This window comes from Wolbachia endosymbiont (group B) of Ennomos erosarius (assembly GCF_964026905.1).
GTDB lineage: Bacteria > Pseudomonadota > Alphaproteobacteria > Rickettsiales > Anaplasmataceae > Wolbachia.
This window is the reverse complement of the sequence record NZ_OZ034708.1, coordinates 115343-173013: the sequence shown is the minus strand read 5'-3', so window position 1 is coordinate 173013 and position 57671 is coordinate 115343. Positions and strand designations below refer to the sequence as shown.

Below are 57671 nucleotides of genomic sequence, written 5' to 3'. Positions count from 1 at the left end.
ATGAATACATCAGCGCCTTTTATTGTATCAAGTAGAGAACGTTCGGAAGTATCAATTGCATACTTTTCCTTCCACTCATTCATGTCCTCGTTTCTACCTTTGTATATTACTCCTTGCTTATCGCACAGCACTATATTTTTAGCGCCCATGGACTTTAGTATTTCTAAACATGCAATACCGGCTGCACCAGCTCCATTCATGATGATCTTAACATCCTCTAATTTCTTTCCGGCAATATCAAGAGCATTTTCTATACCAGCTGCAACAACCACCGCAGTTCCATGCTGATCATCGTGGAATACTGGAATGTCCATCAATTCACTCAGACGTTTCTCTATTATGAAACAATCGGGAGATCTTATATCTTCTAAATTTATTCCTCCCCAACTTGGCCCAAGATACCTTACTGCATTGATGAAATCTTCTATATTTTCTGTATCAACTTCTATATCTACTGCATCAATATCAGCAAAACGCTTAAATAAAACAGCTTTGCCTTCCATGACAGGTTTTGCAGCAAGAGGACCAATATTACCAAGTCCAAGCACTGCAGTGCCATTTGAAATGACAGCAACACAGTTGCTTTTTGCCGTATAATTATAAACAACCTCAGGATTTTTAGCTATTTCAAGGCACGGAGCTGCAACGCCAGGGGAATAAGCAAGTGACAAATCATACTGGGTAGATAAAGGTTTTGTTGGCATGATTGAAATTTTACCAGGGTTACCACCTCTACTGTGATACTTAAGTGCTTCTTGTTTTGTGGTACTATCTAAATCATCGTTCATCATTACATCCTTATATTTTAAGCTTGTATTTTTTAAGTATATGGAGTTTTTATGAATGTTCAATTGTAAACTATTAGCTTGTGAACTCTGTTGTACTTCTGTATAAGTTTACCTATTACGTAAGATGATATTACATGCTTAAGAAAAACGTGCCTAATTTGCTTACAATTTCTCGTGCACTTGCAATACCAGCAATAATATTAAGTTTTTATATAGAAAATAAATATGCAGGCCTGATAACAATATCAATCTTTGTGTTTGCGTGCATTACGGATTTTTTTGATGGTTACCTGGCGCGTGCGTGGAAAGTCCAATCAAAGTTTGGCAAGCTATTTGATCCAATTGCTGATAAATTAATAGTGGTTTCAACGATAATTATGCTAATTTATAAGCAAAAGATAAATGATTTTACAATAGTACCATCGATTATCATCATCTGTCGGGAGATATTAGTTTCGGGTTTACGGGAGTTTCTGATAGCTACAAATGTTAGTCTACCTGTAAGCAAAGCTGGAAAAATTAAAACATTTCTACAGATGGTTGCTGTAGTAGCGCTAATAATGAACGATTATTATATGATCCAATATACAGGTGCGATTTGTTTATGGGTTGCAGCTATTATAACTATGTGGTCAGGCTATAATTATATCCTAGCCGGCATCAAACAGATTGATTAAATCTCCTAGGAAATAGTTAATAGACAAGAGTAGTTAATATCTTAGTGATATTGACTCAGAAAGCAAAAAGGTGTATAATTGTATTAACTTACAACTAATTAGGTTAATATTATGAAAACACCTAGTGGCAAATTTTCTTCTACCAAAAAGGTTCCAGGAAAGAATAAGAAAAAAAGAGATTTTGAACCATTAGAAGAGTTTTTTTGGGATTTTTGGCCAACAGTTGATAAAGAAGTCAAAAGAGAAAGGCTAGAACAAGAGCTATTAACACTAAAAAAAAGAGAGCTATATAGACAATGTGTATCATTGGTAACAATGGTTCCATTTGCATTATTTATGGCTATTGAACTGGAAAAAATATGTAGCGATCAGGTATTGCTTGGCGTGATAAGTGGCGCGCTAAGCCACACTATATTACCTTTCATGGTCCTATCTCTTATTTGTACGCTATATTTAATTTACAATAATAGGAAAATAGCACAAAAAGAACGAGAGTTGAAAAACATTGAAAATGAAGAGGAAGTAAAGGAAAAAGAGCACAATATTTCTGATATAGGTCAGTGTTTGATCTATATTGAGGCTATAACAACTGCACTGGTCATTGTAGGTATGATAATGGGTGAAACACCTTCACTTGAAGCAGCAGAGGATGCAATTTTATTTCTTGCCAATGCAATTGCTCTTCTTGTAACTATTGTTTCTTATATTGATAAGCATGAAAAAAATAAGAAAAAGGAAACAGAAAAGTCTGATCTTGATGAGAAATCTAGCAAGAAAACTAGCAATATGTCTGTAGCCGGATTGGCGCTTGCTGGTTCTTCTATATTTTTAATAAGAAGGATAATGTTAATGGCATTAGCATCGTCCTTAAATCCTTCTGTTGGAACTACTTTAGGCTTGATAGGTATTGCAATTTTTATGGCTGTACAGGTCTTAACTATACATTCCTACAGCAAGACGCTGAAAGATCCAAAAGTGGAAGGACGAGGTGAATCAAGAAATGCAGGTAGTTCTGACCGTAGTTATAAAGAAGAAGGGCCGGCTATTGCCTAAGAAATTTATTTATTTAAGTAATATTTAGGTCTATACTTTATTTTGATCGAAAAAAATCTTATGTATAAGACTTTAATCACGTGCTTTATTTTCCTAATTTGCTCCTTTACACAATCGTATGCGAATGATCTTGAAAAAACTGAAACTGAACTATATGAAGAAGCAGTTGAACTTTTTGAACAGAAAAAATATAAACAAGCTATTAGGGCATTTCATAAGATAGAGGATTTGTATCCTTTGTCTTATTGGGCAATGAAAGCGAAATTATTATCTGGGGTTTCTCACTATAATATGGGTAACTATAGCAGTGCTGCAAGTGATATGGATGATTATATATATGTTTATTCAAATGGTGAAGATTTACCATATGTATACTACTTAAGAGTATTATCTTATTACATGCAAATTAATAAAGTGCAACTTGGACAGCAAACTGCATATAAAACTTTAGAGCTGGCTACAGAGTACATTAATCTCTTTCCAGGCAGCGAATATGTAGACGAGATAAAGGAAAAAGCAAAGCTAATCACAGAGCATATATCAACAAAAGAGTATTTTATCGGTAAATTTTATCTGAGGCGTGGTGAATATTTGGCAGCAATTAAGCGTTTCCAGAATATGGCAAGCTATAAGGATTCTAAATATTTTTCTAAGTCTATTAACCATTTAATAGCAGCCCATTCAGCTATTGGCCTTGACTTAGAAGCTAAGCAGTATGAAAGTATGTTATTAGCAGAAAACCTGCAAGATGCCAAGCCGGAGGCTTGAAAATTTGCTTTAGTTTTTTCTATGCTTTGATATATAATTAGGTTTTTAACTATTTGAATATGGCTGGTCATTCACAATTTTCAAATATCAAACACCGAAAAGGTGCTCAGGATGCAAAGCGCTCTCAAAAATTTACGAAGCTGATTAGAGAAATAACAGTTGCTGCAAAGCAAGGGCTACCCGATCACGAACTCAACCCGCGCCTTCGCTCTGCTATATTTGCTGCACGCAAGGAAAATCTACCAAAAGATAAAATAGAAACAGCAATAAAAAATGCAACTGGTAACGTTGCTGGAGAAAATTATGAGGAAATCCAATATGAAGGTCATGGGCCTTCTGGAACTGCACTCATTGTCCATGCCTTGACTAATAACCGCAACCGCACTGCTTCTGAGGTGCGTTATATTTTTTCTCGCAAAGGTGGAAATTTAGGAGAAACAGGAAGCGTTAGTTATCTTTTTGATCATGTAGGTTTAATTGTCTATAAAGCAGAGGGTGTGAATTTTGACGATTTATTCAGTCATGGAATCGAATTAGAAGTATTGAATGTTGAAGAAAATGACAAAGAAGGGTTACACGTTATAACTTGTGAAATAAAAGATTTTGGTAAAGTACGCGATGCCTTTTATGCAAAATTCGGAGAACCAGAACTTGCTCGTCTTTCATGGCAGCCAAAAGATCTGATTGAAATTAGCGATAAAGAGTTGATTGATAAATTATCTGCATTGGTTGAAGAGCTAGAAGATAATGATGATGTACAGTATGTGGAAGGTAATTTTACTTTTGTTGATAAGCTATGAGGCTGGTAATATTTGTATTGCTTTGTATTTTACCAGCATATGCTACTGAAACATTAACAGATCTTGCAGTGCTGTTCCAGTGTGTAGGGTGTCATCCCAGTGCCCAGACACTGGGATCCAGAAAAATTCAAGCACACTATGCAGCATTGTCAGTCAAAGAGCTGGATTCCAGTGTCAAGCACTGGAATGACACCACCCGCAAATTGCAATGTTTGTACAGTTGTGTGCCTAGACACTGGGATCCAGAAAATTCAATTACAAATGGACACACCAACTGGATTCCAGCGTCAAGCGCTGGAATGACAGGAGAGGATTTTGAGGTGACAGAAAGTAACCATGATAGAAGATTATTATTCATGTCCAGTACCATAAAATCTTCCTTTTTTGCCACGGGAATTAAGCAAGGGTTGGCGCCAAATACAGTGGTAAAATTGATCAACATATATAAAGATTTTGGTGTTGATTTTAAAAAAGACATTGTGCCGAAGAGTAAATTGGAGGTTCTTTTTGAGAGATCGCTCGGTAATCAGAAGACTAAAGAAAAGATTTTATATGCTTCACTGACAATAAACAAGAAAGCTATTAGTTTATATCATTATAAATCGCAAGACGGCAAAGAAAGGTATTTTAATAATGAAGGAATAAGCTTAAAAAATGGCGAAATTTTTGCAAATCCTTTAAATGGAGATTATCGCATATCCTCAAAATTTGGCAATAGAAAGCATCCTATTCGCGGTAAAATTGCTTTTCACAAAGGAGTGGATTATGCAGCTAAACTTGGCACTCCCATATACGCTGCTGCAGAGGGTGTGATAGAATATATAGGAAAGAATGGTGGCTATGGAAATTACATCAAAATAAAACACAAAAATGAGTATTCAACCTGTTACGCGCATATAAGTAGATTTAGTGGCGATATAAAGTTAGGCTCTAAAGTAAAGCAGGGGCAGGTCATCGCTTATGTTGGTAGCACTGGTATTGCAACAGGACCCCATTTACATTACGAAGTTATATATAATGGCAAACACATCGATCCGCTTACGATAGCACATAAAACTGAAGTAAAATTGCCTGATCATGAATTAAGAGAGTTTAAACTATTTGTAAATAAGATAAACAAAACGATCAACAGAGAGGGTTCAAGTGAAAAAGAAGTTTAAAGATAATATGGATAAGAATACGATAAACGATAGAAATTTGAGTCAAATTCGGGCTTTTCCTGTACTAATAACGCGAATTCTGGATTAAAGGAGAATAGAAAAGGCAAGAAAACAGGGTAAACTCAGCAGTTATAAAAAAACAGATGAGGTTAACCATGGAAGATATAACAAACTGTTTTGTTTGGTCGATGATTTTTGCAGAGATATAGAGAAAAATTTTGCAGGTAAACTACTGCCAAATGGTAAAAAACCCACAAGAACAACGGAAATTGAACACTCCGAAATCATGACAATAATCCTGCTATATCAACAATCTCCGTGTAAAAATTTCAAAACTTTCTATCTACATTACCTAACGTTGCTCTACAAATCAGAGTTTCCAAAGTTGCCTTCATATACCAGGTTTGTTGCTCTAAAGCCTAGGGTTTTGTGGCATTTAGCAATGTTGTTGCATTGGCTTTGTGGACAGTCAGAAAACACTGGAATTTCATATATAGACACAACTCCCATTGCAGTTTGTCATGCAAAAAGAATATCCAAAAACAAAGTTTTTGCTGGAATTGCAAAATTAAGCAAGAGTACTTACGGCTGGTTTTTTGGTTTCAAATTACATATGGTAATCAATGAAAATGGTGAAATTCATTCACTTACGCTAACAAAAGGCAATGTTGATGATAGGATACCTGTGCCAAATCTGACGGAAAAATTAACCGGCCTTTTGTTTGGTGACAAAGGTTATATTGCAAAAGAGCTTTTTCAGAAGCTGTTTGACCGAGGTTTGAAACTTGTTACCAAGGTGAAAAAAGGTATGAAAAATGCATTGATTTCGCTAAATGAGAAGATTTTACTGAGAAAAAGGTCTATCATTGAGACTGTTTTTGGTTACCTAAAAAATAGACTAGAAATTGAACACACTCGCCATAGATCCCCTGTTAATTTTTTGGTTCATATCTTTTCTACTCTCATTTCCTATTCCATCAAATCCAAAAAGCCTTCTATTTCCTATACTTTCTTCCTTCCTTAATCCAGAATTCGCGTTTTCAAGGACCACGCAAAAATTTTTGCTTTAAAGGGAGGTATTCCATGCTCTTCTTAAAATAAGTTTACCTACAGATCTGATTGTATTAAGATTACTTAATACAATCAGATCTATTATATGCGTTTATCCAAGTATTACTTACCAACTTTAAAGGAAAAGCCTGCTCATGCTAAAATTATCTCCCATCAATATTCTTTACGTGCAGGTTTAATAAAGCAGATAGCATCTGGCATCTATACGTGGTTACCACTTGGTCTCTTAGTGCTTAAAAATATTGGAAACATTATCAGAGATGAAATGGATAAATCTGGCGCTATTGAAGTGTTAATGCCTTGTGTGCAACCAGCAAATCTTTGGCGAGAATCAGGGCGTTACGATGATTACGGTAAGGAAATGTTGCGTATAAAGGATAGGCATGAGGAAGATATGCTTTTCGGTCCAACGCATGAGGAGGTGGCAACTGATTTAATTAGAGATGTGGTAAAAAGTTACAAAGATTTGCCACTTTGTTTATACCAAATTCAATGGAAATTTCGTGATGAGGTAAGACCACGTTATGGTGTTATGAGGGGTAGGGAATTTTTGATGAAGGATGCGTATAGTTTTGATGTGGATTACGAAAGTGCACAGAATTCATATAATTTGATGTACAAAACTTACATAAAAATCTTCAAACGCATGGGACTTACTCCAATTGGAGTTCGAGCTGATACGGGGCCAATTGGAGGAAATTTGAGCCACGAGTTTCATATATTGGCAAATACTGGTGAGAGCACTTTATATTATGACAATAAATTTTCTGAACTACTGGAAAGTGAAGATGTTGAAAGTTTAAAGAGTATATATGCAGTTGCAGATGATATGCATGACTCTAAAACTTGCCCTGTGCCGCAAGAACAGTTAAATGTTAGTAAGGGTATTGAAATAGGGCATATTTTTTATTTTGGCGACAAATACTCAAAGCTTATGAAGGCAAGTGTTATTTCTCAAGATGGAAAAAATGTCAATATACATATGGGTTCGTATGGCATTGGGGTTTCAAGGCTTGTCGGTGCAATAATAGAAGCTTTTCATGATGATAAAGGAATTATCTGGCCAGAATCGGTGGCTCCTTTCAGAATTGGTTTAATCAATTTACAAACGAAAGTAACGGAGGCTGCAGATAAAATATACAAAGCTTTGAAAAGCGATGAAGTGCTTTACGACGATACGGAAGGGAGTGTAGGAGTAAAATTTTCTAGAATGGATCTGATAGGCTTGCCGTGGCAAATAATTGTCGGAAAAAAGGCAATAGATGAAAAGATAGTTGAAGTAAAAAACAGAGCAACTGGAGAGGTAAAGGAAATGCAGATTGAAGAAGCAATAAATCACTTTAGCACAAAATGATACACGGTATCGGCACTGACATAGTATATATACCAAGAGTATCGAGGATATTACAAAAATACGGGGAAAAATTTCTCAATAGAATCTACACTGAAAAAGAAATAGAGCTAAGTAGAAAGTATAATAGTCAAGAAATGCGAGCAAGGTATTTTGCCAAACGCTTTGCAGCAAAAGAAGCTTTTGTTAAAGCACGAGGTACTGGATTTAGCCAGGGCATTATAATGAAAGATATAGAAATATACAGTGGTGTAAAAGGAAAGCCGTATCTTACCGTTAGCAAGGATTTTATCTCCAAAATTCATCTTTCTCTGAGTGACGATGGAGATTACGCTACTGCATTTGTTGTAATTTGTGGCTAGCAGATATTGTTTCAATTTATGCAGTTGATTTTATGCTATCTATATAACGCGAATTCTGGATTAAAGGAGAATAGAAAAGGCAAGAAAACAGGGTAAACTCAGCAGTTATAAAAAAACAGATGAGGTTAACCATGGAAGATATAACAAACTGTTTTGTTTGGTCGATGATTTTTGCAGAGATATAGAGAAAAATTTTGCAGGTAAACTACTGCCAAATGGTAAAAAACCCACAAGAACAACGGAAATTGAGCACTCCGAAATCATGACAATAATCCTGCTATATCAACAATCTCCGTGTAAAAATTTCAAAACTTTCTATCTACATTACCTAACGTTGCTCTACAAATCAGAGTTTCCAAAGTTGCCTTCATATACCAGGTTTGTTGCTCTAAAGCCTAGGGTTTTGTGGCATTTAGCAATGTTGTTGCATTGGCTTTGTGGACAGTCAGAAAACACTGGAATTTCATATATAGACACAACTCCCATTGCAGTTTGTCATGCAAAAAGAATATCCAAAAACAAAGTTTTTGCTGGAATTGCAAAATTAAGCAAGAGTACTTACGGCTGGTTTTTTGGTTTCAAATTACATATGGTAATCAATGAAAATGGTGAAATTCATTCACTTACGCTAACAAAAGGCAATGTTGATGATAGGATACCTGTGCCAAATCTGACGGAAAAATTAACCGGCCTTTTGTTTGGTGACAAAGGTTATATTGCAAAAGAGCTTTTTCAGAAGCTGTTTGACCGAGGTTTGAAACTTGTTACCAAGGTGAAAAAAGGTATGAAAAATGCATTGATTTCGCTAAATGAGAAGATTTTACTGAGAAAAAGGTCTATCATTGAGACTGTTTTTGGTTACCTAAAAAATAGACTAGAAATTGAACACACTCGCCATAGATCCCCTGTTAATTTTTTGGTTCATATCTTTTCTACTCTCATTTCCTATTCCATCAAATCCAAAAAGCCTTCTATTTCCTATACTTTCTTCCTTCCTTAATCCAGAATTCGCGTTTATGGGGCACTGGGATTACACCCTGACAACCGTCATCCCGCTACTAGTTAGCGGATGAGATACCGCGAATGAATCGCGGTATGACGTAACGACAAATTCGTCATCCCGCTACGTGTTAGCGGGATCTAGAGATACCGCGGCGGTATAGCTATAGCATACACAAACAACTAGTTTACCAAAAAAACATAGCAGTTTTTCTATGATTTGAGTATAATTCTAGCTTTACCTAAGCAGAAAATTTAATGGACTATATCTTAATGTATCTTTCCTTACCATTTTCAATTACCGAGAATTATTTATTAATTACTGCGTTGATTCCGCTTTTAAGTGCTTTTGTTACCTTTTTTACTGGTAAATGGTCCAGAGTGAACAATAGTATTACTGTCACTTCTTCTGTACTTCTGTTTACGTATACGTGTCTGTGCACTTTATATTGGGTATATGGTGATCATTCTCAATTTATTCTCATGGATTTTGGTAATAATTTGCACATTAGTTTAAAGCTAGAGTCTACCGGAGTAATATTCAGTTTATTAATATCTTTTTTATGGGTACTGACCAGTATATATGCAATATGTTATATGCAGAATAACTATGCTGATAGCAATCACTCGAGTTTTCTATGCTTTTTTTCAATATCGATTAGCTGTGCAATGTTTATTGCTTTTTCTGGAGACTTGCTCACTACATTTGTCTTTTATGAGCTTCTAACTATTAGTACATACCCTCTGATTACTTACAACTCAACAAATGAATCAATGATTGCAGGACGCTATTACTTTGGCGTGCTATTTTTCTCTTCTTTGGTATTATTTTTTCCTGCAATAGGCCTTTTATATAATGAATTTCATACTTTAGACTTTGTAAGTGGTGGAATATTCAAATTTGATACTTCACTCATCACTTTCATTCCAGTGTGTTTTGCTATGCTGATTTACGGAATAGGAAAAGCTGCATTAATGCCAATGCATTTTTGGTTACCAAAAGCAATGGTTGCACCAACTCCTGTGAGTGCACTATTACATGCTGTTGCTGTTGTGAAATCCGGAGTTTTCATCATCATAAAAGTTATATTATACACTTTCGGCGTCGATAACATGCAACGTTTTGTGCAGCAAAATTGGTTTGCTGGAGGGTGGCTTCCGTACGCTGCTGGATTTACTATTATTACTGCATCATTGATTGCACTAAAGCAAAAAGAATTAAAGAAATTGCTTGCTTACTCTACCATCTCTCAATTGTCGTATATTATATTATTTGCTTCAATTTTTAGTGAGCTCAGCATGGAGGTTGCAATTTTTCAATTGGTTTGCCACGCATTTGCAAAAATCACTTTGTTTTTCGTTGCCGGAGCAATAATAACGAAAACAGGCGAGAAATATATAGATAAGATTCACGGTATAGGACGCAGTATGCCAATTAGCATGACAGCATTTGCTATAGGTGCATTGTCTATGATAGGGGTGCCGCCTGCTCCGACTTTTTGGGGTAAATTTCTCATTTTTCAAGCTGTTTTCAACTCTGGCAATGTAATACTTTCTGTGTTTGTAACTCTAGTGTTAATTGTTAGTACTATACTTAACGCTCTGTACTTTTTACCGATAATTTACAATGCCTTTTTCTTAAAACCTTCTCAGAATTACTTTATTAAAAAAACGCCAATTCTTCTAGTTTTACCTCCAGTTATTACTGCTACATGCACTTTAGTTATTTTTTTTAGCTACCAAATAATGTTTTAAATGTAATCATCTATATTTATAACCATTAACAATAAATTTAAATGGTATTATACCAGCCAGAGTTGCTTTTATATTCGACAAAGTGAAGCTAATCTCCACAGTATCCTCCTTATCTTGCTCGGTTGTAAAAACTGCAGTAGCATTTCCAGCAAATGTAACTAAGTCCTTGGTCGATCGATCAATAGATAATGTTATTACATTTATGTTGGCAATTTTTCTTTTAGATAAAGACAAATTACCAGCTTCATTATTCGTTTTTTCCTGAAAGCCTTGATAGATTTTATGTATAGAATTGTTTCTTATAAAATTTTCTTGGTACTTCGGTTCAACGATCTTAATGGACTCGTATATTTCAATGTATTTACTTATTAAGTACCTCGCTGTGGAAATGTATTCATCTTCCTTTTTACTGAAATTAAGCTTATGCATTGCAGAGAACTCATCTTCTGTGTGGTTCATATACTTCACAAAATTTAAATCTTTTTTAACAGGAAATAACAGGTATATGTTTAATGTTAATAAACATAAGCATACTAGGAGAAGCGATACTATTAATGCCATCCAAGATCTTTCTGCTACACAAAACAGATACCTATGGCAGTACCATTCGACTGCTTTACTGAAATAACTTTTGTTTTTTACTGATTCAAGCAATTTATCTTCCATAACACAATGCTACCAAACCCAATTATAATAACAATAAGATTAGATACTCTAAAAAACTTTAAAATATGTCTAAATTTTCCCAAATAGGATGAATGATTATATCACCTTGTTCTGCAATGAGGTAGAATTTATCGATTTTGCTCACATCTATATTTATCATTTTTACACTAAAATTTTCAGGATCATAAGTATTACTTTCAGCACTTTTGTGATAATTATAATAATGTAATTTATTTTGATCATCAAAATAACCAAATTCATCAGCGAAGGTTCCCACTTTGCTACCTTTACCACTTTTGACTAGCTCAAATAGATCAATTACATGGTTTTGGGATCCAGGCTCAATAGGCCCTTCTGCAGCAAAAAATTTAGGTGCATGACCAACATATTCCTTAAATTTTAGATTATGAGTCTTTTTTACACTACCAAAATTCACAAATTTATATTCATCTGAAATACCAGAATATTGTGGATCATATTTTTTATATTCAAAAAACTCGTTACCTAAAAACGCGAATTCTGGATTAAAGGAGAATAGAAAAGGCAAGAAAACAGGGTAAACTCAGCAGTTATAAAAAAACAGATGAGGTTAACCATGGAAGATATAACAAACTGTTTTGTTTGGTCGATGATTTTTGCAGAGATATAGAGAAAAATTTTGCAGGTAAACTACTGCCAAATGGTAAAAAACCCACAAGAACAACGGAAATTGAGCACTCCGAAATCATGACAATAATCCTGCTATATCAACAATCTCCGTGTAAAAATTTCAAAACTTTCTATCTACATTACCTAACGTTGCTCTACAAATCAGAGTTTCCAAAGTTGCCTTCATATACCAGGTTTGTTGCTCTAAAGCCTAGGGTTTTGTGGCATTTAGCAATGTTGTTGCATTGGCTTTGTGGACAGTCAGAAAACACTGGAATTTCATATATAGACACAACTCCCATTGCAGTTTGTCATGCAAAAAGAATATCCAAAAACAAAGTTTTTGCTGGAATTGCAAAATTAAGCAAGAGTACTTACGGCTGGTTTTTGGTTTCAAATTACATATGGTAATCAATGAAAATGGTGAAATTCATGCACTTACGCTAACAAAAGGCAATGTTGATGATAGGATACCTGTGCCAAATCTGACGGAAAAATTAACCGGCCTTTTGTTTGGTGACAAAGGTTATATTGCAAAAGAGCTTTTTCAGAAGCTGTTTGACCGAGGTTTGAAACTTGTTACCAAGGTGAAAAAAGGTATGAAAAATGCATTGATTTCGCTAAATGAGAAGATTTTACTGAGAAAAAGGTCTATCATTGAGACTGTTTTTGGTTACCTAAAAAATAGACTAGAAATTGAACACACTCGCCATAGATCCCCTGTTAATTTTTTGGTTCATATCTTTTCTACTCTCATTTCCTATTCCATCAAATCCAAAAAGCCTTCTATTTCCTATACTTTCTTCCTTCCTTAATCCAGAATTCGCGTTAGAGGGTGATCTTCTATCAAATCAATTTGCTTCCTTTCTAGAACCATAGTTTCCTTTTTTAGTGGAGATTCTCCATATTTAAACGTTTCTGGTAAGCTTTGCCTTCTTTCATCTGGTGCATTGAATTCTTTCATTAGACGATTTTCTAAAAGACTTGGCCTCTTTTCATAAAACTCTTTTTGATTTTTTTCTCTTTACTATTAACCGGCTCTTGGCTATCAAACTCCTCAATATTTTGAGACTCAACATCACTTGCTGCAAACGTGCCTACTCTAGTCGATAATGCTTTTATTATTCCTCTTCTCACTATTTCATATACTAGCCTCTTGTTCTGAAACCTTACCTCTGATTTATTTGGATGCACATTTACATCTACTTGATCGTATGGTATCTCTAAGTGCAGCACTGCAAAAGGATACCTACCACTTGGAATAAAGTCCTGATACGCATATCTAATTGCACCAATAAGTAGATTGTCTTTTATTGGCCTTCCATTAACAAACGTATAGATCTGAGTTGAATTACCACGACTAATAGTTGGTTTACAGATGTGTCCCGTAAGTTTGATGCCGTCTTCTTCCTCTTTAACTTCCAGCGAATTGCTCTGAAATTCTTCTTCTGTTTCACATAATCTGTTAAATAATGAAGTTTGCTTAACATATTTTAAGAGCTTTTTATTACCGGAAGTGAGAGTAAACCCAATACTATAGTTAATCATTGCTAAGTTATTTACAATGTCAACAATGCTTTGTGTTTCTGCCCTCTCGGTTTTTAGAAATTTTAATCTATTTGGTGTGGCAAAAAATAAGTCACGAATTTCAATATATGTACCTTGCAACAAAGAACAAGGGGTAATCTCTCTTATTTTTTCTCCTCCCTCATATCTTATAACGCGAATTCTGGATTAAAGGAGAATAGAAAAGGCAAGAAAACAGGGTAAACTCAGCAGTTATAAAAAAACAGATGAGGTTAACCATGGAAGATATAACAAACTGTTTTGTTTGGTCGATGATTTTTGCAGAGATATAGAGAAAAATTTTGCAGGTAAACTACTGCCAAATGGTAAAAAACCCACAAGAACAACGGAAATTGAGCACTCCGAAATCATGACAATAATCCTGCTATATCAACAATCTCCGTGTAAAAATTTCAAAACTTTCTATCTACATTACCTAACGTTGCTCTACAAATCAGAGTTTCCAAAGTTGCCTTCATATACCAGGTTTGTTGCTCTAAAGCCTAGGGTTTTGTGGCATTTAGCAATGTTGTTGCATTGGCTTTGTGGACAGTCAGAAAACACTGGAATTTCATATATAGACACAACTCCCATTGCAGTTTGTCATGCAAAAAGAATATCCAAAACAAAGTTTTTGCTGGAATTGCAAAATTAAGCAAGAGTACTTACGGCTGGTTTTTTGGTTTCAAATTACATATGGTAATCAATGAAAATGGTGAAATTCATTCACTTACGCTAACAAAAGGCAATGTTGATGATAGGATACCTGTGCCAAATCTGACGGAAAAATTAACCGGCCTTTTGTTTGGTGACAAAGGTTATATTGCAAAAGAGCTTTTTCAGAAGCTGTTTGACCGAGGTTTGAAACTTGTTACCAAGGTGAAAAAAGGTATGAAAAATGCATTGATTTCGCTAAATGAGAAGATTTTACTGAGAAAAAGGTCTATCATTGAGACTGTTTTTGGTTACCTAAAAAATAGACTAGAAATTGAACACACTCGCCATAGATCCCCTGTTAATTTTTTGGTTCATATCTTTTCTACTCTCATTTCCTATTCCATCAAATCCAAAAAGCCTTCTATTTCCTATACTTTCTTCCTTCCTTAATCCAGAATTCGCGTTGTAAATGCTGATACTTGTGCTATCTATGATAATTTCAATATTTTCCATGTTGCTTTTATCAACCCTGCAATCATTTATCTTAATATTAAGTTTTTTAAACCTTCTTGATGCTTGTGAATAGCTGATAACTGCCAAATTTTTTCCTATTTGTTGCAGATATCCTTTTATAAACCCCACCGTTTGTCTTAAACCAATTCTAAAAAGATTGACAATTATATGCACCAAAATTACGACTTTATCACTGTAAATATAGTTGCCGCCCTGCATTTTTGGACTATTTTCATACCAATTTTCGATAGCTTCATCGATGTAACGAAAAATATTTCCCCTTTTTTCAAGGAATTTGTTATATTCGTTTTGGTTACTGACTTTCATTTTCTGTGGCATATTTTTTCTTCAACAGTTAAATGGTTATTTATAATGAATTTTGTCAGTAGCCACCAGATTTTTTCGGTTGCTATGCAACAAAGCCATTCCAGACTGGAATGACAGCAGTCCTATGTCATACCGCCACGGTATCTCAGCCGCTAACAAGAGATCCCGCTAACAAGCAGCGGGATGACGATTGTCGTTTAGCTATAAATATTAAGAAATTTACCAAATAGAAAAAAAGGCAAAAGAAGCCCTGGGGTTATTATCCGCTTTAAAATATTGGCGTTTTTTATGTTTTAAACGCTTGACAAGCGAGATTCAGCCGCTTTTAATTGCAACTAACCTACGCTGCAAATGTTTAAGAAATTTACTAAGCAGAAAAAAAAGACAAAGAATCCCCGAGTTAGCTAGTCCTTTACTATCCCTGTCGAGTATTGGCATTTTTTGATGTCTTGTAACGCTTTATAAGCGCGTTCAGCTTATTTAGATAAAAATCTAGATGTAGATGAAGTTTTGTAAAGACATACAGTATCTATATACTGCAAAAAATTGAACATAAGACGCCGATACATTAAGTAATCCTTACCTTTTAATCTGCAGATTAGCGAAAGCAAATACAATAGCTTCATTACCATGATAAGGGGGCTGACGGAGTTTGCCAAGGAGGTTTTTTCGTTTCTATTGTAATGACAGTTATGGCCTGTGCAAGAAATCTATTGATTTACAGCAGGTTCTTTGTTACAGTTCATAGTTATGCAAAGAAACTTAAAGCCTTATGAGTTTATTTACAGCCAGTGATTTACATAATTTGGAACTGTATAGCTGAGTATTGTACATGATAATATTGATAACAAACGATGATGGCTTTGGAAGTGAAGGAATAAAATTACTCAAAGAGATTGCACGGAATTTTGCATCAGAAATATGGATAGTGGCACCAGATACTGATAGAAGCGGGGCTGCAAGATCTCTTGATTATCCAGTGAAACAATCTATTGGAATAAAACAACATAGTGAAAGGGAATTTAGTGTGTCTGGTACTCCTGCAGATTGTGTCATTATTGCGCTAAATAAAGTTATGAATAAAAAACCAGACTTAATATTGTCCGGAGCAAATATTGGATCAAATGTCGGGGACGATATTTGTTATTCAGGAACAATTGGTGCTGTAATGGAAGGTGCTGCAAGGTCTATACCTTCTATTGCGCTGAGCCAAGTTTATCATGATAAAATAGACTGGCACAATACAAAGGTTTTTGCACCAAAGGTTATTGCCAAGCTAGTTAAGGTTGGTTGGCCTAAAAACATAGTGATGAGTGTAAATTTTCCTGCTACGGAAAAAGTAAAAGGAGTAGAATTTGCTGAACAAGGTGAATATAACATTGATGGGGATTTAACTTTTACTGAAAATTCGAATGGCTCTTTTAGCTTAAATTGGTCTCGAGAGCACTCAGGCAGTGGTAGTGTAAATAAAATAAAAGAAGGATTTATTACTATCACACCAGTAAAATTAGATTTTACAGATTATGATACATTGAATGCTATGAAAAATTCTTGTGCAGACGAATTTTCTTCTATAGCTGACTGAGAAAAACATTTGCATTGCTCCTAATTAGATGTTTTCTATTGTGTTATCGCGAGCAATTATTTTTTCTTCACCTGTATCCATGTTTTTAATCTTTAAAGTTTTACTACTCAATTCTTCATCACCAAAAATTAAGGCAGCTTTAGCATTTGCTTGATTTGCTTTTTTCATTCGGGTTTTAAGCGCTCCGCTATATTCATAGATTACATATAAACCATTTCTGCGCAATTCATTTGCAAGTGTTAGAGCATGTTCATCAGCCTCTCTGCCGATCGGAATTAGGTAAATAGGTCGCTCTTCTTTCGGAGAATAATTGATTAACTCCATTATGCGTTCAATACCTCCTGCAAATCCTATTGCTGGAGTGTGTTTTCCACCTACTGAAGATACTAGATTATCGTATCTTCCACCGGCAAAAACTGCCCCTTGTGCACCTAAATCTTCTGTGACAAACTCAAACACTGTGTGGCAATAATAATCCAAACCTCGAACTAGTTTATTGTTTACGGTATAAGGTATATCAAGAATTGTTAATCCATTTAGTATTTGTTCAAAGAAATCTGAGGACTCTTTCGTATAATAATTGCTGATTTTAGGTGCACCAGAGATTATTAATCTATCTTTCTCATCCTTAGAATCTAGTATTCTGAGTGGATTTTTGATCAACCTATTTTTGCTATCTTCTGATAGATCATTTTGGTACTTTGTAAAGTATAAGATCAAAGCTTCTCTATATTTAGTTATTGTTTCACCATCACCTAAAGAGTTGATTTCCAGCTTTACATTTTTATTGATGCCAAATTTAGTTAGTAAGTGCTGAGCGAGTGATATCAATTCAATATCAGCTTTTGGATCTTCTATGCCAAAAATCTCAAAATTTATCTGATGAAATTGCCTTTGTCTTCCCTTTTGCGGTCTTTCATAGCGAAATGCAGGTCCTGTTGAGAATAATTTTATCGGTGTTTGCAGTTTTTTTTCAATGAGTAGCCTGACAATCGCTGCAGTGAACTCAGGACGTAAAGTTATGCTCTTTCCTCCTTTATCATTAAAGGTGTACATCTCTTTATTGATGATGTCTGAGCTATCACCTAAAGTCTTTGTGAAAACTTCTGTATATTCAAATATCGGAGTTTGAGCAGGCAAAAAGCCATATAGACTTGAGATTCTGCTTGCTATTTGCTCTATGTGTTTAAACTTGTACCATTCATCAAACAGGAGATCTTTTGTTCCTCTAACCGTTTGATTAGTCATAGTGTGGTCTCTATACCTGCAACCTCTGGTATGTGGTAGCTCAGCATATTCTGCACTCCTTGCTTGAGGGTAATTGCAGCACTTGGGCATCCAGAGCAAGCTCCTTGTAACTCAACATAAACTATTCCATCTTTATAGCCACGAAATTTGATATCGCCACCATCTTGAGCAACTGCAGGTTTGATGTAACTTTCCATCAATTCTTTTATTCTATTTACAATTTCTATATCACTTTCATCAAAAAATTCCTCATCTGGTATGTTATTATCATTCACTCCTTCTTTATCTAGTGCTTTTCCACCTGAAGTAAAGTGATCCATAATTGTAGTTAAAATTTCCACTTTTAATATATCCCAATTAATTCCACCAGATTTTGTCACTGAAATAAAATCATGGCCAAAAAACACTCTTACCACATGTTCTATTTGAAAAAGATTTGCTGCTAATTTGGAGTTTTTTATTTCATCTGCATTTGAAAAATCAGCCGTTTCTCCTTCGTTTAGAATTGCAAATCCAGGAAGAAATTTCAGTGTGTTTGGATTAGGTGTTTCTTCAATCTGAATGAACATGTTATTTACCATGACGATTATAATCGTTACTATTTAATCATAAAATGATAAAAAAATATACATGTCATTCATCTTTTTCCTTTTTCTGATATTCATAGTGATTACATTTATTCTGCCTAGTGTTTTTGTATTTTTTCTCTTCCTGACAAAAAAAAATAACGTAAGTTTCATGATGAACTCTATATTGAGTAAGTTTTTGAACGAATTTGATAGCAGTAGAAGTTATACTGAAAATTACACTGGTGATAACATGTCCAAAGATGAAGCATTAAAGATACTGGGGCTGAATCCTGAGGCCAGTCAAAATGAAATCAATAAAGCATATCAAAATTTAATGAAGTTAGTTCATCCAGATAAAGGAGGCTCGGAATATTTTGCACAAAAATTAAACGCAGCACGTGATAGGTTGCTAAAGAAGTAGTAATTAGTATTACTTTAAACTTTTTATTGTGCGTAGAGGATAAGCTGCTACAATAAAATGAGTTAAAGATAGCAATATTCAAAAAACTTTAAGTTATGCAGGAAGATAACAAAAAAGAAACAATAAAAGAAGAAAAAGGCATATTAGGGTGGATAGAATATAGACTGCCTATATTTTCTTTTCTAAGACACACTGCTTCTTACCAAGTGCCAAAAAACTTAAATTATGCTTGGAATTTTGGCTCTTTGGCTGGTATAGCGCTAATTTTACAAATAATAACAGGTATATTTCTTGCTATGCACTACACTCCGCATGTTGATTATGCGTTTAATAGCGTGGAGCGTATAATGCGTGACGTGAACTATGGATGGCTGATACGCTACACTCATGCTGTCGGGGCATCGCTCTTCTTTATGGTAGTCTATGTTCATATAATGCGTGGGTTATATTACGGATCTTACAAGAAGCCACGGGAGATGGTGTGGTTTGTTGGTATATTTATATTTTTTGCAATGATGGCAACTGCCTTTATGGGATATGTATTGCCTTGGGGGCAAATGAGTTTCTGGGGTGCAACAGTTATAACCAACTTATTTTCTGCTATACCTTTAATTGGCAATAAAATAGTTATATGGTTATGGGGTGGTTTTTCAGTGGATAACCCAACACTTAACCGTTTTTTCGCTCTGCATTATCTTCTGCCTTTTGTTATTATTGCTTTAGCTATGCTTCATGTGATAGCTCTGCATAGGTTTGGCTCTGGTAACCCAAGTGGAGTGGAGGTAAAATCAGATAAGGATACCATTCCTCTCTATCCTTATTATATAGTCAAGGATTGCATAACTTTTGGTCTGTTTTTTGTAGCTTTGTTTGCATTTGTTTTTTATGCTCCCAATTATCTTGGGCATCCAGACAATTATATAGAAGCTGACTCTATGGTAACTCCGGTACATATAGTGCCAGAGTGGTATTTTTTACCTTTTTATGCAATGCTACGTTCAATTCCAGATAAACTTACTGGTGTGCTTACTATGTTTGCATCTATTTTAGTTTGGTTTCTGTTACCTTGGCTTGATAGATCAAAAGTTAAAAGTGGTGCTTACCGCCCGGTATTCAAGAAATTTTTTTGGGTTTTTGCAATAAATTTTGCACTTCTTGCCTGGCTTGGAGGACAAGAGGTGAAAGAGCCTTACATCACTATGAGTAGGCTATCCACTCTTTATTATTTTGCATACTTTGTAATAATTTTACCACTGCTTAGTAAATATGAAAAGCCGGAAGAACCACCAAAAACCTTAAGTGATTCTGTGCCGGAGATGAAATAATGCTGGTTAAAAATATATTGGCTGTGTTTTGTGCATTATTCCTTACTAATTTTGTGTATGCAGAAGATTTTAAACCATCACCAAATAAAAAAATGGACTGGAAATGTGATGGAATTACTGGGTCTTTCGATAGAGAATCAATTCAACGTGGCTACAAGGTATATAAGGAAGTCTGTGCTGCTTGTCATTCAATGAATAGAGTAGCATTTCGTAATTTGCAAGACATCGGTTTTTCTGAAGAAGATGTAAAACAGATTGCGGCTTCTTACCAAGTTAAAGATGGCCCAAATGATATGGGTAAAATGTTTGACAGACCTGGAGTACCTTCAGACTATTTTATTGCGCCTTTTGATTCAAAAGAAGCAGCTGCAGCAAGCAATAATGGTGCTGTTCCACCAGACTTATCGTTAATTATTAAAGCAAGGCATGATGGTGCAAATTATGTCTATTCACTGTTAACAGGCTATCAAAACGGCGAACACGATGAAAATGATTTATATTTTAATTCGTATTTTCCAACAGGCAGATTAGCTATGGCGCCACCACTTTCTGAAGGAATGGTGGAATATGATGGTGCAAGACAAGCCACAGTTGAAAATATGGCATATGACGTGGTAAATTTTTTACAATGGGCAGGAGAGCCAGAATTAGAGCGCAGGCATAAACTTGGATTAAAAGTAATGGCGTATTTTATAATTTTAACAGTGTTTTTTGTATTAACTAACAATAAAGTTTGGAGCAAACTTTATAAAAGGAAAAAATAGAATTTCTTACATCTATTTACATTCACTTTCATACCTTATTTACACTAGCAAGTGTATTATACAATAATAAACACATTATGAAAACATAGTAGGTAGAACTCATGGAATTTCAAATCACTACACATTTTCAACCAGATGGAGATCAACCACAAGCAATCGATGGCTTAATTGCAGGGCTAAATAGCAATAAAAGAGATCAGGTTTTGCTTGGAGTTACTGGTTCTGGGAAAACTTTTACTATGGCAAATGTTATTGCAAGAACAAATAGGCCTGCATTAATTATGGCACACAATAAAACTTTAGCAGCACAGCTTTATGAGGAAATGAAAGGATTGTTTCCCAATAATGCTGTTGGATACTTCATTTCTTATTATGATTACTACCAGCCCGAAGCCTATTTGCCACAAACTGATACTTATATCGAAAAAGACTCCGCAATCAACGAAAGAATTGACATGCTGCGTTATTCTGCCGTTTGCTCCCTTTTGGAGCGCAGGGATACGATCGTAGTTGCCAGTGTTTCCTGTATATACGGTCTTGGCTCGCCTGAAAGCTACCTCAGCATGACCATAACGCTTAGTGTTGGAAATGAAATTCGTATTAATGATTTCCTGAGCAACTTAACTGATCTCCAATACAAGCGCTCTGATGCCAGGTTTGAGAGAGGATATTTTAGAGTGCGCGGCGATATTGTTGATATATTTCCTTCCCATTATGAAAGTAAAGCTTGGCGTTTATCGTTATTTGGCGATGAAGTAGAAGAAATTTTTGAAATTGATGCTATGACCGGCAATGTTATCAAACGCATAGATAAAATCACCATTTTTCCAAATAGCTATCACATTACATCACGTGAGACCTTGTTGCAGGCAGCTCAGCTAATCAAAAAAGAGCTGCATGAACGCTTGGATTATTACTACTCGCAAAACAAGATTATTGAAGCAAAGCGCCTCGAGCAACGCACTGATTTTGATATCGAAATGATGAGAACAACAGGAATATGTAAAGGTATTGAAAATTATTCGCGTTATCTCTATGGAATGGAAGCTGGGGATCCACCGCCTACTTTGTTTGAATATTTACCCAAAGACGTAATTTTATTTGTTGATGAGAGTCATGTCACCGTTCCTCAGGTTGGTGCGATGTACAGTGGTAATGAGGCGCGTAAAAAGAAATTGATTGACTATGGCTTCAGGCTCCCTTCCGCTTTTGATAATCGTCCATTAAAATTTGAAGAGTGGGAGGAAGTTAGGCCGCAGACTATTTACATTTCAGCCACTCCCGGAAAGTATGAGTTAGCAAAGACCAATAATGTATTTATAGAGCAAGTTATCCGTCCAACAGGGCTTACAGACCCAATCTGCATTGTGAAACCAATAGAGAGTCAAATTGATGATGTAATTCATGAGGCACAAGTGACAATAGGGAAGGGATTTTGTGTTTTAATCACTACATTGACGAAAAAAATGGCTGAAAATTTAGCTGAATATATGAGTGAATTGAATATGAGAGTGAGTTATTTGCATTCGGATATTGGTGCGCTGGAGAGAATAGAAATTATATGTAAATTAAGATCTAAAGAAATTGACGTTTTAGTAGGTGTTAACTTGCTTAGGGAAGGTCTTGATATTCCAGAGTGTGGGTTAGTTGCAATTTTGGATGCTGATAAAGAAGGATTTTTGCGATCGGCAACTTCATTAATTCAAACGATCGGTCGTGCTGCACGTAATGCTGAAGGTAGAGTAATTTTATATGCAGATAAAATCACTGGTTCTTTAGATCGTGCATTAAGAGAGACCGAAAGAAGAAGAAAAAAACAAGAAGAACATAATATATTGCACAATATTGTCCCAAAGACTATAATAAAACCTATATCAAACACCTTACAGGAGAGGGCAATAGCAGAACCAAAAGTAAATACTAGTAAGGATGACTTGAGAAAGCAAATGATAGAGCATGCTGAAAATTTAGAGTTTGAAGAAGCAGCAAGAATAAAAAAATTATTGCAAGGTTAAGTAATATATGATGTTATGGGCATAGCATGAAAGTGTAAATAACTAAACTTCCACTATTCTTCTTTTTATTTTAACTCATCTTTTTACGCGAATTCTGGATTAATAGATGAGGTTAACCATGGAAGATATAACAAACTGTTTTGTTTGGTCGATGATTTTTGCAGAGATATAGAGAAAAATTTTGCAGGTAAACTACTGCCAAATGGTAAAAAACCCACAAGAACAACGGAAATTGAGCACTCCGAAATCATGACAATAATCCTGCTATATCAACAATCTCCGTGTAAAAATTTCAAAACTTTCTATCTACATTACCTAACGTTGCTCTACAAATCAGAGTTTCCAAAGTTGCCTTCATATACCAGGTTTGTTGCTCTAAAGCCTAGGGTTTTGTGGCATTTAGCAATGTTGTTGCATTGGCTTTGTGGACAGTCAGAAAACACTGGAATTTCATATATAGACACAACTCCCATTGCAGTTTGTCATGCAAAAAGAATATCCAAAACAAAGTTTTTGCTGGAATTGCAAAATTAAGCAAGAGTACTTACGGCTGGTTTTTTGGTTTCAAATTACATATGGTAATCAATGAAAATGGTGAAATTCATTCACTTACGCTAACAAAAGGCAATGTTGATGATAGGATACCTGTGCCAAATCTGACGGAAAAATTAACCGGCCTTTTGTTTGGTGACAAAGGTTATATTGCAAAAGAGCTTTTTCAGAAGCTGTTTGACCGAGGTTTGAAACTTGTTACCAAGGTGAAAAAAGGTATGAAAAATGCATTGATTTCGCTAAATGAGAAGATTTTACTGAGAAAAAGGTCTATCATTGAGACTGTTTTTGGTTACCTAAAAAATAGACTAGAAATTGAACACACTCGCCATAGATCCCCTGTTAATTTTTTGGTTCATATCTTTTCTACTCTCATTTCCTATTCCATCAAATCCAAAAAGCCTTCTATTTCCTATACTTTCTTCCTTCCTTAATCCAGAATTCGCGTTTAAGGTGCTATGCAACAAAGCCATCCCAGTGTCAAGCACTGGGATGACAAGAAAGGGAGCACTGGAATTTTTGCTTCAATATTTGCACATTAGCCACTTCCCTGAACAGATACATTCGTCATCCCGCTACGTGTTAGCGGCTAAGAGATACCGCGGCGGTATGACGGTTCGTGGCGGTATGACTTGCATTAGCTATAAAATAGTGGTTTATATAAATCCCATAGCATGCCGAATGAAGCTTTTTTTGAGAAAATTTGAATTTTCAACTGCAATCAAGCCAAGATTTCTTAGTGCTTTAGCGCAGAATATTCTGTTGGAGAACATCCTATTTAATCCATCAGTTGCAAGTGCCATTGTAAAATTATCAAAGCATCTGTTACGTGAAATTTTCTTTAATAAATAACTACTGCCAACATCAATACCAGATGCTTTTGCGGCAACTACGTGCTTTATAATACTTCCTACATCTCTAATTCCAAGATTAAGCCCTTGACCTGCAACTGGATGAATTGAATGTGCTGCATCGCCGATAAGCAAAACTCTACCCTTATATAACTTTTTTGCGAAAGCAAAACTCAAAGGATAAAGTTTTCTTTCATCCTCTAATTTTATCTCTCCTAAATAAGAACCAAATCTTTTTTTAAGCTCTATAATAAATTCTTCTTCAGACAGATCCATTAGCATTTTTGAAATTTCAGATTTTTCTGTCCAGACTATTGAAGAAGTATAGCCACCCTTCATCGGTAGAATTGCAAATGGGCCACCAGGGAAAAAACGCTCCACAGCTAAGTTTTGGTGATGCAGTTCATGCTTTACATTAAATACTATGCTACTTTGTTTATAGTCAAATTTTATCATCGGTATAGAGAATAACTCTGGTAATTTAGAGTTCTTGCCTTCAGCGCAGATAAGTAGCGATGATATTAATTCCTGGTTATTATCAAGAATAACTTCCACATATCCTGAATCACAAGCAATTGTTTTATAGGAATGTGGAGAGTATATATTTAGTTTATTCAAAAAATTATTGTTGATTGCATTCCATATAGTGGCATTGTTAATAACATAACCCATTGGTTCTTCACCAACCATTTTATGATTGTAATGCACAGTAATTGGGCTATCTCCATCTAATATGCATATATCAAGTATTGGCTCAGCTTCACTCTCCACAAACTGCCAAATCCCTAACTTTTCCAATATTTTTTTCGAACCTTGAGAAATAGCAAATGCTCGGTTGTCATCTACTACACGTGGTAGACTATTTTTTTCAATTACAGCTACAGACACAGAGTCACAACTAAGGCCAATGGCAGTAATAAGACCAAGTAACCCACCACCTGAAATGATTACATCGTAATTCATTTTATTTATCTAAAATTATATTCTATCTATTTTAAAAATAGTTTAAACAAACTTTATATATAAATTAAATTTTTTAGATCCCAGTGGGCTTTGTTGCATAGCACCTTAAGCAGTGATGGTTTACGACAAATTTATGTAATGATTTCAAATTTAGCCATACCAATATCAGTGAATTTGTTGAGCAAATAGCACTTAATTAGTAATTCTTTTTCACGATTTACTTCAGATTTATTCCTAAAGCTAAATCCAAATACTTGCTTCAACCTTGAGAAAAATCCTTCTATGTAAGATCTCTTTCCATAAATTGCTTTCTTTTTCCACTCTTTTACACCATCTTGTCCATATAATTTTATTAACCTAATAGCAGCATTTCTGTCAGACATATAATCTATTTTTGAATGTTCTGCTGCATCCTTTTTTGGTAGAACTTTTGTCTTTATATCGTATTTCTTACACAATTTATAAAGTTTGTGCCTATCGTATGCCCTATCTGCATATAATGCTTTTATTTTGTGCTGAAAATTAACTTCTTCAAGCAAATCGCAAGCTCCATAGTGGTCAGAGTAGAAGCCATTACTGTATCTTGCAGCTATAGCTTTTTTACTATTTACACTTAACATAACATGTAACTTTCTTAACGCGAATTCTGGATTAAGGAAGGAAGAAAGTATAGGAAATAGAAGGCTTTTTGGATTTGATGGAATAGGAAATGAGAGTAGAAAAGATATGAACCAAAAAATTAACAGGGGATCTATGGCGAGTGTGTTCAATTTCTAGTCTATTTTTTAGGTAACCAAAAACAGTCTCAATGATAGACCTTTTTCTCAGTAAAATCTTCTCATTTAGCGAAATCAATGCATTTTTCATACCTTTTTTCACCTTGGTAACAAGTTTCAAACCTCGGTCAAACAGCTTCTGAAAAAGCTCTTTTGCAATATAACCTTTGTCACCAAACAAAAGGCCGGTTAATTTTTCCGTCAGATTTGGCACAGGTATCCTATCATCAACATTGCCTTTTGTTAGCGTAAGTGAATGAATTTCACCATTTTCATTGATTACCATATGTAATTTGAAACCAAAAAACCAGCCGTAAGTACTCTTGCTTAATTTTGCAATTCCAGCAAAAACTTTGTTTTTGGATATTCTTTTTGCATGACAAACTGCAATGGGAGTTGTGTCTATATATGAAATTCCAGTGTTTTCTGACTGTCCACAAAGCCAATGCAACAACATTGCTAAATGCCACAAAACCCTAGGCTTTAGAGCAACAAACCTGGTATATGAAGGCAACTTTGGAAACTCTGATTTGTAGAGCAACGTTAGGTAATGTAGATAGAAAGTTTTGAAATTTTTACACGGAGATTGTTGATATAGCAGGATTATTGTCATGATTTCGGAGTGCTCAATTTCCGTTGTTCTTGTGGGTTTTTTACCATTTGGCAGTAGTTTACCTGCAAAATTTTTCTCTATATCTCTGCAAAAATCATCGACCAAACAAAACAGTTTGTTATATCTTCCATGGTTAACCTCATCTGTTTTTTTATAACTGCTGAGTTTACCCTGTTTTCTTGCCTTTTCTATTCTCCTTTAATCCAGAATTCGCGTTCTTACTTGCTCGTAGCTTCGGTACTTTCTATCTGCACTGTTTTCCTTACTGTGGCCAGGAGTGTTACTGTAAATGCTGATACTTGTGCTATCTATGATAATTTCAATATTTTCCATGTTGCTTTTATCAACCCTGCAATCATTTATCTTAATATTAAGTTTTTTAAACCTTCTTGATGCTTGTGAATAGCTGATAACTGCCAAATTTTTTCCTATTTGTTGCAGATATCCTTTTATAAACCCCACCGTTTGTCTTAAACCAATTCTAAAAAGATTGACAATTATATGCACCAAAATTACGACTTTATCACTGTAAATATAGTTGCCGCCCTGCATTTTTGGACTATTTTCATACCAATTTTCGATAGCTTCATCGATGTAACGAAAAATATTTCCCCTTTTTTCAAGGAATTTGTTATATTCGTTTTGGTTACTGACTTTCATTTTCTGTGGCATATTTTTTCTTCAACAGTTAAATGGTTATTTATAATGAATTTTGTCAGTAGCCACCAGATTTTTTCGGTTGCTATGCAACAAAGCCATCCCAGTGTCACGCACTGGGATGACACCATTTGTTGTGTTTAACAAAGTTCGTACTTAGCTTCATGTTAGCTACAAACGTTAAGAAATTTACCAAATAAAAAAAAAGGCAAAAGAAGCCCCGTGGTTATTATCCGATTTAAAATATTGGCGTTTTTTATGTTTTAAACGCTTGACAAGCGAAATTCAGCTGCTTTTAATTGTAACTAACTTACGCTGCAAATGTTTAAGAAATTTACCAAGCAGAAAAAAAGACAAAGAATCCCCGAGTTAGCTAGTCTTTTACTATCTCTGTCGAGTATTGGCATTTTTTGATGTCTTGTAACGCTTTATAAACGCGAATTCTGGATTAATAGATGAGGTTAACCATGGAAGATATAACAAACTGTTTTGTTTGGTCGATGATTTTTGCAGAGATATAGAGAAAATTTTGCAGGTAAACTACTGCCAAATGGTAAAAAACCCACAAGAACAACGGAAATTGAGCACTCCGAAATCATGACAATAATCCTGCTATATCAACAATCTCCGTGTAAAAATTTCAAAACTTTCTATCTACATTACCTAACGTTGCTCTACAAATCAGAGTTTCCAAAGTTGCCTTCATATACCAGGTTTGTTGCTCTAAAGCCTAGGGTTTTGTGGCATTTAGCAATGTTGTTGCATTGGCTTTGTGGACAGTCAGAAAACACTGGAATTTCATATATAGACACAACTCCCATTGCAGTTTGTCATGCAAAAAGAATATCCAAAAACAAAGTTTTTGCTGGAATTGCAAAATTAAGCAAGAGTACTTACGGCTGGTTTTTTGGTTTCAAATTACATATGGTAATCAATGAAAATGGTGAAATTCATTCACTTACGCTAACAAAAGGCAATGTTGATGATAGGATACCTGTGCCAAATCTGACGGAAAAATTAACCGGCCTTTTGTTTGGTGACAAAGGTTATATTGCAAAAGAGCTTTTTCAGAAGCTGTTTGACCGAGGTTTGAAACTTGTTACCAAGGTGAAAAAAGGTATGAAAAATGCATTGATTTCGCTAAATGAGAAGATTTTACTGAGAAAAAGGTCTATCATTGAGACTGTTTTTGGTTACCTAAAAAATAGACTAGAAATTGAACACACTCGCCATAGATCCCCTGTTAATTTTTTGGTTCATATCTTTTCTACTCTCATTTCCTATTCCATCAAATCCAAAAAGCCTTCTATTTCCTATACTTTCTTCCTTCCTTAATCCAGAATTCGCGTTATAAGAGCCAAATTTTTGGGACAATTTTAACTCAAGACAGCTCTCGCAACTTTAGTCTGTGTTCTAATTTGGTTGTGTTTTATTAAAAAAACTTTAGATTTATTGCATAATCAATACTCAAATATAATGACACAGACTTGGAATTTGTTACAAACAGGGCAAAAGGAAGGCTATAAAATTGCGTATACTAATGCTCGTATTATCGATCCGGAAACTAAACTTGATATAAAAGGTTCATTATTGACTGAAGGAGATAAAATTGTCGACTTTGGTGAATCATTATTTTCAACAAGTGGGGTCGACGAAACAATAGACTGTAAAGGGCTTGTTCTAATGCCAGGCCTTATTGACATTCACGTACATTTTCGTGAACCAGGCCAAGAACATAAAGAAACTATATATACAGGCAGCAAATCTGCAGCTGCGGGAGGCGTTACAACTGTAGTTTGTCAGCCAAACACTGTTCCAGAAATTGATAGCGTTGTTTTGGCTAAATATTTGAAATATAGAGCACTTGAAACTTCACATGTAAACGTTGAATTTTACGCTAAAATCACCACTTCGGAAGAAAAGTTGACTGAAATGGCACTTTTAAAGGAAGCAGGTGCGGTTGGGTTCACTGATGATGGCATGCCAGTTATGAACCCAATGATTATGAGACAGGCGCTGCTTTATTCAAGTATGCTGGGTGTTCCTATTGCTCAACATGCAGAAGATTTAAATTTATCAGCAGGTGGTGCAATCAACGAAGGTAAAATTTCTGAAGAATTGGGAGTAAAGGGAATCTTGAGTGCATCAGAATCGGTTATGGTAAGTCGCGATATACTGCTCATGAAAGATATGGAGAATGTGCACTACCATATTCTACATGTCTCTTCAAAAGATTCACTTGATGCTATTGAACGTGCAAAAGACTTGGGATTAAATGTTACGTGCGAAGTAACCCCTCATCACTTCACTTTGACTGAAGATATAGTAAAACAACATGGAGCAATTGCAAAAATGAACCCGCCACTTCGCACTGAAGAAGATCGTTTAGCTATGATTGAAGGTTTAAAGACAGGTGTGATTGATTGCATTGCAACCGACCACGCTCCGCATGATCGTAATTCTAAAGATCTGCCACTTGAAAATGCTGCATTTGGTATTGTTGGTCTTGAGACAATGCTGCCCCTTTCACTTGAACTCTATCACAGTGGGCAAATGGGTCTACTTGATGTGCTTGCAAAATTGACATATAAGCCTGCAGACATAATACACGTACCACGTGGTCGTATACAGAAAAACCTTGCCGCGGACTTAATTTTAGTTGACCTCAATCATGAATGGGAAATTAAAATTGACAACTTTGCTAGTAAATCAAAGAATTCCCCTTTCGATGGGCGCAAAGTAAAAGGACACGTAGTACGCACTGTTGTGTCTGGCAAAACTATATACTCACAGAAAAGTTAGTTATCATATCTTATCCATCCCAATTTGTTATCACCAGAATGGGCTAAGTGCACCTAAATTTAAATTAAGAAATCTCAGTCAATTCCACTGTCTTCGAATAAATGCATCCTCTTACTTTTTCAACTATCGACGCGAATTCTGGATTAATAGATGAGGTTAACCATGGAAGATATAACAAACTGTTTTGTTTGGTCGATGATTTTTGCAGAGATATAGAGAAAAATTTTGCAGGTAAACTACTGCCAAATGGTAAAAAACCCACAAGAACAACGGAAATTGAGCACTCCGAAATCATGACAATAATCCTGCTATATCAACAATCTCCGTGTAAAAATTTCAAAACTTTCTATCTACATTACCTAACGTTGCTCTACAAATCAGAGTTTCCAAAGTTGCCTTCATATACCAGGTTTGTTGCTCTAAAGCCTAGGGTTTTGTGGCATTTAGCAATGTTGTTGCATTGGCTTTGTGGACAGTCAGAAAACACTGGAATTTCATATATAGACACAACTCCCATTGCAGTTTGTCATGCAAAAAGAATATCCAAAACAAAGTTTTTGCTGGAATTGCAAAATTAAGCAAGAGTACTTACGGCTGGTTTTTTGGTTTCAAATTACATATGGTAATCAATGAAAATGGTGAAATTCATGCACTTACGCTAACAAAAGGCAATGTTGATGATAGGATACCTGTGCCAAATCTGACGGAAAAATTAACCGGCCTTTTGTTTGGTGACAAAGGTTATATTGCAAAAGAGCTTTTTCAGAAGCTGTTTGACCGAGGTTTGAAACTTGTTACCAAGGTGAAAAAAGGTATGAAAAATGCATTGATTTCGCTAAATGAGAAGATTTTACTGAGAAAAAGGTCTATCATTGAGACTGTTTTTGGTTACCTAAAAAATAGACTAGAAATTGAACACACTCGCCATAGATCCCCTGTTAATTTTTTGGTTCATATCTTTTCTACTCTCATTTCCTATTCCATCAAATCCAAAAAGCCTTCTATTTCCTATACTTTCTTCCTTCCTTAATCCAGAATTCGCGTTATCGGTTCTATGATGCAGTGATTTACTTTTGCAGCTATAGGCATTATTACATAATTCGTTGTAGAGAAGCTTATAACTGGTACTATACCCCCCTAGCATTAAAGCTCCTGACACCATTGCATCAGGCGAAATAGCATTTATAGATGCACTAAGACCAACTCTGATTCCAGCGCTAGCAGCCAAGAAGCTCAAAAAAAACAAAATTGCTCCACAGTAGCCATCACCAAATTTAGATAACATTTCTTCGTGCACTTTTTTTGGTCTACCGGCAAGTACAAGATTACCCGCAACAAACACTATTGGCCCTACTAAAGACCCACAGAAAAGAGCTTCTACTACTCGAAGTGATAAAGTTACAGAACCTAATCTAGAACCTACAGAAGCCCCCGATGTACTACCTACTATTGCTAAGAGCACATAAAACAATATAAGTTCTTTATTTTTTTTTACGCATATTACCCCCATATTCAGTTACAAGTTAAGTATTAACATTTTGCCTAAATTGCAAGATTTTTTATATCAACCTGATTCCAAAACAGCAAAATTGTTGTATAATGTTACTTTGAAGTTTTATTTTCAATGCACAAGTTTGCAATACTCTTTTCTATACTGCTTGCAATAGTTGCTTACTATTTAAACAGTGAGATTATATTTGAAATAGCAAAGCTGTTTAGTGACATATTTGTTAGTTTGTTGAAATTAATAAGTTTACCTTTAGTTTTTCTATCAATAGTTTCCACAATTTCAGGACTCAAAGACTCAATTGAAATTAAAACCTTAGTTAAGAAAACACTATTTTATACGCTGCTTACAACTATTATAGCTGCGTTTGTTGCATTATCGTTTTACCTGCTAATAGATCCAGCAAGAAAAAATTTCATAAGTAATACGATAGGGAGTATTAACAGCAATAACCACAGTTATTTTTCATATTTAAAATCACTCATTCCTTCGAATTTTGTGCAAGTTTTTCTTGAAAATAATATGATTGGTAGCATATTAATCGCTTTTTTGATGGGTGGAGCTATTGTTTCACTTTCAAAAGAAAAGCAGGACATATTACATCAAATATTCTCTGCACTTTTCGATACGTTACTTAAAATTGCTCAAGGGTTATTGAGATTTATTCCGCTTGCTGTGTGGTCTTTTATTACATGTTTTTTGCACGAATTAAAAGGTGGTAGCGAGTTCTACAGTCTTTTATGGTATTTTGTTTGCATAATGTCTGCAAATTTTGTGCAGGCATTTCTGATTTTACCGCTACTTATGTGGTATAAAGGCATATCACCAATTCAAACGCTAAGGGGGGTTATGCCAGCGTTGACGCTCGCATTTTTCTCTAAATCATCCAGTGCAACGCTGCCCACAACCATAGATTGTGTGCAAAATAAGCTAAAGGTGCCAAAGAAATTGTCGTCTTTTATTTTACCAATATGCACAACAATTAATATGAATGCATGTGCTGCATTTATACTAATCACTGTAATGTTTGTTGCAGAAATGAACGGATACGTATTTTCCTTGAGCGAAATGTTTATATGGATTTTTTTAGCAACTAGTGCAGCAATTGGTAACGCTGGAGTACCTATGGGGTGCTATTTTATGGCAACCAGTTATCTCATATCGATGAATGTTCCTCTGCATATTATGGGACTGATTTTGCCTATTTATACAATCATCGATATGTTTGAAACTGCAATAAACGTGTGGTCTGATATTTGTATCACTCAGATAATTAATAAAGAATGTAATAGTGAAACTTAAAAAATGATATTAGACGAAAATAATCTAATAATAAAAGAATTTAAAGAAGCAGAAGCAATTTTGCATGGGCATTTTGTTTTATCATCCAGACTGCATAGTGACACATACATACAGTGTGCGAAGATTTTTGAAAATCCAAGCAGAGCCATGAAAGTTTGCGCATTATTAGCAGATAAAATAAAAAAAGAATTAAATAGCTCCATAGATTTAATATTATCTCCTGCAATTGGTGGAATAATTGTGGGTTATGAGATTGGCAGGCAGCTTGGAATAAAGACAATGTTTTGCGAGCGCGTTAACGGCAAGTTTGAATTACGCCGTGGATTTAAGATCAAAAAGGGTGAGAAAATATTACTTATCGAGGATGTAATAACCACAGGCAAATCTTCACTTGAAGCAGTGGAATGTGCAGAAGGGAAAGGAGGTAAAGTTGTTGCTGAAGCTTCTTTGATAAAGAGAAATAGTGAAACGAAACTGCCTTTTCCTGTCATATCTTTGATTGAACTGAACATCAAAAACTACAGCGAGGAAGAACTTCCAAGTGAATTAAAACAACTACCCATAACAAAACCTGGGAGTAGAGAATATTTAACAAAGTAATCCTATAATATCTTGAAAACACAGCATTTATACACAGCTTTAGTTATTTACTCTAAGTGTATTTTATGTATACTTATTACTAAATTAATTTTGAAATGATAGAAAATGAACGAATTTAAATCGATCCGAAATATAGCAATAATCGCACACGTTGACCACGGTAAAACTACTTTACTTGATAACATGTTAAAACAAAGTGGCACGTTCCGCGAGAATCAAGAAGTTCAAGAACGAGTGATGGATAGTGGTGACCAAGAGCGTGAACGCGGAATTACAATACTTGCAAAATGTACATCAATAATGTGGGGCGATGAAAAGATCAATATTATTGATACGCCAGGGCACGCGGACTTTGGTGGAGAAGTAGAAAGGGTATTGTGCATGGCAGATGGTGTGTTGCTGCTGGTTGATGCTGCAGAAGGTCCCATGCCACAAACTAAGTTTGTGTTGTCAAAAGCACTAAAAGCAAATTTGAAGCCAATTGTGATAATCAATAAGGTCGACCGACCAGACAGCAGAATTGACGAAGTATTAAATGAAATATATGAGTTATTTTTTAACCTTGATGCAACCAACGAGCAGCTAGATTTTCCAGTGTTGTATGCTTCAGGTAGAAATGGCTGGTGTGCTAAGGAGCTTTCTGATGAAAGAAAAGATTTAAGCCCATTATTTTCAACGGTTATAGATTATATAAAACCTTCTGTTTATGATCAAAATGCACCTTTTGCTATGTTGGTCACTCTACTTGAGTCTGATAAGTTTCTTGGCAGAATATTGACAGGAAAGGTTTATCAGGGTGTTGCAAAAGTCAATTCAGATCTTAAGGTGCTTGACCTCGATGGCAAAGTAATTGAACGAGGAAGATTAACTAAATTGCTCTCATTTTCTGGCTTGAAACGCATTCCAGTAGAGCAGGCTGTAGCGGGAGACATAATTGCAATTGCAGGGCTTGAAAAAGCTTCGGTTTCAGATACCATTTCTGTGCCAGAAATGACAACTGCAGTAAGCTCAACTCCAGTTGATCCGCCAACAATGGCGATTACTCTGAGCGTTAATGATTCGCCTTTTGCTGGACAAGAAGGTACAAAGCTTACTTCAACTGCTATAAAGGATCGCTTATATGCGGAGGAAGAAACAAATGTTGCAATTACTGTGACTTTGGCACCAAGCGGTGAAGCGTTTGAAGTAGGTGGACGCGGTGAGTTGCAGCTTGGAGTGTTAATTGAAAATATGAGAAGGGAGGGTTTTGAGCTTTCGGTATCACGCCCTCGCGTGTTATTTAAAGAAGAAGGCGGTAAAAAACTTGAACCTATAGAGGAAGTAGTAATTGATGTAGATGGTGAATATAGTGGAATCATCATGGAAAAACTCAGCTTCCGAAAAGGTGAAGTGACTGACATGAGACCTTCTGGTAATGGCAGGACAAGATTAACGTTTTTAGTGCCATCAAGAGGATTAATTGGTTATCAAGGAGAGTTTTTAACTGATTCTCGGGGCACAGGCATAATTAACCGTTTATTTCACAGTTATGCTCCACATAAAGGTCCAATTTCTGGAAGGCGCAATGGAGTTTTAATTTCTACAGATAAGGGTGAGGCTGTGGCGTATGCAATTTTCAATTTGCAAGACAGGGGAATTATGTTTATTAAGCCACAGGATAAGGTATATTGTGGCATGATTGTCGGCCAGCATAGCCGTGACAATGATTTGGAGATAAATGTGCTAAAAGGTAAGCAATTAACAAACGTAAGAGCTTCAGGTAGTGATGAAGCCATAAAACTCACTCCTCCAAAGATGATGACACTGGAGGATATGATAGCGTATATAGACGATGATGAATTGGTGGAAGTAACTCCAAAATCTATACGTTTACGCAAGAAATTCCTTGATCCAAATGAACGTAAGCGCGCAGGAAGGGCAAAGAATAAGGAGTAGAGATTTCTTTTTGCAGGGTAACAGATTCCAGTGCGTACTGTACGAACATTTGCTTTTGTTAAGCACAACAAATGGGTCAGCGCATGACGCACAATTGTACAAACATTGTAGCCAAGTAGCCCGCAGAAACAAAAAACTTGCTTGACACATTTTGCCAGCCCTCTTATCATGAAACTGAAGCTATTGTATTTGCTTTCGCCAATCTGCAGATTAAAAGGTAAGGATTACTTAATGTATCGGCGTCTTATGTTCAATTTTTTGCAGTATATAGATACTGTATGTCTTTACAAAACTTCATCTACATCTAGATTTTTATCTAAATAAGCTGAACGCGCTTAAGACGCGAATTCTGGATTAAGGAAGGAAGAAAGTATAGGAAATAGAAGGCTTTTTGGATTTGATGGAATAGGAAATGAGAGTAGAAAAGATATGAACCAAAAAATTAACAGGGGATCTATGGCGAGTGTGTTCAATTTCTAGTCTATTTTTTAGGTAACCAAAAACAGTCTCAATGATAGACCTTTTTCTCAGTAAAATCTTCTCATTTAGCGAAATCAATGCATTTTTCATACCTTTTTTCACCTTGGTAACAAGTTTCAAACCTCGGTCAAACAGCTTCTGAAAAAGCTCTTTTGCAATATAACCTTTGTCACCAAACAAAAGGCCGGTTAATTTTTCCGTCAGATTTGGCACAGGTATCCTATCATCAACATTGCCTTTTGTTAGCGTAAGTGAATGAATTTCACCATTTTCATTGATTACCATATGTAATTTGAAACCAAAAAACCAGCCGTAAGTACTCTTGCTTAATTTTGCAATTCCAGCAAAAACTTTGTTTTGGATATTCTTTTTGCATGACAAACTGCAATGGGAGTTGTGTCTATATATGAAATTCCAGTGTTTTCTGACTGTCCACAAAGCCAATGCAACAACATTGCTAAATGCCACAAAACCCTAGGCTTTAGAGCAACAAACCTGGTATATGAAGGCAACTTTGGAAACTCTGATTTGTAACGCGAATTCTGGATTAAAGGAGAATAGAAAAGGCAAGAAAACAGGGTAAACTCAGCAGTTATAAAAAAACAGATGAGGTTAACCATGGAAGATATAACAAACTGTTTTGTTTGGTCGATGATTTTTGCAGAGATATAGAGAAAAATTTTGCAGGTAAACTACTGCCAAATGGTAAAAAACCCACAAGAACAACGGAAATTGAGCACTCCGAAATCATGACAATAATCCTGCTATATCAACAATCTCCGTGTAAAAATTTCAAAACTTTCTATCTACATTACCTAACGTTGCTCTACAAATCAGAGTTTCCAAAGTTGCCTTCATATACCAGGTTTGTTGCTCTAAAGCCTAGGGTTTTGTGGCATTTAGCAATGTTGTTGCATTGGCTTTGTGGACAGTCAGAAAACACTGGAATTTCATATATAGACACAACTCCCATTGCAGTTTGTCATGCAAAAAGAATATCCAAAACAAAGTTTTTGCTGGAATTGCAAAATTAAGCAAGAGTACTTACGGCTGGTTTTTTGGTTTCAAATTACATATGGTAATCAATGAAAATGGTGAAATTCATTCACTTACGCTAACAAAAGGCAATGTTGATGATAGGATACCTGTGCCAAATCTGACGGAAAAATTAACCGGCCTTTTGTTTGGTGACAAAGGTTATATTGCAAAAGAGCTTTTTCAGAAGCTGTTTGACCGAGGTTTGAAACTTGTTACCAAGGTGAAAAAAGGTATGAAAAATGCATTGATTTCGCTAAATGAGAAGATTTTACTGAGAAAAAGGTCTATCATTGAGACTGTTTTTGGTTACCTAAAAAATAGACTAGAAATTGAACACACTCGCCATAGATCCCCTGTTAATTTTTTGGTTCATATCTTTTCTACTCTCATTTCCTATTCCATCAAATCCAAAAAGCCTTCTATTTCCTATACTTTCTTCCTTCCTTAATCCAGAATTCGCGTTAGTAAGTCGCCACTTTCCTAAAATGTGGATCGCGATTTCAACCCGATGTTAGAGCGGATGGAATTTAACCATCACGATTTCATGACTATCGGATCGCACTAATGTAACCAGACTGCATTCTGTGATTTTTAGCAAAACACGATCTTTCATTTGAGCTTTCTTCAATTTAAAATAAATACAGAAAATTGCTGCCTATAGCTAAACTGACTTAGATTTACCGACGATTTGATAAACGACAAATTCGTCATCCCGCTGCTTGTTAGCGGGATCTAGAGATACCGCGGCGGTATGACGTAGGGATTGTATTAGCTATAATTCTTTGGTTTTCGCTTTTCTTTTAACCTTGCAATGATGTTTTCTTTGCCGATAAAAATTAATAATTTAGCGAGCTCTGGTCCTGTTTCTGTTCCTGTTAAAGCTGAACGCAACTGCATAAATAGGTTTTTTGCCTTTATATCCACTGTTTGTCGAATAGTTTTGACCCATTCTGACAACGTGTTTTCATTACAATCACCTTGAGGCAATGCATTGAACGCAATTTTTATAAGCTCCTTATCAAGAATCACAGGCTCTATATCGGATTTGCATATTTTCCACCACTTGGCCACCTCAGAAAACCTTTCTATATTGTTCCTTATAAAATACCAAAACTCTGAGGAGTCCACTCCAATTTGATTTAAACGGTCTTGCACCATTTCAAATGGCATTTGTTGCAGCACTTTGCTATTTAGCTTATATATTTCACTCAAGCTAAATTGTGCAGATGCTGAGCTAAATTTTTTAATATCAAATGAGTCAATCAAAGATTGCATGCTAACACAAGCTTCAATTGGATTGGATGTTCCTAGCTTCACTAAATAACTAACTAGCGCCATCGGTTCAATTTCATCTTCTTTTATAGATTTGATATCCAGCCCACCGACTCGCTTGGATATCTTGCTATCATCAAAATGTAGCAGAGAAAGGTGAGCAAACATAGGAATTTTCGCTTTTAATGCTTTAATCATTTGGATTTGCACTGCAGTATTAGTTACATGATCTTCCCCGCGTACAATATGGGTTACATTAAAGTCAACATCATCAATAACAGAAGGTAACATGTATGTGTAAATTCCATCTTCTCTCTTTACCACGGGGTCACTTATGCTACTGGTTGCAATATTTATTTCATCTTTAACTTCATCATTCCATTTAACAACTTCATTTCTATCCAACTTAAATCTAAAATGTGGTCTTCTTCCTTCTTGCTCATAACGAATTTTCTCTTGCTCAGTTAGAAGTAATGCGCTTCTGTCATATACCGGGGGAAGTCCTTGTTTTAACTGCAATTTTCGTTTAATTTCTAACTCTTCTCTTGTTTCATAGCATGCATAAATATGCCCTTCTTTTATTAACTGCAAAAACACCTCATTGTAACGCTCAAAGCGCTCTGATTGCTTAAAACTTGCATCCCAATCTATACCAGTCCATTTCAAGTCTTGTATGATATCATTTATATATTTGACATCTGAACGCTGAAGGTCAGTATCATCAAAACGGAGTAAAAATTTTCCATTTTGATTACGTGTGTACATCCAACAAATCAAAGCAGTTCGTATGTTTCCTACGTGGAGGTAGCCAGTTGGGCTTGGAGCGAATCTTGTTAGCATTTAAATAGCAATATTGTAAAATAATAACTTATTTACTCTAATTTATTTTAATTTTATATAAATATATGGCTAAAGCAAGTGTTTCTACTCTTCTTTCTTGGCTAATCCATAATTAGCGTTAAAGAAGCTCGTTGCTACGGCTTATTGGCGTAGAAGAAGGAATAGGTATGGTTTGTAGCACCTTTGATGTTTGGTGAATTAAGACCATGTGTTGAATTAAGAAATTTCACAACTTGACGATAAAGCTAGTGTGACCCTATTATATTAATATGTAAATTTCAATTTACACATGACTAACTTAGAAAAGATGAGAGAAAAACTACAAGATCAAATAAATTATCATAATGTTTTGTATCACCAAAAAAATAAGCCAGAAATAAGTGATGCTGAATATGATGAACTGAAGAAAAAGTTAGCTGAAATAGAGGCACAATTTCCAGAAATTTATGCAACACAAGATAGTGTTGGTGCTCCACCTGATGAGAGGTTTTCTAAGGTGGAACATCAAGAACCTATGCTTTCTCTTGAGAATGCTTATGATGAACAAGGTGTAGAGAAATTTTTGTCTAAAATAAAGAGGTTTTTAATTGAAGACAAAATAGAGATATTATGTGAGCCCAAAATTGATGGGTTGTCGTTTTCTGCAATTTATGAGGATGGAAGATTTGTTAAAGCTGCAACTCGAGGTGACGGTTTTGTAGGGGAAGATGTCACTCACAATGTTGCAACAATAAAAGGCTTTCCTAAGTTTTTGCAAGGTGTGCAAGGTAGATTGGAAGTAAGAGGTGAAATATACATCAGTAACAGCGACTTTTTAAAGTTAAATGAAAACGATGAATTTGCCAATCCTCGAAATGCAGCTGCTGGTTCTCTAAAGCAATTGGATGCAAATATTACAGCAAGTAGACCTCTTAGATATTTTGCTTATTCTTTGATTGGTGGAGCAGAGAAAAGTCAAAGTGAAATACTAAATAAGCTTGAGGCACTTGGTTTTTGCGTAAATGAGCATCAGTCCTTAACGAGTAGTTTGGATGGAATGCTGAAGTTCTATAACGAGGTCTATAATTGTCGCTATAACTTGGATTATGATATTGATGGAATAGTCTACAAAGTAAATGATTTGATACTACAAAATCGTCTAGGGAATACTCACAAAGCACCGCGCTCGGCACTTGCATATAAGTTTTCTGCGGTTTATGCAAAAACAAAGTTAAATAAGATATTTATACAGGTGGGTAGAACAGGGGTTTTAACTCCAGTTGCAGATTTAGTGCCAGTCAATATTGGTGGGGTGCTAGTTAGTAGAGCAAGCCTGCATAACCAAGATGAGATAAAACGTAAAGACATAAGAGAGGGAGATATTGTAACAATCAAAAGAGCAGGGGATGTAATTCCCCAGATCATTGAAGTGAACAGAGATTCTCGTCTTCCAAATACACCTGAATTTGTGTTTCCTGAAGTATGCCCTGAATGTGGTAGTAAAGTACGTCAGGTTGAGGGAGAGGCGGCAGTAAGATGTCCTGAGGAATTTGCCTGTAAAGCTCAAATAATAGAAAAACTAAAGCATTTTGTATCGAAAGATGCATTTGACATTGTTGGCCTTGGTGATAAGCAGATAGAGTTTTTTTACGACCTTGGTCTGATAAAACAAATCCATGATATTTTTACTTTAGAAGAAAGATTGGATGAATTTAATCTGGAAGAACAGCCTGGTTGGGGCAAGAAATCAATAGCTCATTTATTAAATGCTATACAAAGCAGAGGGGTAATAACTCTAGATAGGTTTATATTTTCTTTAGGTATTAGATTTATTGGTCAAGTTGCAGCAGAATTGCTTGCAGATTATTATGTTTCTTATAATAACTGGTATAATTTGATGATTGAACTGTCATCAGATAATACTGAGCTAGTGGGTATAGACGGCATAGGAAAAAAAGTGGCTAAATCTTTGGAATCATTTTTTTCTAAGGAACATAACATCAAAATGTTAAATGATCTTACTGCTTGTCTTCAAATTCTTCCTGTGAGCTCCAACTCTAGTGACTCTGTTTTAAATAACAAAATTATAGTGTTTACTGGTAAGCTACTTGCTATGAGTAGAGGAGAGGCGAAAGTAAGAGCTAAAACTCTGGGAGCAAAGGTCAGCTCAAATCTTTCTGCTAAAACTGACTACCTAATTGCAGGAGAAAAACCAGGATCCAAATATAAAAAGGCAGTGGAATTAGGTGTAGAAATTTTAGATGAAGACCAGTGGCATAAAGTAATAAGTTTGGGAGTGTTCAAATGACACTTGGATTGTATATTAAATCAAAGTTGCAAGACTATAATGAGCAAGCTGTTAATTGGATTGATTGGATTACCACAAAAAAACTCCTTTCTTTCTCTCCATTTTTTCTGGGTAAGGTCACTATCCATCTCCTGCTTATTTGTTGTTTCTTTCTTTCGCATGCTATTCTTGGTGTTCTGGAATTCTTTTGGCATTTCATACTCCTTAAATTAATTAATAAAATATTACTACATATATGATGAATAAATTATTTTAGTCTATAATCTTTATTAATATTTTTATATAAAAGTTATATATTTTATACTAAATAGTATATATCAATATTTAGATTGATGAATTGATTTTATTTCCATTGCAGCTTATTATTCATGAATAATCTCAATAAAAACGATGAAGCTAAACGAAATCAGAGAAAGATTTATAAAATTTTTTGTAAGTAACAATCACGAGCAGGTTCCTTCTTCTCCTTTGATTCCAGAACATGACCCAACGCTCATGTTCACAAATGCTGGTATGGTGCAGTTCAAAAATATTTTTACTGGTGCTCAAAAAACTGAAATGAAACGTGCTGTCTCAAGTCAAAAGTGTCTAAGAGCAGGCGGTAAACACAACGATCTTGAAAATGTTGGCTATACAACTCGGCATCACACATTTTTTGAAATGCTCGGAAATTTTAGCTTCGGTGATTACTTTAAGGAAACTGCGATAGAATTCGCGTGGAAATTTATCACTAAGGAGTTGTCTCTTGATAAAAATAGACTATCCATAACCGTCTATCATACTGATGATGAGGCATACGAGATTTGGCGTAAGGTAAGTGGCTTTTCAAGTGATAAAATCATAAGAATTGCAACGGATGACAACTTTTGGAGTATGGGAAGCACTGGTCCATGCGGTCCATGTTCTGAAATTTTTTATGACCATGGGAGTCCTAATTTACAAGAGGGCGATAGAATTGTTGAAATCTGGAATCTGGTATTCATGGAGTTTAATAAAGATGAAGAAGGTAATTTACACAAATTGCCAAAAAAATGCATCGATACTGGAATGGGCCTTGAAAGAATAGCGGCTGTAATGCAAAATGTCCATGATAACTATGATATTGATCTATTTTCTGCTTTGATAAGTAAATCACAAGAGTACTGTGGAAGAACGGAAAATAAAATAGCGCATAAGATCGTAGCAGATCATCTTCGCGCAGCTGCATTTCTCATCGCAGAAGGAGTGCTCCCCGGAAATGAAGGCAGGAATTACGTATTACGCAGATTAATTAGGAGAGCCGCGCGTTATATCCACCTGCTTGGATATAATGATTCCCTACTCCATCGCATTTTTCCGGCGCTGATAGATAGCACGAGTTCGGCTTATATGGGAGCTGAATTAGTCAGGGCTAAAAGCTTAATAGAAACGACGTTAAAATCAGAGGAAGAAAACTTTAAAGACACTTTGATGAAAGGCATTAATCTATTGGAAAAATTCACTGCAGATTTAAAACCAGGTGACACTCTGCCTGGAGAATTAGCGTTTAAGCTATATGATACTTATGGATTTCCTTTGGATATTACACTTGATATTTTAAAAGAGAGAAAAATAAATTTTGACCAGAAAGGTTTTGATGATGCAATGGAAGAGCAAAAAGAGAAAGCACGTGCTAAATGGGCTGGATCTGGTGAAAAATCTGTTGAGCAAGTATGGTTTGATTTGATCGATAAATTTGGCAAAACAAAATTTGTTGGTTATGAGTTCAATGAAGTAAGTGATGCGAAAATACTAGCTATAGTTTCCTCTAAAAATGAAATAATTGATTCTGCAAAGGAGGGAGAGAAGATAACCATTATACTTGATAAAACACCTTTTTATGGCGAGTCAGGTGGACAAGTGGGAGATACTGGCAGTCTGATCAAACCTGGTAGAAGTATTATTATAGTCGAGAATACCAATAAGGTTAATGACCTATATTTGCACAGATGCATAGTTAAATCTGGCTCAATGTGTAAAGGTGATACAGTTGCAGCAAGCATTGACAAGGAAAGAAGGCAAACCTTAAGAAGAAATCATTCAGCTACACATCTTCTGCACTTTACACTCAGAAAAATTCTAGGTGATCATGTCACTCAAAAAGGTTCCCTAGTTGCACCAGATAGACTGAGATTCGACTTTAGTCATAACACTCAAGTCGCTCAGGATCAGTTGTTTTGGGTAGAGGATATGGTAAACTCTCTAATCAGAGAAAATCTTTCTGCATCTACAAAAATTCAAAGCATGAATCAGGCAATAGACGAAGGAGCTATGGCGTTGTTTGGTGAGAAATATGGTGATCAGGTTAGAGTTGTAAATATTGGAGATTCGAAAGAGCTATGTGGTGGCACGCACGTTGAACATACTGGAGAAATCGGTTTATTTAAGATAGTAACAGAAAGTTCTGTTGCTTTTGGAGTGAGAAGAATTGAAGCTTTAACTGGTCAAGAAGCAACCAATTATGTACGTGATAATGAAATTCACTTAAAAAAAGTTGCAGAATTCGTAAAAGCGCCAGCAAGTGAAATAATAAACCGATTAAATATTTTAAATCAAGAGCGCAAGAAATCCGAAGCTAAAATAAAAAACCTATATAAAAAGCTTGTGAGTGCAGAGAATATAAAAAGCACTGAAATAAATGGAATAAATTGTGTAAGCCATGCTTTTACCAATATTCCAGCGAATATAATAAGAGAATTTATTTTACAGCAACAAAAACCAAGAACGGTAATAGCTTTCACGGCAACAGAAAAAGATAAAACAGTTTTGATTATTAAAGTAAGTAAAGACTTAATCAATAAGATTAGCGCAAAAGAACTAATATCAATAGCAGTTGAAAAGAATTGTAGTGGGAATGCTGAACTTGCACAAACAGGCTGTGATAGCAACAAAATAGATGATGCCATTACAGCCATTTATAGCAAAATAACAGCTTCTAAGGACTAATACACTCTACGTCATACCGCCACGAACCATCATACCGCGATTCATTCGCGGTATGATGGTTCGTGGCGGTATGACGTAGAAGCTATACTTTTATACTCACCAACTCAGTATCCAATCTGGATCCAAGTAGTCTGGGCACTTTAGACAATGTTACAAAAAATATTATAGAATTTAAGAAGATAATCCCTAGAAAATTCCCACGTTCAAAACGCGAATTCTGGATTAAGGAAGGAAGAAAGTATAGGAAATAGAAGGCTTTTTGGATTTGATGGAATAGGAAATGAGAGTAGAAAAGATATGAACCAAAAAATTAACAGGGGATCTATGGCGAGTGTGTTCAATTTCTAGTCTATTTTTTAGGTAACCAAAAACAGTCTCAATGATAGACCTTTTTCTCAGTAAAATCTTCTCATTTAGCGAAATCAATGCATTTTTCATACCTTTTTTCACCTTGGTAACAAGTTTCAAACCTCGGTCAAACAGCTTCTGAAAACGCGAATTCTGGATTAAAGGAGAATAGAAAAGGCAAGAAAACAGGGTAAACTCAGCAGTTATAAAAAAACAGATGAGGTTAACCATGGAAGATATAACAAACTGTTTTGTTTGGTCGATGATTTTTGCAGAGATATAGAGAAAAATTTTGCAGGTAAACTACTGCCAAATGGTAAAAAACCCACAAGAACAACGGAAATTGAGCACTCCGAAATCATGACAATAATCCTGCTATATCAACAATCTCCGTGTAAAAATTTCAAAACTTTCTATCTACATTACCTAACGTTGCTCTACAAACGCGAATTCTGGATTAAGGAAGGAAGAAAGTATAGGAAATAGAAGGCTTTTTGGATTTGATGGAATAGGAAATGAGAGTAGAAAAGATATGAACCAAAAAATTAACAGGGGATCTATGGCGAGTGTGTTCAATTTCTAGTCTATTTTTTAGGTAACCAAAAACAGTCTCAATGATAGACCTTTTTCTCAGTAAAATCTTCTCATTTAGCGAAATCAATGCATTTTTCATACCTTTTTTCACCTTGGTAACAAGTTTCAAACCTCGGTCAAACAGCTTCTGAAAAAGCTCTTTTGCAATATAACCTTTGTCACCAAACAAAAGGCCGGTTAATTTTTCCGTCAGATTTGGCACAGGTATCCTATCATCAACATTGCCTTTTGTTAGCGTAAGTGAATGAATTTCACCATTTTCATTGATTACCATATGTAATTTGAAACCAAAAAACCAGCCGTAAGTACTCTTGCTTAATTTTGCAATTCCAGCAAAAACTTTGTTTTGGATATTCTTTTTGCATGACAAACTGCAATGGGAGTTGTGTCTATATATGAAATTCCAGTGTTTTCTGACTGTCCACAAAGCCAATGCAACAACATTGCTAAATGCCACAAAACCCTAGGCTTTAGAGCAACAAACCTGGTATATGAAGGCAACTTTGGAAACTCTGATTTGTAGAGCAACGTTAGGTAATGTAGATAGAAAGTTTTGAAATTTTTACACGGAGATTGTTGATATAGCAGGATTATTGTCATGATTTCGGAGTGCTCAATTTCCGTTGTTCTTGTGGGTTTTTTACCATTTGGCAGTAGTTTACCTGCAAAATTTTTCTCTATATCTCTGCAAAAATCATCGACCAAACAAAACAGTTTGTTATATCTTCCATGGTTAACCTCATCTGTTTTTTTATAACTGCTGAGTTTACCCTGTTTTCTTGCCTTTTCTATTCTCCTTTAATCCAGAATTCGCGTTTGTAGGGCAGTGGAACTGGCTGTAAATTTTTATTCATATAATATGTATATTGAAAATTCTCCAGATTATTGTGAAATTTACGTTACGCTTAGAAACGCAACATTAATGTTAAGGAAAGCTGAGGAACTTTATGAAACAAGAGAGAGAACAAATTCAAAAATAGTTGATATATCAGTTGATAACAATACTGGTAAATTGTTGCTTACACCTATAAATCTATAGAGATATACAATTGCCATAAAGATTTATGTATATGCCTTTATCTTTAAGATCGTTTATCAAGTATAGACATCAGCTCGTCCCATTCTCTTTTACCAATATTACTTTCTTCTCTAGTAACGGTTTCCCCTTTAATTAATTTACGAATTATGTCTAAACCAGTTCTTGAAATACAGGCTGATTCTAGGCAATATTCAACAAAGGCATTGTAGGCCAATGGGACCCATTTTTTTATTATATCCAACATAACTTCTGCATAAACTCTGATTTCATATTGGGCGTGCTTATCAGCTCTAAGCTTCAAAAAATGAAAAAGGTTATGTAGATCTATTTTCCAATAAAATTGCGTGTAGTAATTAAGCGTTAGGTTAGTTCGGGCAATTTCTCTTGCAAGCCCCTGCTCAATAAATTTTTCATAATGAAAATATACTAAATTAGAGTCATTTGTTAGAGAATCTATTATTTCCTTTGAGGTATCTCGATCAAAAGCTTCCCCACTACCTTGTTTATTATTGTCAGATTGTTTTGCAACTTGTTCTGGTTTAGGTGTATAAAATTCATTATCAAGTATTGAATACCTTGCTGAATATTCATTCACATTTGCAGTTCTATGCCTTATCCATTGCCTTGCAACAAAAATTGGAAGTTTCACGTGAAACTTAATTTCACACATTTCAAATGGAGTTGTATGATGATGTCTCATTAAATACTTTATAAGTGCTTCATCCTGACTTATCTGTTTTGTTCCCTTGCCATAAGAAACACGAGCAGCTTGAACTATGCTACTGTCAGAGCCCATATAATCCACTACTCGAATAAATCCATGGTCTAATACCTTATGTTCTTCATATAAGATTCCATCTATTTCTTTTACTGTAGTTCGTTTGGTTGCTTCATTCATAAAATATCCTCAAGATGAAATGGAGATATCAGCTCCACATGAATTGAGTTTTTCATGCATTGCTTCATATCCTCTCCATAAATGATGTGAATTGTTTATTATAGTTTCTCCACCGGCTACCAAAGAAGCAAGCACCAAAGCTGCTGTTGATCTTAAGTCAGTAGCATATAGATTAGCTCCAGATAAGCTTTTTATTCCACTTATAGTAGCTTTGCTTTTCTCGATGCTGATATTAGCACCTAACTTTCTCAATTCATCTGCATGTGCAAATCTGTTTTCAAAAACGTTCTCTTCAATTACTGATATCCCATCAGCGATGCACATTGCAGACATCAGTTGTGGTTGCATATCACTGGAAAAGTTGGGGTATGGATCTGTTGCAATGTTAGCAGACCTAATAGAGCAATTTTTTCTGGAAATCATAACCCCCTCATTATATAGTTCAACATTAGCCCCTATAGCTTTCAATTCATTCACAATACATCTTATATCAGATAGACTTATTCCTTCTAACTCCAACTTACCACCGGTTATTATAGCAGCTAGTGCATAGGTGCCTGCTTCTATGCGATCTGGTATTATTTTATGAATACATCCATTTAATGCTTCAACTCCTGTTATTGTGATCCTTGTATCACTAATCTCAATATTAGCACCCATTTTCTTTAGGAACTCTATTAAATCAAGAACTTCCGGCTCCGTTGCAGCATTGTTTATTATTGTCACTCCTTCTGCAAGTGTTGCTGCCATTATTATGTTTTCTGTTGCGCCAACACTTATTTTCTTAAATGTGATTTCTTTTCCTTGTAGCTTTCCTTTCACTGTTGCAATTATATTACAGCCTTCAACTTTAATTTTAGCTCCCATTTCTTCTAATGCTTTGATATGCATATCAACGGGACGCTTTCCGATATTGCATCCACCAGGAAAGACTGTTGTGATTTTACCAAATCTACTGAGAATTGGACCTAGCATTAAAAAAGATGCTCGCAGCTTACTTGCAGTTTCATGTGACATTACGTGATGGTTGATATTACCGCAGTCAATTTCCAAAGTATGATTTGCTTTATAATCTTTATTACATGTAAAGTTCACTTTCGCTCCAAGACTCTCAAGCAGCTTAGACATTAGATGCACATCAATTAAATCAGGTACATTATGCAAAATCACCGGGAAGCTACTCAATAGACTTGCTGCCATTATCGGTAAAATAGCATTCTTTGAACCATTAATCTTGATTTTTCCGACCAGGGATTTGTAGTTATTTCTTATTAATATCTTGTGCATTTAATTAGATATAAAGTATATATTCATTAATTTATTGAAGTCTTACTAAGTATAATAGATTGACCGTAAAAGGCAAAAATTTGCTTTTTCTCCCTCCGTCATCCAAGTAGCGTGACACCATTGTTTTCTTTCTTAGCCAATTATTGATACCTTACGTTTATTTTATCCTTAAGAGGTTTAATTATAATTTTTTCCAAAGATGAGCGATGCATTAGTGCCACCAAAACCAAACGAATTAGAAAGTGCATATTGAATTTTATGCTCTTGAGCTTTAAGTGGTACAAAATTTAAATCACATCCTTCTGAAGGTTTATGTAAATTTAAGGTTGGCGGAATAATTCCATTATTTAACACAAGAATACTAAATATTGCTTCAACGCTCCCTGCAGCACCAAGTAAATGTCCTATAGAAGATTTAGTTGAAGAAACAGGTATTTTATAAACGTAGTCACCGAATAACTGTTTCATTGCTATTACTTCAATTTTATCTCCAAGTGGTGTTGAAGTTCCATGTGCATTAATATACCCTACTTGATTGGGATTAATTTGTGCGCTCTTTAAAGCAAGCTGCATTGCCTTAAATGCGCCTCTTCCTTCTGGATGTGGTGCTGTAATGTGGTGTGCATCCCCTGTCAGTCCGTACCCAACCAGTTCAGCATGTATTTTTGCCCCCCTTTTTTTTGCATGTTCGTATTCCTCCAGAACCAATATACCTGCTCCTTCACCCATAACAAAACCATCGCGTTCTGCATCCCATGGTCTTGAAGCTTCTTTGGGTTTATCATTGAATTTAGTTGATAACGCCTTCATAGATGCAAAACCTGCAATTCCAACTCTACACAGTGCACTTTCTGCTCCACCTGCAATCATAACATCCGCTTCACCAAGTTTTATAGTTCTTGCTGAGTTTATGATTGCATGCGCACCTGTTGCACATGCGGTTACTGCTGAATCGTTTGGACCTGTAAATTCGTATTTAATAGAAATATGGCCAGATATCAAATTTATTAGACTTGCAGGGACAAAAAATGGACTGACACGTCTGGGCCCTTTTTCCTGCATGGTAATAACATTTTCCTGAATTGACGGAAGACCACCTATACCAGAGCCAATAGTTACGCCAACACGTTCTCTATCTACTTTTGAATCTTCTAAAGATGAATCTTCCACAGCTTGAATCGCTGCTGCAATGCCGTAATGAATAAAACGATCCGTTCTTTTTAGATCTTTTTCAAAAATATAACCTACAGGATTAAAGTAATTCTCAATGTTATCGGATTGCACAGGCACCTGCCCTGCAACCTTGCAAGCAAGATCAGAAGAGTCAAATCTATCTGTATTGATTGCTTTTATGCCAGACTCGCCTTTTATCAGCCTTGACCAAGTGTTGTCAACATCTGCCGCTAGTGGAGTGATTAAACCAACACCAGTGACTACTACTCTTCTGCTCATTTAACACTAACTATTAGCCTTTTTTACTATTAATGTACTCAACTATTTGCTCCATAGTTTCCATTTTTTGTGCGTCTTCATCTGGGATTTCTATCCCGAACTCTTCTTCTGCCGCCATGATGATTTCAACTGCATCTAAACTGTCTGCACCATGCTCCGAAAGCTTTGAAGAGCTGTTGAATTTCTCTACATCCTTACTAATGTGCTCTAGTATAATCTTTTTCACTTTCTCTTCTATGTCTTCTCTAGTGCTCTTTGCTAGTTCGCTATTCACATTTCTTACCAAAAAAATAACCTATTCTTTGATGTTATAAAAAATTTTTATGTTTGCAATATCTTTTATAACTGATAAACTACAGTAAAGTTTTCTACTGCCCTAGCTGGCTAGCGTTACGTGCTAAACAATTAACAATTCAAAAATGCTAGAAGAAACAACAAAAAATTTGCTTATTGTAGAAGTAAATAAACTCTTACCCGAAAATAGCGAGAATAAGCTTATATCAGCTATGCGTTATATACTCCTTGCTCCTGCAAAACATATACGCTCCTTTTTAGTCGTAGCTTCATCGCGAGTGTTTAACGCGGAAGCTAAAAAAGTAATATCAGTTGCTGCAGCAATTGAATTTGTTCATGCTTACTCTCTAATTCACGATGATTTGCCGTGCATGGACAACAGTGATACTCGCAGAAGCCAGCTAAGCTGCCATAAAAAATTTGATGAAGCAACAGCAGTGCTTGCCGGAGATGCACTACTTACTCTGGCTTTTGAGGTATTATCTTCGTTAAATGAGAAACGCTGTGAGATCATAAAAGTGCTCTCTCAAGCAATAGGAATTAGGGGAATGGTGGGAGGACAGGCTTTAGATATTAACAGTGAGCATATAGATTTTAGACCCCAACCCTCTGTCATTCAAGTAGCGGACACTGGGATCCAGAAGGCTTTGCCTACAAGCATTTCGTGCAAAAAGCCATGCGATGGTGGAGCTGAACATGAAATGGATTCCAGTGTCCGCTACTTGCATGACACCCTTTCTACCTTAAAACCACAACATTCGTACAGCTGTATGTATAACGCTGGAATGACGTCGGGCCAAGCTGATAAAATAAAAGAAATTCATTTGATGAAAACCGCAAAATTATTTGCAGCTTCATGCGAAATAGGCGCTATAATAGGGAATGCTACAGACAAGCAACGTAAAGCGTTATATAACTACGGGATAAACCTAGGGCTTATCTTTCAAGCTAAGGATGATATTGAAGACTACGAACAAGATAAAACAAATAATCTAATGTCTGTCCTTGGTAAAAGTGAAGTAGAGGACTATATAGACGGCCTCTTTAAACAAGGCTTGGATAATTTGAGTGCGCTTTCAGGGGATACTAATTATTTATATGATTTATTGAATCAAGTAAAGAAAGATGGTTAGAAAAATTATATTACAAATGCTTATTTCCGTAGTAATGATTCTCACTTTAACTTCTGCTTTTGTGTTTACTATTGTCTATATAAACAAAGGTAAACCGGAAAAAAAGGACAAGCTTTATGAGATAAATGCCACGCATGGTGGCTTGATACAGACGATAGCACATTACCTAGTGAAGCCAATACTTGAATCAGCACTTGACCGCTATATTGAAAAGCATGGGCTAACAGAATATTTAGAAGAAATAACGCAGCAAAAGGAAGAAGATTCAATAAATTTTTATGAAATTACTAAAGGTAATGGCAGTAAGGCTTTCTGTGGCCTGGAAGTCCTACTGCAAATATATAAAATTTCTAATAATAACTTAGCAACACTCCCTAGCAAAGTTTCTGATGTTACTTTGAAAATAGGTCAAGATGACCTAAAAGAAGTGGGTTTAGGGGTGATAGGTATGAAAGAAGGCGGAGAGCGTGTAGTTACTATTGCTAATGATAATAAAATGAATTTTAATTCTTATTACGTCAAACTGATCGAAGTAAAGGATAAATATCCCGACTCAGTAAATAATCTGATGGTTTTTAATGACTTAATTAACAAGACTGGAAAACAAGTAAGGTGCGGTGATGAGATATCGGTTAAATATAGCGTAAAGGAGCATAATGGAAAATATATAGTCAAAGATCAAACAGTGCAATTCAAAGTTGGTAACAAAGAAATACCACTTGCTATAGAGTTTGGTGTTGTGGGAATGAGAGCTGGTAATAAAAGAACTATTCTTTCTCCGCCTGACCTTTTGACTATTACTGACGATATGTTAATAAAAGACATAGATTATGATGAAGAAAATATCTCAATAATTGACTTAAGATTAGATGTTAAGCAAGAGGTCGCAACACACCATTCTACTGTTGAAAAACAGCCTAAAGAATATAGCTGAAATTTTAGGTCTACTGGCTGATCTTCTGAACAGTCTCTAACTGCTTAAAATAGGCTTCTCGTTTTTCCTAAAGTATAAACTTAGATAAATCAAGCTGCTTCGAAATCGACTCAAGTTTATCTTTTACATACTTGCTGTCTATAATGAATTTTTCGCTATTTTTCTCAGAAGCAATGAAACTTATTTCGTCTAAAAGCTTCTCCATGACAGTGTGAAGCCTTCTTGCGCCTATATTTTCCACTTGCCTATTAACTGTAAACGCTATTTCAGCTATGGTTTTTATACCATCATCAGTGAACTCAAGCGTCACATTTTCTGTTTTCATTAAAGCTATGTACTGCTTTAACAAACTAGATTCTGGTTCCTTTAATATTCTTATTAAATCCTCTTGAGTAAGTGCCTTAAGTTCTACCCTGATCGGTAATCTGCCCTGCAATTCCGGTAAGAGGTCAGATGGTTTAGACTGATGAAAAGCACCAGATGCAATAAATAATATATAGTCTGTTTTTACATGGCCATACTTAGTTGTAACAGTTGTTCCTTCAAGTAGTGGTAACAGATCGCGTTGCACTCCTTCTCTGTTTACTTCACCTTTTATTTCTGTACGCGCTGCAATTTTGTCTATTTCATCCAAAAATACTATACCATCGTTACTAACAAGATCAATGGCTTCTTTGATTATCTTATCTTCATCCATTAGCTTTTCACTTTCTTCATTAATTAATATTTCACGCGCTTCTTTTACCTTCACCGTAATAGTTTTTGTTTTTTTGCTCCCGTTAAACATCTTGCCCATTATTTCTGTTACATTCATCACACCAACTTGCCCACCTGGCATGCCTGGTATATCGAAAGTAGGCAACATACTCTTGCTCTCTCTGACGTTAATGGAAACTTCTCCGTTCTCAAACTCTTTATTTCTTAATCTTTCTCTAAAGATTCTTTTACTCTCTCCGGTTGCATCTTCGCCTACCATAGAGTTTACTATTATTTTCTCAGCTAAATCTAAAGCCTTTTCAGCTAAGGCTTTACAGGCTTTCTCTTTAACTAAAACTATTGCTGCATCAACTAAATCGCGTATTATCGAATCAACGTCACGTCCAACGTACCCTATTTCAGTAAACTTCGTTGCCTCAATTTTTATGAATGGTGCACCGGCAAGTTTTGCTAAGCGACGAGCTATTTCAGTTTTACCAACCCCTGTATGACCGATCATCAATATATTCTTAGGTATGATTTCATCACGCAATGGAAATGGAACCTGATTGCGACGCCAACGATTTCTGAGCGCAATAGCAACAGCACGCTTTGCATCATCCTGTCCGATTATGAATCTGTCCAATTCTTTAACTATCTTCTGTGGTGGCAGGTCATCTAACAAAACTTGAGTACTGTCATTAACTTGAACATCGCTGTCATTTGAATCAAAACCACTCTTAGTATCTTTATAGAGGCCATCTTTTTCATCGTAGGTGTCACTACTACAAGACCGCCCTTCTGAAAGGGTTATAGGCTGATTGGAAAAATTAGTGCACAAAGTTTCTTGTTCAGAAGACATATCACTCCTCTATTTTTTCAATAATTACATTATGATTTGTATAAACACATATATCAGCAGCTATCTTCATAGCCTTTTTCGCAATTTCCTCTATTGATATTCCTTTAATGTCAATTAAAGCTCTTGCTGCAGATAGAGCAAAATTTCCCCCAGAGCCAATAGCTGCGATTCCATCTTCAGGTTCAAGAACATCACCTGTTCCCGTAATTACTAATGAAATAGATTTATCTGCAACGATCATCATAGCTTCTAATTTTCTCAGATATTTATCCATTCTCCAGTCTTTTGCAAGTTCAACACATGCTCTCATTAATTGCCCTGGGTGCTTGTCAAGTTTAGATTCTAGTCTTTCAAAGAGAGTAAATGCATCAGCTGTTGCTCCAGCAAACCCAGCAATTACAGAATCACCAGAGAGACGCCTAACTTTTTTTGCTCCGGATTTTATAACAGTGTGGCACATTGAAACCTGTCCATCACCTATTACTACTACGCTTTTATCTTTTCTAATTGACAGTATAGTAGTTCCATACATTTTATTGTTATCGTGTTGAATCATTTTTCTATCACTTTAAATAAGAATCTCATTATACTTTAATCTTTAGTCAAATTTGCTAAATATGTTTAATTATAGCTTATAATATAATACCTTCCTTATAACATTTAAAGTGCAGATGCAAAACATAATTCACCCAGATTTGGAAAAAAGTATAAATAATTGGTTCGAAGCAAAACTTAACGGCCTTACATTACCATTTTATAGCTCTATAGATCTTAGAAACTCTGGTTACAAAATTGCCCCAGTGGACGCTAATTTATTTCCTGCGGGGTTCAATAACTTAAGTGAAGAATCAAGAACGATGGCAGCAAGATTGATAGAAAGCTACTTTAAAAGACATCAATACAAAAAGGTTCTTATAATACCGGAAAATTATACACGCAATAAAATGTATATAGAAAACGTATTTGTTATAGAGAAAGTACTGCAACTCGCAGGTTTTGAGACTAGAATTGGCCTTTTACATAGTGAAGTATACAATTTAATAGAACAGTATGAAACTGTTGTGAAAGAAAACTCTCTGCTGAAGACAACTTCAGGATTTGTGCCTGATGTTATTATACTGAACCGTGATATGACGAGCCACATTCCAGACACGCTAAAAGACGTAAAGCAAGATATAGTACCAAGCCCACTATACGGTTGGCATAGCAGGCAGAAATTTAAGTATTTTGAAATCTATCAAGAATTAGCGTCCGAGTTTTGTAGCGAATTTAAAATTGACCCATGGCTAATTTCTGTGCTTACAGAGAGCTGTGATGGAGTTGATTTTGATGATGATTCATCACTAAAAACAGTAGCGGCTAAAGTTGACCAAATATTGTCTCTAGTGCAAAAGAAATATGAGGAATATGAAATAAAAACACAACCTTACGTTTTTATCAAAGCAAGCAATGGCACATATGGGATGGGTATTATAACAGCAACAAGTGGTGAAGAAATATTAAACCTCAATAAAAAAAAGCGTCATAAAATGAAAAAGATAAAAGAAGGAATAGCAATCAATAGCGTTATTATACAAGAAGGTGTACCAACCATTGACGTATTTAAAAGCAGTTCTGCAGAACCGCTAATATACTATATAGGAGATACTCCAACATGTTACTTATACCGATGTAATAGCAGGAAAGATGTATATTCCAGCTTAAACTCCATTGATTGCGAATTTCATGACGTTAGCAAAATAGTGGAAGAAAAACCTCTAGCACTTTGGAACATAGTTAGTAAATTAGCAGTGCTAGCATTGGCAGTAGAAATAAAATCTTTTCACCTCTAACCCTTACATTCCCACAGCGTTGCCATCGGGCAGATCATTACCATCATTACCGGGCTGAATATGGTTATGGCCAGCATTATTAAGTTCAGTAGAAGGGTCATCGTTGATAGGTTGGCTAAATAGTTTGTCAAGCTGAAGTACTAGGAATACTGCGCTATATATTATGCTAACTGTTACGCTTAAGTTGAAATTATAGATTATACCATTACCTAAGTTTATTGGTATGGTTGCAGTCTCCATTCTTTTTAATATGAAGTTTAACAAACCTAATGACAAAGTTAATGTGCTGATAATAAGGTCCTTCTTACATTCAGCAGATTTTTCAGGATCCTTATTATCTAGGTATTTTCTCCATGAATAATAGTAACTTATAGGTTCCGAAATAAACAGAAATAGGATCGTTGATGTTAAGTGAATGTGACTTATTACGTCTGCATTACCCCTAGTAAAAAAATGGATGACTTTCAACATCATCAATGCTTCTATGATGCTGCTTGCAAGACTAGCCGATTTACCCACAACTTTTGCCAGCTCTTTTTTACTCTCAGGGTTTCTGTAATCCTTAATTAGATCCTGTAGAGTAAATGCAGAATGGGCAATATATAGAATAGATGTCGGAAACTTCATTAGTCGAGCAACATCCCGTATAAGAAAGATATTGGATCTATTATTGTCAATGAACTCGCAGCAAAATTGCAGTGAAATCTTACACAATAGGGCTGTTAAAGCTGTTGTGATGCAGATTACCTTCCTGAAATCATGATTATAAGCATCATGTACCCTTTGTGTGAACGTGCTCGATTTCTTTTTTAGCTTGCTTGGCATAAAATAGTTAATAAAACAATAACTTTCTTTTATTCTATCACATAAAAGCCTTAAAGAAAAGTCCTATAAATCAGGACTTTAAGGGTGATTTATGCACAAATCAGCCAAGCATTTAATAAACAAGGGATCGATACTGAGAGTTGGCACGCGAAAGTAATATCCATCCTTGATAATTGCTTTATATTCTACATCAAGTTCCACAAGTGTTTCTGAATGCTCAGAAACAAAAGATATAGGTGATAAAACTACAGGTACACCATCAGCTTTTGCACGTGATAGCTCACTTTCAGTGCTTGGCTCTAGCCATTTTACAGGACCAATCTTACTCTGATAACATATTGACCAATCTAAGTTATTGATAGCTAACTTTTCTACTATTAACTCTACGCTTCTTTCTACCTGTGAAGCGTAAGGGTCGCCTTTTTTAATAATACTAAGAGGTAAGCTATGGGCTGAAAATAGGACTCTTGGCTTATCGATTCTGCTGGCTAATTTGTAATGCTTAGCTATTAAATTAGCGTGAGCTTCAATAAAGTCTTCGTTATTATAATAATGGTGAATTATTTTTATATTGCACTTTAGACCATGGTTTTTAGCATTTTTTTGCCAATTTTCGATGGATGACAGAGTTGTGGTAGTTGAATATTGTGGATACAGTGGCAGTAGAATTACTTCGTCAGGATCAAACTGTTTTACACTTTTAATAACTTCGTCAGCAAATGGATGCCAATAGCGCATGCAAATGAATACCTTGTATACATGGTTTCTATCTTCATTTAATTTTAGTTCTAAAGCATTAACTTGTGCTTTCGTATTATTCAAAATCGGCGATTTATCTCCAATTTCTTCGTATATTTTTCGTGCAGTATTTTCTCGTTTCGCAGATATAAACTTTGCTAAAAGAAACCGAAAAGGGTTTGGTAGACTGATTATTCTCCTGTCATAAAAAA

At 35.4% G+C, this 57671-nt stretch carries 42 protein-coding genes and 12 pseudogenes (2 of these 54 running past the window's edge); 31 read left to right on the top strand and 23 right to left on the bottom strand.

Annotated features, from left to right (window positions below; genetic code table 11):
* Positions 1-788 carry the 5' portion of a malic enzyme-like NAD(P)-binding protein gene (locus AAGD95_RS00855; RefSeq protein WP_341818589.1) on the bottom strand. Its footprint begins 535 nt before the window's first position, so 788 of the gene's 1323 nt are visible here — the first part of the coding sequence; it begins with the start codon at positions 786-788; its stop codon lies off the left edge, out of view.
* Between the two features lie 134 nt (positions 789-922).
* On the opposite strand from AAGD95_RS00855, the gene pgsA reads away from it, so the two are divergent.
* From pgsA to AAGD95_RS00800, 10 genes are all read left to right on the top strand, one after another.
* Positions 923-1465, top strand: coding sequence for a CDP-diacylglycerol--glycerol-3-phosphate 3-phosphatidyltransferase (gene pgsA / locus AAGD95_RS00850; protein WP_264703993.1), 543 nt, complete (start codon positions 923-925; stop codon positions 1463-1465).
* Between the two features lie 111 nt (positions 1466-1576).
* Positions 1577-2518, top strand: a complete 942-nt coding sequence (locus tag AAGD95_RS00845; RefSeq protein WP_341818588.1) for a hypothetical protein — start codon at positions 1577-1579, stop codon at positions 2516-2518.
* A gap of 60 nt (positions 2519-2578) precedes the next feature.
* Positions 2579-3286: an outer membrane protein assembly factor BamD gene (locus AAGD95_RS00840; RefSeq protein WP_341818867.1), complete on the top strand. Its 708-nt coding sequence runs from the start codon at positions 2579-2581 to the stop codon at positions 3284-3286.
* A gap of 59 nt (positions 3287-3345) precedes the next feature.
* Positions 3346-4086, top strand: a complete 741-nt coding sequence (locus AAGD95_RS00835; RefSeq protein ID WP_265035618.1) for a YebC/PmpR family DNA-binding transcriptional regulator — start codon at positions 3346-3348, stop codon at positions 4084-4086.
* Positions 4083-5246, top strand: a complete 1164-nt coding sequence (locus AAGD95_RS00825; RefSeq protein ID WP_410542081.1) for a peptidoglycan DD-metalloendopeptidase family protein — start codon at positions 4083-4085, stop codon at positions 5244-5246. Before AAGD95_RS00835 ends, AAGD95_RS00825 begins: the two co-directional genes overlap by 4 nt.
* Positions 5247-5418: 172 nt before the next feature.
* Entirely contained in the window at positions 5419-6270 is an 852-nt protein-coding gene (locus AAGD95_RS00820; protein ID WP_410542088.1) for an IS982 family transposase, read from the top strand.
* Positions 6271-6402: 132 nt separating this feature from the next.
* The gene (gene proS, locus AAGD95_RS00815) at positions 6403-7671 is read left to right on the top strand and encodes a proline--tRNA ligase (protein ID WP_341818587.1); all 1269 of its coding nucleotides are present in this window, start codon (positions 6403-6405) and stop codon (positions 7669-7671) included.
* Positions 7668-8030, top strand: coding sequence for a holo-[acyl-carrier-protein] synthase (locus AAGD95_RS00810; RefSeq protein ID WP_341818586.1), 363 nt, complete (start codon positions 7668-7670; stop codon positions 8028-8030). The genes proS and AAGD95_RS00810 overlap by 4 nt, the downstream gene beginning before the upstream one ends.
* Before the next feature lie 148 nt (positions 8031-8178).
* Positions 8179-9030: an IS982 family transposase gene (locus AAGD95_RS00805; RefSeq protein WP_410542088.1), complete on the top strand. Its 852-nt coding sequence runs from the start codon at positions 8179-8181 to the stop codon at positions 9028-9030.
* A gap of 257 nt (positions 9031-9287) precedes the next feature.
* Positions 9288-10784 carry a proton-conducting transporter membrane subunit gene (locus AAGD95_RS00800; RefSeq protein ID WP_341818585.1) on the top strand — a complete coding sequence of 499 codons (1497 nt, stop codon included), beginning with the start codon at positions 9288-9290 and terminating at the stop codon, positions 10782-10784.
* A gap of 6 nt (positions 10785-10790) precedes the next feature.
* Here AAGD95_RS00800 and AAGD95_RS00795 read toward each other — a convergent pair whose 3' ends face one another.
* Together AAGD95_RS00795 and AAGD95_RS00790 are read right to left on the bottom strand one after the other, a co-directional pair.
* The gene (locus AAGD95_RS00795; protein ID WP_341818584.1) at positions 10791-11450 is read right to left on the bottom strand and encodes a conjugal transfer protein TraJ; all 660 of its coding nucleotides are present in this window, start codon (positions 11448-11450) and stop codon (positions 10791-10793) included.
* 58 nt (positions 11451-11508) lie between these two features.
* A pseudogene (locus AAGD95_RS00790) lies at positions 11509-11961 on the bottom strand (hypothetical protein); the annotation flags it as partial.
* Positions 11962-12062: 101 nt separating this feature from the next.
* On the opposite strand from AAGD95_RS00790, the pseudogene AAGD95_RS00785 reads away from it, so the two are divergent.
* Positions 12063-12913: pseudogene (locus AAGD95_RS00785) on the top strand (IS982 family transposase).
* A 262-nt stretch (positions 12914-13175) separates the two neighbouring features.
* On the opposite strand, the pseudogene mutL reads toward AAGD95_RS00785, so the two are convergent.
* Positions 13176-13817: pseudogene (gene mutL, locus AAGD95_RS00780) on the bottom strand (DNA mismatch repair endonuclease MutL); the annotation flags it as partial.
* A gap of 103 nt (positions 13818-13920) precedes the next feature.
* Between mutL and AAGD95_RS00775 the strand changes: the two are divergent.
* Positions 13921-14765 (top strand): annotated as a pseudogene (locus AAGD95_RS00775) (IS982 family transposase); the annotation flags it as partial.
* Here AAGD95_RS00775 and AAGD95_RS00770 read toward each other — a convergent pair.
* Entirely contained in the window at positions 14646-15173 is a 528-nt protein-coding gene (locus tag AAGD95_RS00770; RefSeq protein ID WP_341818583.1) for a transposase, read from the bottom strand. The pseudogene AAGD95_RS00775 and the gene AAGD95_RS00770 sit on opposite strands and share 120 nt — an antisense overlap.
* Before the next feature lie 820 nt (positions 15174-15993).
* Between AAGD95_RS00770 and surE the strand changes: the two genes are divergently transcribed.
* Positions 15994-16746, top strand: a complete 753-nt coding sequence (gene surE, locus AAGD95_RS00765) for a 5'/3'-nucleotidase SurE (RefSeq protein ID WP_341818582.1) — start codon at positions 15994-15996, stop codon at positions 16744-16746.
* 24 nt (positions 16747-16770) lie between these two features.
* Here the strand turns inward: surE and hisS are convergent, their stop codons facing one another.
* Entirely contained in the window at positions 16771-17994 is a 1224-nt protein-coding gene (gene hisS / locus AAGD95_RS00760; protein ID WP_341818581.1) for a histidine--tRNA ligase, read from the bottom strand.
* Positions 17991-18563 (bottom strand): NifU family protein, encoded by a 573-nt coding sequence (locus AAGD95_RS00755; RefSeq protein ID WP_341818865.1) that lies wholly within the window; start codon positions 18561-18563, stop codon positions 17991-17993. Before AAGD95_RS00755 ends, hisS begins: the two co-directional genes overlap by 4 nt.
* 196 nt (positions 18564-18759) lie before the next feature.
* On the opposite strand from AAGD95_RS00755, the gene AAGD95_RS00750 reads away from it, so the two are divergent.
* The 5 genes and pseudogenes from AAGD95_RS00750 to AAGD95_RS00730 all read left to right on the top strand — a co-directional run bounded on the left by AAGD95_RS00750 (position 18760) and on the right by AAGD95_RS00730 (position 24074).
* Positions 18760-18984 (top strand): DnaJ domain-containing protein, encoded by a 225-nt coding sequence (locus AAGD95_RS00750; protein WP_341818580.1) that lies wholly within the window; start codon positions 18760-18762, stop codon positions 18982-18984.
* 95 nt (positions 18985-19079) lie between these two features.
* On the top strand, positions 19080-20309 hold the full coding sequence (locus AAGD95_RS00745; RefSeq protein ID WP_265035119.1) for a cytochrome b: 1230 nt from the start codon (positions 19080-19082) through the stop codon (positions 20307-20309).
* Positions 20309-21073, top strand: coding sequence for a cytochrome c1 (locus AAGD95_RS00740; protein ID WP_341818579.1), 765 nt, complete (start codon positions 20309-20311; stop codon positions 21071-21073). The genes AAGD95_RS00745 and AAGD95_RS00740 overlap by 1 nt, the downstream gene beginning before the upstream one ends.
* 101 nt (positions 21074-21174) lie before the next feature.
* Positions 21175-23088: an excinuclease ABC subunit UvrB gene (uvrB, locus tag AAGD95_RS00735; protein ID WP_341818578.1), complete on the top strand. Its 1914-nt coding sequence runs from the start codon at positions 21175-21177 to the stop codon at positions 23086-23088.
* Positions 23089-23190: 102 nt separating this feature from the next.
* Positions 23191-24074: pseudogene (locus AAGD95_RS00730) on the top strand (IS982 family transposase).
* Positions 24075-24296: 222 nt separating this feature from the next.
* On the opposite strand, the gene ubiH reads toward AAGD95_RS00730, so the two are convergent.
* From ubiH to AAGD95_RS00710, 4 genes are all read right to left on the bottom strand, one after another.
* Complete coding sequence (gene ubiH, locus AAGD95_RS00725) at positions 24297-25454, bottom strand: 2-octaprenyl-6-methoxyphenyl hydroxylase (RefSeq protein WP_341818577.1); 1158 nt, start codon at positions 25452-25454, stop codon at positions 24297-24299.
* A 131-nt stretch (positions 25455-25585) separates the two neighbouring features.
* Positions 25586-26224, bottom strand: a complete 639-nt coding sequence (locus tag AAGD95_RS00720; protein ID WP_341818576.1) for a transposase — start codon at positions 26222-26224, stop codon at positions 25586-25588.
* On the bottom strand, positions 26106-26957 hold the full coding sequence (locus AAGD95_RS00715) for an IS982 family transposase (RefSeq protein ID WP_410542088.1): 852 nt from the start codon (positions 26955-26957) through the stop codon (positions 26106-26108). The genes AAGD95_RS00720 and AAGD95_RS00715 overlap by 119 nt, the downstream gene beginning before the upstream one ends.
* A gap of 84 nt (positions 26958-27041) precedes the next feature.
* Positions 27042-27515: a transposase gene (locus AAGD95_RS00710; protein ID WP_341818575.1), complete on the bottom strand. Its 474-nt coding sequence runs from the start codon at positions 27513-27515 to the stop codon at positions 27042-27044.
* A 436-nt stretch (positions 27516-27951) separates the two neighbouring features.
* Here AAGD95_RS00710 and AAGD95_RS00705 point away from each other — a divergent pair.
* The 6 genes and pseudogenes from AAGD95_RS00705 (at position 27952) to typA (ending at position 35646) form a co-directional block, all read left to right on the top strand.
* Positions 27952-28835 (top strand): annotated as a pseudogene (locus AAGD95_RS00705) (IS982 family transposase).
* Positions 28836-28976: 141 nt separating this feature from the next.
* Positions 28977-30302 (top strand): dihydroorotase, encoded by a 1326-nt coding sequence (locus tag AAGD95_RS00700; protein WP_341818864.1) that lies wholly within the window; start codon positions 28977-28979, stop codon positions 30300-30302.
* 146 nt (positions 30303-30448) lie between these two features.
* Positions 30449-31332, top strand: a pseudogene (locus AAGD95_RS00695) (IS982 family transposase).
* A gap of 594 nt (positions 31333-31926) precedes the next feature.
* Positions 31927-33111 carry a dicarboxylate/amino acid:cation symporter gene (locus tag AAGD95_RS00690; protein ID WP_341818574.1) on the top strand — a complete coding sequence of 395 codons (1185 nt, stop codon included), beginning with the start codon at positions 31927-31929 and terminating at the stop codon, positions 33109-33111.
* A gap of 3 nt (positions 33112-33114) precedes the next feature.
* Complete coding sequence (gene pyrE, locus AAGD95_RS00685) at positions 33115-33711, top strand: orotate phosphoribosyltransferase (RefSeq protein ID WP_341818573.1); 597 nt, start codon at positions 33115-33117, stop codon at positions 33709-33711.
* Positions 33712-33816: 105 nt separating this feature from the next.
* Complete coding sequence (gene typA, locus AAGD95_RS00680) at positions 33817-35646, top strand: translational GTPase TypA (RefSeq protein WP_341818572.1); 1830 nt, start codon at positions 33817-33819, stop codon at positions 35644-35646.
* 354 nt (positions 35647-36000) lie between these two features.
* Here typA and AAGD95_RS00675 read toward each other — a convergent pair.
* Positions 36001-36659: pseudogene (locus AAGD95_RS00675) on the bottom strand (IS982 family transposase); the annotation flags it as partial.
* Positions 36660-36761: 102 nt separating this feature from the next.
* On the opposite strand from AAGD95_RS00675, the pseudogene AAGD95_RS00670 reads away from it, so the two are divergent.
* A pseudogene (locus AAGD95_RS00670) lies at positions 36762-37612 on the top strand (IS982 family transposase).
* A gap of 320 nt (positions 37613-37932) precedes the next feature.
* On the opposite strand, the gene gltX reads toward AAGD95_RS00670, so the two are convergent.
* Positions 37933-39276: a glutamate--tRNA ligase gene (gltX, locus tag AAGD95_RS00665; protein ID WP_341818571.1), complete on the bottom strand. Its 1344-nt coding sequence runs from the start codon at positions 39274-39276 to the stop codon at positions 37933-37935.
* 289 nt (positions 39277-39565) lie between these two features.
* Here gltX and ligA point away from each other — a divergent pair, with 289 nt between their 5' ends.
* Both ligA and alaS read left to right on the top strand, forming a co-directional pair.
* Positions 39566-41563 carry an NAD-dependent DNA ligase LigA gene (gene ligA / locus AAGD95_RS00660; RefSeq protein WP_341818570.1) on the top strand — a complete coding sequence of 666 codons (1998 nt, stop codon included), beginning with the start codon at positions 39566-39568 and terminating at the stop codon, positions 41561-41563.
* Positions 41564-41953: 390 nt separating this feature from the next.
* On the top strand, positions 41954-44527 hold the full coding sequence (gene alaS / locus AAGD95_RS00655; RefSeq protein ID WP_341818569.1) for an alanine--tRNA ligase: 2574 nt from the start codon (positions 41954-41956) through the stop codon (positions 44525-44527).
* Between the two features lie 222 nt (positions 44528-44749).
* On the opposite strand, the pseudogene AAGD95_RS00650 reads toward alaS, so the two are convergent.
* Positions 44750-45019, bottom strand: a pseudogene (locus AAGD95_RS00650) (transposase); the annotation flags it as partial.
* Positions 45020-45121: 102 nt separating this feature from the next.
* Here AAGD95_RS00650 and AAGD95_RS00645 point away from each other — a divergent pair.
* A pseudogene (locus AAGD95_RS00645) lies at positions 45122-45328 on the top strand (IS982 family transposase); the annotation flags it as partial.
* Between the two features lie 4 nt (positions 45329-45332).
* On the opposite strand, the pseudogene AAGD95_RS00640 reads toward AAGD95_RS00645, so the two are convergent.
* From AAGD95_RS00640 to acpP, 5 genes and pseudogenes are all read right to left on the bottom strand, one after another.
* A pseudogene (locus AAGD95_RS00640) lies at positions 45333-46183 on the bottom strand (IS982 family transposase).
* Positions 46184-46551: 368 nt separating this feature from the next.
* A complete protein-coding gene (gene thyX / locus AAGD95_RS00635; protein ID WP_341818568.1) occupies positions 46552-47406 on the bottom strand; it encodes an FAD-dependent thymidylate synthase in 855 nt (284 codons plus the stop codon).
* Positions 47407-47415: 9 nt separating this feature from the next.
* A complete protein-coding gene (gene murA / locus AAGD95_RS00630) occupies positions 47416-48693 on the bottom strand; it encodes a UDP-N-acetylglucosamine 1-carboxyvinyltransferase (protein WP_341818567.1) in 1278 nt (425 codons plus the stop codon).
* A 177-nt stretch (positions 48694-48870) separates the two neighbouring features.
* Positions 48871-50145 carry a beta-ketoacyl-ACP synthase II gene (gene fabF / locus AAGD95_RS00625; RefSeq protein WP_341818566.1) on the bottom strand — a complete coding sequence of 425 codons (1275 nt, stop codon included), beginning with the start codon at positions 50143-50145 and terminating at the stop codon, positions 48871-48873.
* Between the two features lie 13 nt (positions 50146-50158).
* On the bottom strand, positions 50159-50383 hold the full coding sequence (gene acpP, locus AAGD95_RS00620) for an acyl carrier protein (protein ID WP_253309951.1): 225 nt from the start codon (positions 50381-50383) through the stop codon (positions 50159-50161).
* 181 nt (positions 50384-50564) lie between these two features.
* Here acpP and AAGD95_RS00615 point away from each other — a divergent pair, with 181 nt between their 5' ends.
* Positions 50565-51572 (top strand): polyprenyl synthetase family protein, encoded by a 1008-nt coding sequence (locus tag AAGD95_RS00615; protein ID WP_341818565.1) that lies wholly within the window; start codon positions 50565-50567, stop codon positions 51570-51572.
* Complete coding sequence (locus AAGD95_RS00610) at positions 51565-52506, top strand: FKBP-type peptidyl-prolyl cis-trans isomerase (protein WP_341818564.1); 942 nt, start codon at positions 51565-51567, stop codon at positions 52504-52506. Before AAGD95_RS00615 ends, AAGD95_RS00610 begins: the two co-directional genes overlap by 8 nt.
* 67 nt (positions 52507-52573) lie before the next feature.
* On the opposite strand, the gene hslU is transcribed toward AAGD95_RS00610, so the two are convergent.
* Positions 52574-54064 (bottom strand): ATP-dependent protease ATPase subunit HslU, encoded by a 1491-nt coding sequence (gene hslU, locus AAGD95_RS00605; RefSeq protein ID WP_265034692.1) that lies wholly within the window; start codon positions 54062-54064, stop codon positions 52574-52576.
* Position 54065: 1 nt separating this feature from the next.
* Positions 54066-54620, bottom strand: coding sequence for an ATP-dependent protease subunit HslV (hslV, locus tag AAGD95_RS00600; protein ID WP_265026236.1), 555 nt, complete (start codon positions 54618-54620; stop codon positions 54066-54068).
* A 115-nt stretch (positions 54621-54735) separates the two neighbouring features.
* Between hslV and gshA the strand changes: the two genes are divergently transcribed.
* Complete coding sequence (gene gshA / locus AAGD95_RS00595; protein WP_341818863.1) at positions 54736-55896, top strand: glutamate--cysteine ligase; 1161 nt, start codon at positions 54736-54738, stop codon at positions 55894-55896.
* A gap of 3 nt (positions 55897-55899) precedes the next feature.
* Here the strand turns inward: gshA and AAGD95_RS00590 are convergent, their stop codons facing one another.
* Together AAGD95_RS00590 and hemH are read right to left on the bottom strand one after the other, a co-directional pair.
* Positions 55900-56721: a hypothetical protein gene (locus AAGD95_RS00590; RefSeq protein WP_341818563.1), complete on the bottom strand. Its 822-nt coding sequence runs from the start codon at positions 56719-56721 to the stop codon at positions 55900-55902.
* A 78-nt stretch (positions 56722-56799) separates the two neighbouring features.
* Positions 56800-57671, bottom strand: the 3' portion of a protein-coding gene (hemH, locus tag AAGD95_RS00585) for a ferrochelatase (protein WP_341818562.1). 76 nt of this gene lie beyond the right edge of the window; 872 of the gene's 948 nt are visible here — the last part of the coding sequence; the start codon falls outside the window, past its right edge; its stop codon occupies positions 56800-56802.

Bases quoted from the DNA above. Each gene is read 5' to 3' on its own strand.
- pgsA (WP_264703993.1), top strand. From the start codon at position 923: ATGCTTAAGAAAAACGTGCCTAATTTGCTTACAATTTCTCGTGCACTT.
- AAGD95_RS00845 (WP_341818588.1), top strand. From the start codon at position 1,577: ATGAAAACACCTAGTGGCAAATTTTCTTCTACCAAAAAGGTTCCAGGA.
- AAGD95_RS00840 (WP_341818867.1), top strand. From the start codon at position 2,579: ATGTATAAGACTTTAATCACGTGCTTTATTTTCCTAATTTGCTCCTTT.
- AAGD95_RS00835 (WP_265035618.1), top strand. From the start codon at position 3,346: ATGGCTGGTCATTCACAATTTTCAAATATCAAACACCGAAAAGGTGCT.
- AAGD95_RS00825 (WP_410542081.1), top strand. From the start codon at position 4,083: ATGAGGCTGGTAATATTTGTATTGCTTTGTATTTTACCAGCATATGCT.
- proS (WP_341818587.1), top strand. From the start codon at position 6,403: ATGCGTTTATCCAAGTATTACTTACCAACTTTAAAGGAAAAGCCTGCT.
- AAGD95_RS00810 (WP_341818586.1), top strand. From the start codon at position 7,668: ATGATACACGGTATCGGCACTGACATAGTATATATACCAAGAGTATCG.
- AAGD95_RS00800 (WP_341818585.1), top strand. From the start codon at position 9,288: ATGGACTATATCTTAATGTATCTTTCCTTACCATTTTCAATTACCGAG.
- AAGD95_RS00795 (WP_341818584.1), bottom strand. From the start codon at position 11,450: ATGGAAGATAAATTGCTTGAATCAGTAAAAAACAAAAGTTATTTCAGT.
- AAGD95_RS00770 (WP_341818583.1), bottom strand. From the start codon at position 15,173: ATGCCACAGAAAATGAAAGTCAGTAACCAAAACGAATATAACAAATTC.
- surE (WP_341818582.1), top strand. From the start codon at position 15,994: ATGATAATATTGATAACAAACGATGATGGCTTTGGAAGTGAAGGAATA.
- hisS (WP_341818581.1), bottom strand. From the start codon at position 17,994: ATGACTAATCAAACGGTTAGAGGAACAAAAGATCTCCTGTTTGATGAA.
- AAGD95_RS00755 (WP_341818865.1), bottom strand. From the start codon at position 18,563: ATGTTCATTCAGATTGAAGAAACACCTAATCCAAACACACTGAAATTT.
- AAGD95_RS00745 (WP_265035119.1), top strand. From the start codon at position 19,080: ATGCAGGAAGATAACAAAAAAGAAACAATAAAAGAAGAAAAAGGCATA.
- AAGD95_RS00740 (WP_341818579.1), top strand. From the start codon at position 20,309: ATGCTGGTTAAAAATATATTGGCTGTGTTTTGTGCATTATTCCTTACT.
- uvrB (WP_341818578.1), top strand. From the start codon at position 21,175: ATGGAATTTCAAATCACTACACATTTTCAACCAGATGGAGATCAACCA.
- ubiH (WP_341818577.1), bottom strand. From the start codon at position 25,454: ATGAATTACGATGTAATCATTTCAGGTGGTGGGTTACTTGGTCTTATT.
- AAGD95_RS00710 (WP_341818575.1), bottom strand. From the start codon at position 27,515: ATGCCACAGAAAATGAAAGTCAGTAACCAAAACGAATATAACAAATTC.
- AAGD95_RS00700 (WP_341818864.1), top strand. From the start codon at position 28,977: ATGACACAGACTTGGAATTTGTTACAAACAGGGCAAAAGGAAGGCTAT.
- AAGD95_RS00690 (WP_341818574.1), top strand. From the start codon at position 31,927: ATGCACAAGTTTGCAATACTCTTTTCTATACTGCTTGCAATAGTTGCT.
- pyrE (WP_341818573.1), top strand. From the start codon at position 33,115: ATGATATTAGACGAAAATAATCTAATAATAAAAGAATTTAAAGAAGCA.
- typA (WP_341818572.1), top strand. From the start codon at position 33,817: ATGAACGAATTTAAATCGATCCGAAATATAGCAATAATCGCACACGTT.
- gltX (WP_341818571.1), bottom strand. From the start codon at position 39,276: ATGCTAACAAGATTCGCTCCAAGCCCAACTGGCTACCTCCACGTAGGA.
- ligA (WP_341818570.1), top strand. From the start codon at position 39,566: ATGACTAACTTAGAAAAGATGAGAGAAAAACTACAAGATCAAATAAAT.
- alaS (WP_341818569.1), top strand. From the start codon at position 41,954: ATGAAGCTAAACGAAATCAGAGAAAGATTTATAAAATTTTTTGTAAGT.
- thyX (WP_341818568.1), bottom strand. From the start codon at position 47,406: ATGAATGAAGCAACCAAACGAACTACAGTAAAAGAAATAGATGGAATC.
- murA (WP_341818567.1), bottom strand. From the start codon at position 48,693: ATGCACAAGATATTAATAAGAAATAACTACAAATCCCTGGTCGGAAAA.
- fabF (WP_341818566.1), bottom strand. From the start codon at position 50,145: ATGAGCAGAAGAGTAGTAGTCACTGGTGTTGGTTTAATCACTCCACTA.
- AAGD95_RS00615 (WP_341818565.1), top strand. From the start codon at position 50,565: ATGCTAGAAGAAACAACAAAAAATTTGCTTATTGTAGAAGTAAATAAA.
- AAGD95_RS00610 (WP_341818564.1), top strand. From the start codon at position 51,565: ATGGTTAGAAAAATTATATTACAAATGCTTATTTCCGTAGTAATGATT.
- hslU (WP_265034692.1), bottom strand. From the start codon at position 54,064: ATGTCTTCTGAACAAGAAACTTTGTGCACTAATTTTTCCAATCAGCCT.
- hslV (WP_265026236.1), bottom strand. From the start codon at position 54,620: ATGATTCAACACGATAACAATAAAATGTATGGAACTACTATACTGTCA.
- gshA (WP_341818863.1), top strand. From the start codon at position 54,736: ATGCAAAACATAATTCACCCAGATTTGGAAAAAAGTATAAATAATTGG.
- AAGD95_RS00590 (WP_341818563.1), bottom strand. From the start codon at position 56,721: ATGCCAAGCAAGCTAAAAAAGAAATCGAGCACGTTCACACAAAGGGTA.